The following is a 56,467-nucleotide window of genomic DNA, read 5'->3' on the forward strand; positions in this document are numbered from 1 at the left end:
ACCAGCGCCCCCACCCGCGCCAGGCTCTCGTCCGACGTGACGCCCGCCGGCTGCCCCTCCTCCCACGCCACGTGACCGTCCACGAAGCGGAGGATCTCGCGGTCCCGCTCGTCGAGGCCGAGGAAGCGCGGCGCGCCCGCCCAGCTGCGCCGCTCGAACAGGCGCAGCAACTCGTGGACGAACGCGGCCCGCGGGCCGGGGACGCGGCGGACGGTGTCGGCGACACGGACGACGGCGTTCACGAAACCGCCGGGGAGAGGGATCTCTGACATGTGATCCAGCTTGCCCGCCCCCTACGCGCTTTGAAGCTTTCCGCACCCCTCTCCCGTGCTTCGCCGTCGAAGTCTCACTGGGTGGTGCAGTGAGACGATTGAGGGGACTGAAAGGAGCCCTCGACATGACAGAGGACGACATCATCACGTTCGTGAGCGGTCTGCAGGGGACCGTCGTGTTCACCGCCGGGCCCGGCGACGGGGCGCCGGAAGTGGCGTGGGGCGACTCGTTCTGCTACTACGAGCCGGCCGGCCTGGACCGCGTGCCGGCCGACGGCCGCCTGCCGTACGCGACGATCGTCACCAAGGACTACCCGGGGTTCGACACCGCCTCCCGCCTCGACAGGCCCGGCGTCTTCCGGCTGAACGCGGCGGTCGGCCGCGTCGCGTTCGAGCGGCTCGTCGGCTACCCGCCGGCCGCGCACGCCGCGCACCACGCCGCCATCGACTACACGGTGCCCGACCAGGTCATCCCGCATCCGCTGTACGCCGCCCAGTCGTGGGTGTCCATCGTCAGCCCCGAGGACGCGGAGCGCGCGCGGGCGATCCTGGCCGAGGCGCACGCCCGCGCGGCCCAGCGGCACCGCCCCTCGTCCTGACCGACCAGTTTCCCTCACGGCCTTGCCACACTACGGCTCGCGATCGTACGGTCACCCTTAGCATTGGCCAGCCTAAGGAGGCGCTGTGAGCAGGCACGACGGCGGACCCCAGCGAGGCTCGACCATGCTGCCCCATCTGGCCTGGCGGGTGGAGGCGATGATCGCGAGCATCGCCGACCGGCGCCGGCCCGCTCCCGGCATGATCGCGCAGGCGATGCGCAAGGTGCCCCGCCACTGGTTCGTGCCCTCTCTCGGCCTGGTGCTCGGCGACGACGGCGTGGCCGCGCCGATCGACCGCGACATCGACCCGACCGCCTGGTGGGACGCCGTCTACTCCGACCGGCCGATCGCCACCCCGCTCGCCGGCGGCGGCGCCTCCTACACCTGTGTCAACCCCTCCCCCAGCTCCGTCGTCGATCTGCTGGAGCTGCTCGACCCGCGCCCGGGGCACCGGGTGCTGGAGATCGGGACGGGCAGCGGCTGGATCACGGCGCTGCTGTGCCGGCTGACGGGCGAGTCGGGGCGGGTGACGTCCGTGGAGGAGAGCGCGGCGGTGGCGGAGGAGGCCTACCGGAACCTGATCGCGGCCGGGGTGCGGCCACACCTCGTCAGCGGTGACAGTGCGCGTGGATGCCCGGAGCGGGGGCCGTTCGATCGGGTGCTCGCGCCGGCCACCGCGCCCGAGTCGTGGATCGCGCAGGCCGCGCCGGGGGCGGTCATCGTCGGGGGATGCGATGAGGGGGCACGGCTGGAAGTACATTACTGAGGACTCCCTGATTACTAGCGCTAGGCGGCCTGTTCTCCGGCCGCGATCAGCGGCACCTCTTGACTTAATTCGCATGGACTCCATGATTAGTCGCAAGTCCGACACTTGCCTAGGAGCCCCATGCGCAAGCTCGTACGCCTCCTCACCCTCCTGACCGCCCTCTGCGCGTCGATCCTCGTCGCCCCGTCCGCGGCCCAGGCCGCCATCACCGGCCAGTCGGCCACCAACACCACCACGACGGTGACGTACCAGTTCAGCTACACCGGCAGCCCCGCCTACGCCCGCGTCTACCTCGACACCGACCGCAGCACGGCCACCGGCTTCGCCCAGGCCGGCGCGGGCGCCGACTTCTTACTGGAGAACGCCTCCCTCTACCGCCACAACGGCGGCGGCTGGAGCTGGACGCTCGTGGGGCCGGTGACGTACTCGTCGTCGGGCGGCACGGCCAGGTGGACGGTCTCCCGCTCGGCCATCGGTGAGAGCGCCACGCCGAACGACGCCGACCTCGTCTTCCAGGTGGAGTCCCCGCTGGAGACCTCGGCCAAGTACACGCACGTCTACTCGGGCGGCGGCGGAGGGGGCGGCTCCGTCACCTACACCCCGACGACCGTCGACTTCGCCAACCCCGAGCGCGGCCTCTACCACCACACCGGCGACTGCGACAAGAACGACTTCTCCCTCGCCACCCTCCAGGGCTACCGCACCGGCCAGAACATCTCGCTGGTGATGTGCGTGTTCTACCTCGCCGAGTTCAGGACCACCGCGATCAGCCAGGCGGCGCTCGACCAGTTGCAGCAGCAGCTCGACACCGTGCGCGCGGCGGGGCTGAAGATGGTGCTGCGCTTCGCCTACACCACCTCCACCGACGGCGCCGACGCCGCCAAGGACCGGGTGCTGGCCCACCTCGACCAGCTCAGGCCCTACCTGAACGCCAACAAGGACGTCATCTACCTCATGCAGGCCGGGTTCATCGGGGCGTGGGGCGAGTGGTACTACACCCAGAACTTCGGCAACGCGGGCGTCGTCACGGCCGCCGACTGGGCCAACCGCAAGGCCGTGGTGGACAAGCTGCTCAGCGTCCTGCCCTCGACGCGGATGGTGCAGCTCCGTACGCCGAAGTTCAAGCGCACGCTGTACACCACCACCCCGGTCACCTCCGGCCAGGCGTACGGCGGCTCGGCCGTGGCGCGGCTCGGGCACCACAACGACTGCTTCCTGGCCAGCCCGGACGACTACGGCACCTACGAGAACGCGGCCGTGGAGTACCCGTACCTGGAGGCGGAGACGGCGTACGTGGCCATGGGCGGGGAGACCTGTAACCCCAACCCGCCGCGCTCGGACTGCCCGACCGCCGAGGACGAGTTGTCGCGCTTCCACTGGTCGTACCTGAACACCGACTACCACACCGGCGTGCTGGGAAGCTGGAGCACCGGCGGCTGCCTCGCGGAGATCACCCGCAGCCTCGGCTACCGCCTCGCCCTGCAGAGCGGCACGTACCCGAGCACGGCCACGCGCGGCGGCGGCCTGCCGGTCAGCATCACGCTCAGGAACGAGGGGTACGCCGCGCCGTTCAACCCGCGCGGCCTGGAACTGGTCCTGCGCAACACCTCGACAGGGGCGGTGCACCGCTTCCCGCTCAGCGCGGACCCGCGCCGGTGGGCGGCCGGGGCCACCAGCACGATCACCCAGACCGTCAGCCTGCCCGCCGCCCTCCCGGCAGGAAGTTACGCGCTCCTGCTGAACCTGCCGGACCCGCTGCTGCCGGCCCGGCCGGAGTACTCGATCAGGGTCGCCAACGAGGGCACCTGGGAGCCGTCCACCGGCCTCAACAACCTGCGGCACACCGTCACCGTCAACTGATCAGGCGATCGGCGATCCGGCCCCGGGCCGGATCGCCCTTTTTCGTGTGACGCACATCACGCTTTGTCGGCTTGAATCTCACACCGGTGTGACGTTCTACCTTCGGTGGCATGACGACAACGCAAGCGCCCATCGCCCTGTACGGTTTCCTCCGCCCCCGCCCCGAGCGCGCCGACGAAGTACGGGAAATCCTGTCCGCACTCGTCGAGCCGACCAGGGCCGAGGAAGGGAACCTGGAATATCACATCCACGAACAAGCGGACGGACGTTTCTTCCTTTACGAGGTCTGGCGTTCCAAGGAGGACCTCGACCTGCACAACGAGTATCCGCCGCTGCGCGACTTCCTGAACAATGCCGCCGACTATCTCGACGGGGCCCCCGAGGCCTATTTCGACACCATGACGAGCAGCTACCCCGCCCGGTGACCCACGGTTGTGACCCACGGCAGTGACGGAAAACCGTTTGACGCCTCGCCCGCGCCCCCGACACGATCTGCGACGTGCACATCGAATTCACGCGCTTCTCCCCTGACGACACCGAAGCCCTCGTCGGCTTCCTGACCGGCGAGGACTGGCCCTTCCACGCGGGCGTCCAGGAAGCGCCGGCGATCAGGAAGCGGGCCGCGGAGGGTCTCTACGACGACGAGGAGAGCCGCACGTTCTGGATCGTCGCGGACGGGGAGCGGGCGGGCCTGGTGCGACTGCAGGACCTCACCGACGGCACCCCCATGTTCGACCTGCGCGTACGCAAGGCGTGGCGCGGGCGCGGCCTGGGCACGGCGGCCGTCAAGTGGCTGACCTCCTATCTGTTCACCGAATTTCCCGGGATCAGGCGCATCGAGGGCAATACGCGGCAGGACAACCACACGATGCGCGCCGTCTTCCGCAAGTGCGGGTATGTCAAGGAGTCGCATTACCGGGAGGCCTGGCCTGCGCCAGACGGCACGGTGCACGACTCGACGGGTTACGCGATACTGCGGCGCGATTGGGAGTCGGGTACGGTGACGGTCCCCGACTGGAATGACGAGCCCGTTACGGGATCGCTCGGAAGATGAATGGCGCGACCAGGCCCAGCAGGGCCAGCGCCTCGGTGAGGACGAAGCCCAGCAGCATGTTCTGGCGGATCAGGCCGTAGGCTTCGGGCTGGCGGGCGATGGCCTGCACGCCGTTGCCGAAGATGATGCCGACGCCGACGCCGGGACCTATGGCGGCGAGGCCGTAACCGATGGCGGTGACATTGCCGGATACCGCAGCGAGAACGCTCACGAAGGTTTCCTTTCGAGTGTCAGGTGCAGTGGTTTGTCGCCGTCATCACCATTCCGCCACATGGGGTGTGAAGGGCAAAATGCCTGGTCGAACGAAAATGACCGTCCTTGCTTGTGGACAAAACGAATGGACAAAGCGCGGATTCTAGGGAAGAGAGCGGAACTCGGCCGTGCGGCTCTGTTCCCGCGGCCGCTCGGGGCCAATGCGGCGCTGTCCGCGCCGCACCGCCCGCTATTCGATGACCGGGCCTATGAAGCGCGCATCAACAAACGCCCATGGTGGAATCGCTCATTCTCCGCGGGCTCCCGCAACATCCGCGCCACCTCGTCGAATCCCTCCTTACGCAACAGGTCGGCCAGCTCGTCGATCGGCCACCGATAGGCGGGCGTGACCCTGTGGTCGAACTCCGCCAACGGATCCCCCTCGGATTCGAAGAACCCGAGCAGAAGAAGGCCACCAGGAGCCAGCACCCGGCGGAACTCGGCGAAGTACGGCGGCAGTTCCGGCGGCGGGATGTGAATGGTGGAGTACCAGGAGAGCAGCCCGCCCAGCTCACCGTCGGCCACACTGAGCTCGCCCATCGAGCCGAGCTCGAACCGCAGGCCGGGGTAGTCCCGGCGGGCGATGGCGAGCAGCGCGGGAGACAGGTCGACGCCGGAGGCGTCCAGCCCGAGGTCGCGCAGGTGCGCCGTCAGGTAGCCCGGACCGCAGCCGGCCTCGACGACGGGCCGGGGCCCGGCGGTCCGGACGAGTTCGGCGAAGGCGTCGATCAGCGCGCGGTCCAGCGGGAGGCCGTCGAGCGAGTCGCGGGCGAGGTCGGCGTAGAGGTCGGCGACGGCGTCGTAGGCGTCCGCGGTCGCGGTCAGGTAGGAGGAGGATTCGGCCACGGCGGACGACTGTAGACCATCTGGCGGCGAAAGTGGCGTTGGCCCGCTCGCCCGCTCCCGTCAGCCGGATGAGGGAGGAGCGAGCGCGGCCCATCTGGGGGACGGTCATGGGGCCGTGCTCGCGCAGCATGTTCAGCACCGCCCGCACGCCGACCGACAGCCCTTCGATGGGCGCGTCCTGCTCCACCTTCCAATCGCTGCGGGGCGCGCGAGCCCCGGGGGACACAGTCCTCAGCGCGTGTCGGAGTCGGACTGGGTGAGGGCCGCTCGCCCGGCCTCCAGCCGCGCCACCGGGATCCGGAACGGCGAGCAGGAGACGTAGTCGAGCCCCACCTCGTGGCAGAAGTGCACCGAGTCGGGATCGCCGCCGTGCTCGCCGCAGATGCCGAGGTGCAGGTCGGGCCGGGCGGCCCGGCCTTCGCGGACGGCGATCTCGATGAGGCGGCCGACGCCCTCCCTGTCGAGGGTCTCGAACGGGGAGACGCCGAAGATGCCGAGGTCGAGGTAGCGGGAGAAGAACGCGGCTTCGACGTCGTCGCGGGAGAAGCCCCAGGCCATCTGGGTGAGGTCGTTGGTGCCGAAGGAGAAGAACTCGGCGGCCTCGGCGATCTGGCCGGCGGTGAGGGCCGCGCGGGGGACTTCGATCATGGTGCCGACGAGGGCTTCGACGCCGGCCGAGGCGAGGATCTTGACGGCCTCCTCGCGTACGGACTCCAGCTCCTGTACGGCGGCCACCAGCGGGATCATGATCTCGGGACGAGCGCCGGGCACTTCGGCGGCGGCCTGGGCGATGGCGCGCACCTGCATGTCGAACAGGCCGGGGATGACCAGGCCGAGGCGGACGCCGCGCAGGCCGAGCATGGGGTTCTGCTCGTGCAGGCGCTTGACCGCCGACAGGAGCTTGCGGTCCTTGCCGGTGGCCTCGCCGGTGGCGACCTTGACCGACAGATCGACGATGTCGGGCAGGAACTCGTGCAGGGGCGGGTCGATGAGCCGGATGGTGACGGGGGCGCCGTCCATGGCCTGGAAGATGCCGATGAAATCGGACTTCTGGAGGGGCTCCAGGGCGTCCAGGGCCGTCTGACGTTCGTCGTCCGTCGAGGCGAGCACCAGGTCCTCCACGAGCTGGCGGCGCTCGCCCAGGAACATGTGCTCGGTGCGGCACAGCCCGATGCCCTGCGCGCCGAAGCGGCGGGCGCGGGCGGCGTCCTCGGGCGTGTCGGCGTTGGCGCGCACGCCGAGGCGGCGGGCGGCGTCCGCGTGGCTCATGATCCGGTCGACGGCCTTGACGAGGTCGTCCCGCGGCTCGGTGACGCCTTCGAAGTACTCGACGACGGCGGAGTCCACGACGGGCACCTCGCCGAGGAAGACCTCGCCGGTGGTGCCGTCGATGGAGATGACCTCTCCTTCGGGGACCGTCACGCCGCCGGGGGCGACGAAGCGCCGCTCGGCCGTGAGGACCTCCAGCTCCTCGGCGCCGCACACGCACGTCTTGCCCATGCCGCGGGCGACCACGGCGGCGTGCGAGGTCTTGCCGCCGCGGCTGGTCAGGATGCCCTTGGCGGCGATCATGCCGGCCAGGTCGTCGGGGTTGGTCTCGCGGCGGACGAGGATGACGTCCTCACCCTGCTCCGCCAGCTCCACGGCGCGCTCGGAGGAGAAGACGGCCTTGCCGACGGCGGCGCCCGGCGAGGCGTTCATGCCCTTGGCGATCTTCTTCTTCTCGGCGCCGCCGTCGAAGCGGGGGAACATGAGCTGCGCGAGCTGGTCGCCGGTGACGCGGGTGACGGCCTCGTCCATGGTGATGAGGCCCTGGTCGACGAGCTGGGTGGCGATGCAGAAGGCCGCCGCCGCGGTGCGCTTGCCGACGCGCGTCTGCAACATCCACAGCTTGCCGCGCTCGATCGTGAACTCGATGTCGCACAGGTCCCTGTAGTGGTTCTCCAGGGTCTCCATGATGCCGACGAGCTGGTCGTAGGACGGCTTGTCGAGATGTTCGAGGTCTTGCAGTGGGATGGTGTTGCGGATGCCCGCGACCACGTCCTCGCCCTGCGCGTTCTGCAGGTAGTCGCCGTAGATGCCCTGCTGGCCCGAGCCGGGGTCGCGGGTGAAGGCGACGCCGGTGCCGGAGTCGTTGCCGTAGTTGCCGAAGACCATGGCCATGATGTTCACGGCGGTGCCGAGGTCGGCGGGGATGCGCTCCTGGCGGCGGTAGAGGATGGCGCGCGGGGCGTTCCACGAGTCGAAGACGGCCATGACGGCCAGGCGCATCTGCTCGCGCGGGTCGGCGGGGAAGTCCTTGCCGGTCTGCTCGCGCACGATGCCCTTGTACGTCTCCACGAGCTGCTGCAGCTCGCCCGAGTCCAGGTCGGTGTCCTGGCGGCGGCCCTTGAGCTCGTCGAGCGCGCGCTCGAACAGGTCGCCGTCGATGTCGAGCACGGTCTTGCCGAACATCTGGATGAGCCTGCGGTAGGAGTCCCAGGCGAAGCGGTCGTTGCCGCCCGACTGCTTGGCCAGGCCGTGCACCGACTCGTCGTTGAGCCCGATGTTGAGGACCGTCTCCATCATGCCCGGCATGGAGAACTTCGCCCCCGAGCGCACGCTCACGAGCAGCGGGTCGTCGGCCTGCCCGAGCTTCCTGCCCATCCTGGCTTCCAGGGCGGCCAGCTTCTCGGCGACCTCACGGTCCAGCCCGCTCGGTACGGAGCCTTCCGCCAGGTAGTGGCGGCACGCCTCGGTGGTGATCGTGAATCCATGCGGAACAGGCAGCCCGAGATTGGTCATTTCGGCGAGGTTGGCACCCTTACCGCCAAGAAGATCCTTGAGATTCCTGTTGCCCTCGGTGAAGTCGTAAACGTACTTGGCCACCACAGCTCCTTCGAACGCCTCTGCCCCGGACTCTACCGGCGAAATTGATGATGAAACTGCACTCCTCGTATAAGTCAGTGTTTGTGCTGGTCAAAGCCTCATGAGAGGTCTAATCCAATTATACGACCCATGGGCCACAAATTGGATTAGACCAATTGGTTTACACCAATTCTTGAGAAAGGCGGGCGTTAGGTGCAGAATCGGATCACCCCCCTCCCAGGAGGCCCCATGGCCACTCCCACCAAGCCCAAGAGGCAGCCCAGAATCATCGTCGGCTCCGCCAAAGCCGCCGTAGGTTCGGCGACGTGGCTCGACGACCGGCTGCCGTTCGGGCGCTGGCTGCGGCCCCAGTTGCGCAAGCTGTTCCCCAGCCACTGGTCGTTCCTGCTGGGCGAGCTGGCGCTGTACTCGTTCGTGATGCTGGTGCTCACCGGGACCTTCCTGACGCTGTTCTACAAGCCGAACCCGGACGTGGCCTTCGAGTCGGTCGTCGAGCTCAGCCTGAACGTGCGCGGCGGGCTGCTGGTGCGGCAGTTGCACCACTGGTCGGCGATGGTGTTCGTGCTCTCGATCGTGGCCCACATGTGCCGGGTCTTCTTCACGGGCGCGTACCGGCGGCCCAGGGAGCTGACCTGGATGCTGGGTGTGCTGCTGTTCGCGCTGGCGCTGTTCGAGGCGTTCCTGGGCTTCACGCTGACCGCCGACCAGCTCGCGATGGCGGGGCTGCGGCAGGTGCAGGGGGTGCTGCTGTCGGTGCCGCTGATCGGCACGTACCTGTCGGCGTTCACGTTCGACGGCGAGTTCCCCGGCCAGGTGCTGCCGCGTCTGTTCGCCCTGCACGTGCTGCTGGTGCCCGGCATCCTGCTGGCCGTGGTGCCGCTGCACGGCCTCATCCTCACCTGGCGGCAGAAGCACACCGAGCGCCGCGCCACGGCCGTCAGTGAGCACCAGGTGTCCGGCGGGCCGTTCTTCCCGTACTTCGCGGTCAAGAACGGGGCCACGGCGCTGTTCACGATCGGCTTCATCGCGTTGCTGGCCACGTTCGTGCGGGTCAATCCGGTGTGGGAGCACGGGGCGTACCAGCCGGGCGGCCAGCCGCCGTCGGCGCAGCCGTTCTGGTACTTCGGGGTGCTCGACGGCGCGCAGCGGCTGGTGCCCGCGTGGGAGATCGCCGTCGGCGGGTACGTGCTGCAGCCCGGGCTGTGGATCCCGCCGCTGATCCTGCTGGCCTTCTTCGGCGCGCTGTTCCTGTGGCCGTTCATCGAGCGCCGCTACAGCGGGGACGGCGAGGTCCACCACCTGCTGGACCGGCCGTCGCAGGCGCCGGTGCGGACGGCGCTGGGGGTCGCGGTGATCACCTTCTTCGTGACGCTGTGGGCGGGCACGTGGGTGTCGGTGGCGCCGCCCGCCATGCACTCCGCGCCGGGGCTGCCGCCGCCCCCGGCCGCGCCGCCCGCGCTGCTCACCGTGCCGGCCGACGCTTACGGGGTGATCGTCGCCGTGCTGCGGGTGGCCGTCTTCGTGCTGCCCGTCGTGGCCTTCCTCGTCACGCGCGCCATCTGCCGGAGGCGCTCAGCGTAGGGGGTTGTCCTCGGGCGGGCTGCCGGCCGCGCCCTCCCGGGGCGGCAGCCACAGCACGAACGTGGCCCCCTCCCCGAGCCGCGAGAACACCGCCACGCGCCCCCCGTGCGACTCCACGATCTGCCGCACGATCGCCAGCCCCAGCCCGGTGTGCCGGTCCCTGCGGCTCGCCTCGCCGCGCCAGAACCGGTCGAACACCCGCGCCTGGTCCGACTCGCGCAGCCCGGGCCCGTCGTCGCGGACCGCCGCCCACAGCCAGCCGCCCGTCCGGCCCGCCCCGGCCCTGATCAGGCCGCCGGACGGCGACAGGCGCACGGCGTTGGACAGCAGGTTGGCCACGGCGCGGCGCAGCGCGTCGGCGTCGCCCGCCGCGTCCAGACCGGCGCCCAGCTCCCGGGTGATCACGATGTCCCGTTCGGCGGCCGGGGTGGCGTACTCCTCGCATGCCTCCCCCACCACCCTGGCCAGGTCGAGATCGGCGTCGGCGAACGCGGCGCCCTGCCGCCTGGCCGTGGCCAGCAGGTCCTCCACAAGCCTGGTCATCCGGGTCGTCGCCCGGTCCACGATGGCCACGGCCCTGGCCCGCTCCTCCTCGCTGGCGTCGGGGGCGGCCAGGACGGCGTCCACGTTGGCCCTGATGATGGTCAGCGGGCTGCGCAGCTCGTGCGAGGCGTCGTCGATGAGCTGCCGTTGCGCGCTGAACGCCTCCTCAAGCCGGGCGAGCATGGTGTCGATGGTGTCGGCCAGGTCCTTCAGCTCGTCGCGCGGGCCGTGCAGCTTGATGCGCCGCTTCAGGTCGGTGGCCTGGATCTCCTCCGTCGTACGGGTGATCGACCGGACGGGCCGCAGCACCCGGCCCGACAGCACCCAGCCGATGCCCAGGCTCGCCACGTACAGGCCGGCCAGCGTGAGCAGCGAGAAGTCGCGCAGCGTGCTCATCGTCCTGACGTTGACCGCGTTCTCGACCTCCTCCACGAACACCACCTCGCGCTTGCCGAGGTACTGGTCGCCGCTGTAGGTCTTGGCGTACTCGGTCGTGATCGGGCGCTGCTCGGTGGTCTTGGACACGGCGAAGTAGATGCCGCCCAGCACCAGCGTGGCCAGCACGAACAGCAGCCCCGAGTACAGGACGGTGATCCGGAAGCGGATGGTGTGGATCACGTCGGCTCCTTCAGCCGGTAGCCGCGGCTGATCACGGTCTCGATCAGGCCGTCCTCCTGCAGCTTGCGGCGCAGGTTGCCGACCGTGACGCGGACGGTGCTGGTGAACGGGTCCGCGTGCTCGTCCCAGACGTGTTCGAGCAGCTCCTCCGTGGACACGACGTGGCCCGGCCTGGTCATCAGGTAGTGCAGCACGCCGTACTCCTTGGGGGTGAGCGCCAGCGACCTGCCGTCCAGCGACACCTCCAGCCGCGCGGTGTCGATCCGCAGGCCGCCCACCTCCAGCACGGACGTGCCGCCGCCGGCGTCCCTGCGCAGCAGCGCCCGCACCCTGGCCAGCAGCTCGGGGAAGGCGAACGGCTTGACCAGGTAGTCGTCCGCGCCCTCGTCCAGGCCGCGGACGCGGTCGTCCAGCCGGTCGCGGGCGGTCACCATGATGATCCGCACCCCCTGGCCCGCCGCGCGCACGGTCCGGCAGAGCTGGAAGCCGTCGCCGCCCGGCAGGTTCAGGTCGAGCAGGACCAGGTCGTAGGTGTTGACCTGCAACTTCTCGTGCGCGGAGGGCGCGTCGTAGGAGACGTCCACCGCGTAACCCGCCCGGACCAGGCCGACGCGCAGCGCGTCGACCAGGTCCTCCTCGTCCTCAACCACAAGCAGCCGCATGCCCTGGACCCTAGTTTCGGATGATGCGTTCCGCGATGGGCGCGGCCCGGTCGATGGGGATGGCGAAACCGATGCCGATGTTCCCGCCTCCCCTGGACGCCGCGATCGCGGTGTTCACGCCGACGACCTCGCCCCTGGCGTTGACCAGCGGGCCGCCGGAGTTGCCCGGGTTGATGGAGGCGTCGGTCTGAACGGCCGTGCGCCGGGAGCCGCCCAGCCGCACCTCCCTGTCCAGGGCGCTGACGATGCCCGAGGTGACCGTTCCGGACAGGCCCAGCGGCGAGCCGATGGCCAGCACCTGGTCACCGACGGACAGGTCCGCTGAGCGGCCGAGCGTGGCGGGCGTCAGCTCGCGCGGGTAGTCCACCTCCAGCACGGCCAGGTCCTCGTCGTCGTCCGCGCCCGCGACGCGGGCGGTCAGCCTGCTGCCGTCGTGCAGCACCACGGTCACCGTGCTGCTGCCGCTGACGACGTGCGCGTTGGTGAGGATGTGGCCGCTGTCGTCGACGACGAAGCCGGAGCCGCCCGAGCTGCGCGTCTCCACGGAGACCACGCTGGGCAGCACACGGGCCGCCGTGGCGCTCAGACCGGCCAGGCTCGCCGACGGCGCGGGCGCCACCCTCGGCAGGGCGGCGGCGGGGGCCGGCTCGGACCCTTCGAAGAGCCGTGCCCCCGCCGCCCCCGCCACGCCCGCCGCCGCCCCGGTGAGCGCCGCGACGAGCGCGGCGGTCACCAGGACGCGACCGCCCCTGGGCGGCGGCGGCGTGACGGGAGTCCGCGGTACGGGGTGCTGCCGCGGCGGCCCGATCAGCGGTGGCGCGGCACCGTGAGGCGCCTCCCCGCGCCCGCCCACCGGCACCGTGCGGACTTCGGGCCCGCCCACCGGCACCGTGCGGAGCTCCGGCCCGCTTACCGGCACCGTGCGGAACTCGGGCCCGCGCGGGCTGCCCAGCCCCCTCATGGCAGCCTCGAGAACCACAACATCGACGTCGCCGCCGCGATCAGCGCGAAGATCAGCCCCGCCCCCACGAACCACTGCCAGACCTCCTGCCGCTCGGTGCGGTAGCCGACCGACGTGCCGATGTCCTCGTAGACCGCCTGCAGCTCGTCGCCGCTGGCCGCCTCGTAGAAGCCGCCGCCCGCCGACTCGGCCAGGCCGCGCAGCGCGGGCCCGTCCACCGGCACCTGCACCTCGCGGCCCGACAGGCTGATGGTGCCGTCCGGCGTGCCGTAGGCGATGGTGGTGACGGGGACGCCGCGCGCGGACGCCTCGGCCGCCGCGTCGGTCACCGTGCGGCCGGTCGTGTTGGAGCCGTCGGACAGCAGCACGATGTGCGCGGGCGGCGCCTCCTCCTCCGAGTCGAGCGCGGCGATCGCCTCCAGCGAGGAGAAGACGGCCTCGCCGATGGCGGTGCCCGAGTCCATGCCGAGCCGGTCGAGCGCGCTCATCACCGCCGGCCGGTCCGTGGTGGGCGGCACGGCCACGGACGCGGCCGACGAGAACGACACCAGGCCCAGGTTGAACCGCTCGGGCAGCCCCTGGACGAACTGCCTGGCCGCCTGCTTGGCCGCCTCGAACCGGTTCGGCGTCACGTCGGTGGCGCCCATGGACGCCGACACGTCGAACGCCACCATGATCGTCGCCCGTTCGCGCGGCACCTGAACCTCGGCCGTCGGGCGGGCGAACCCCACGACGAGCAGGGCGAACATGAGCAGCAGGGCCGCGGCGGGCACGTGCCTGCGCCAGCCCGGCCGCCTCGGCGCGACCTTGTCGAGCAGGTCGAGGTTGGTGAAGCGGACGGCGTAGGCGGTCCTGGAGCGCAACGCCATGATGACGTAGGTGAGCGCGAGCAGGGCCACCGGGATGAGCAGCAGCAGCCACACGGGCGCGATGAGGGTCACGCCACGTCACCTCCTCCCCTGGGTCCGGGCGGGCTCGCCGCCAGCGTGGCCAGGCGGCGCTGGCGCATGACGTGCTTGACCAGGTCGCGCACCCAGTCCCGGTCGGTACGCAGCCGCAGGTGGGTGGCTCCGGCCCGGCGCAGCGCCCGCCCTATGGCGTCACGCTGCTCCGACGCGGCCTCGGCGTACCGGCGGCGCAGCCGGGCGTTGCCGGTGGCGACCTCGCGCCGCCGCCCCGTCTCCGGATCGACCAGCGTCAGGATGCCCACGTCGGGCAGCGTCAGCTCGCGCGGGTCGAGCACCTCCACGGCCAGCACCTGGTGCCGGGCGGTGAGCCGGCGCAGCGGGGCCTCCCAGGTGCCGGGGTCGTCGAGGAAGTCCGACACGACCACGACCAGGCCGCGGCGCCGTACCACCCTGCCGAGCTGCTCGGCCGCCACGCCGAGCAGCGGCTCGGCCACCCCTGGCGGGGTGCGGGGCAGCGCGAACGCCGCCTGGAGCAGCGCCATCAGGTGCGGCCGGCCCGTCCTGGCGGGCAGCGTCCTGACGCCGCCGCCGTGCAGCAAGTGGGTGCCGATGCGGTTGCCCGTCCGCTGGGTGAGGAAGCCGACCGCGGCCAGGGCGGACAGGGCCAGCTCCCGCTTCTCCATCGCCGCCGTCCCGAAGTCCATGCTGGCGGTGGCGTCGAGCAGCGCCCAGATCTCCAGCTCCCGGTCGGCGACGAGGTCGCGGACGTGCGGCTCGTTCGTGCGGGCGGTGACGTTCCAGTCCATCCGCCGCACGTCGTCGCCCGGCTGGTACGCCCGCGACTCCGCCGGTTCGCTGCCCGGACCTGGCACCAGGCCGAGGTGTTCGCCCTGGAGCAGCCCATCCAGCCTCCTGGTGATGGTCAGTTCGAGCCTGCGCAGCGCGGGCTCGGCGATCAGATACGGCTTCATGCCACCGCGTCCTGCCGGGTGTCGTAGGGCTGGGTCTCCTGGCTGGGCGCGATGACCGGCAGCGGCACGGCCGCCAGCACCCGATCCACGATCTGGCGGGGCATCACCCCGTCGGCCAGCGCGTCGAAGGACAGCACCAGCCGGTGCGCCATGACGTCGTGCGCCAGGTCCCGTACGTCCTCGGGCAGCACGTAGTCGCGCCCCCGCAGCAGCGCCAGCGCCCGGCCGGCCGCCAGCAGGCCGAGCGTCGCCCTGGGGCTGGCGCCGAACGCCAGCAGCCGCCCGACGTCCCGCACCCCGTACCGGTCGGGGTCGCGGGTGGCGTAGACGAGGCGGACGGCGTACTCGGCGACCGCGTGGTGCACGAAGACCTCCTGGGCCCGGCGTTGCAGCGCGACCACCCGCGCCGGGTCGAGGACGCCCTGCGGCGACGGCGGGTCCACGCTCATCCGGTAGACGATCGCCAGCTCCTCCGACTCGCTGGGATAGTCGACGTCGATCTTCATGAGGAAGCGGTCGCGCTGCGCCTCGGGCAGGTGGTAGACGCCCTCCGACTCGATCGGGTTCTGGGTGGCCAGCACCAGGAACGGCCTGGGCACCTCGTAGGTGACGCCGCCGATGCTGACCTGGCGTTCGGCCATGATCTCCAGCAGCGCCGACTGCACCTTCGCGGGCGCCCTGTTGATCTCGTCGGCGAGCAGCAGGTTCACCATGACGGGCCCGAGCTCGACGTCGAACGACTCGGTGGAGGGCCGGTAGATCCTGGTGCCGACGATGTCGGACGGCACCAGGTCGGGCGTGAACTGGATCCGGGCGAACGTCCCCCCGACCACCTTGGCGGTGGTCTCGGCGGCCAGCGTCTTGGCGATGCCGGGGACGCCTTCGAGCAGGCAGTGCCCCTTGGCGAGCACCGCCACGAGCAGCCGCTCGACCATGTGGTCCTGTCCGACGATCACTCGTTTGACCTCGAACAGGGCCCGTTCGAGCAGTGCGGGGTCGGTCACGGCTGCACGCTCCCGTGGTGGCAGTCGTCCACGACCACGCGCAGCTCCAGAGCGGTCGGCTCCGGGTCGGCGAACGCGGCGCTCGCGGTCATGAGCAGCCCGCCGGCGGCGAGCAACACAAGAGCGAAACGTGATGTACGCATGAATTCCTCGTCCCTCGTATCGGCTTGCTACGCACTTCATCAAGTCACCGCGAAAACCCGCGTAACCGCCGCCTTTACACGGTCTTTCGGTGGATGGGGTTAGACCTCCGGCATGACGCCCATCCAGCGCTATCTCGCAGAAGAGGTGGCCCACGACCACGTGGACGGCCTGATCCCCCGCCGCGAAGCGCTGCGGCGGCTCGCGCTGCTCGGCCTGGGCCTGCCCGCCGCCACGGCCCTCCTCGCGGCCTGCGGCGCGCCACCCGGGCCGGCAGCTCCCACCACGTCGGCTCCGGCCGCCACGACCCCCGCCCCCTCGGTGAGCCCTGCCGGGCCGTCGCCGCTGCCGACGGAGCCGATCACGTTCGCCGGGCCCGAGGGCGCCACGCTGCAGGCCGCCTGGGCGCAGGCCGCGGACCCGAAGGGCGCGGTGCTGGTGATCCACGAGAACCGCGGCCTGACCGACCACATCCGCTCGGTCGCCGGCCGCCTGGCCGCCAGCGGCTACTCGGCCTTGGCGCTCGACCTGCTCTCCCGCGAGGGCGGCACCGCGACGTTCACCGACAGCGCGCAGGCCACGGCCAAGCTCGGCGAGATCGACGACGCCAGGTTCGTGGCCGACATGAAGGCGGCGTTGGGCGAGCTGGCCAGGCGGGCCGGGGAGGCGAAGCTCGCCATGATGGGCTTCTGCTTCGGCGGCGGCATGACCTGGCTGATGCTGTCGTCGGCGGAGCCGCGCCTGTCGGCCGCCGTGCCCTTCTACGGGCCGCTGCCGGACAACGCCGACATGGCCGGGACGAAGGCGGCCGTGCTCGGCATCTACGGCGAGCAGGACGCCCGGGTCAACGCCACCAGGGACGCCGCCGAGGCCGCCCTGACGAAGGCCGGGCTGACGCACGAGCTGGTGACGTTCCCCGGGGTGGGGCACGCCTTCTTCAACGACACCGGGCCGCGGTACGACGCGGAGGCGGCGGCGCAGGCGTACGAGCGGGTCCTGGACTGGTTCGAGCGGCACCTGGCATAGAGGACGGCCACCCCGCGCAGGGGGTGGCCGCCGTTCTCCAGTGCGGTGCTCAGCCGATCAGGTACCGCATCGCCTTGCGGATCGCCGCGCTCCGCTCAGCGGCGCTGCCGACCTGCTCCACCCCGAACCCCAGCAGCACCGTGTCCCTGGTGGTCACGGCCGCCGTGGTGTCGGCCTGGTCGCGGGCGAAGTCGCCGGCGCCGGTCGGGCTGCCCGCCGGCGGGCCGGGGATGGCCCACGCGCCGAGCCCGGCCTCGAAGCCCTCGGGCTCGGTGGCGGTTCCGCCCACGAGGATCCGGGTGTCGTCCACGAACGCGCCCACCCCGCCGGTGCCGGGGTCGGTCACGTAGCTGATCGACACCTCGACCTGCTGTCCCGCGTACGCGGACAGGTCGAAGGCCACCTGCTGCCAGCCGCCCGAGTCGCCGGTGAACCGGTTCCACGAGCCGGAGGTGCCGGTAGGCCCGCAGGGGTTGCCGGGCGTCAGGTAGTGCAGGAGCCACGGGTGCTCCTCCAGGTAGAACCCGGCCTCGCACTCCGTCGGGACACCGGTGTCGGTGCCGCCGTTGAGGTCCGGCAGCGTGGTCCAGTTGTCCTGGCCGACGGTGTGAGCCTCGACGATGACGTTGTCGTAGCCGGGCTCGGTGTCGAAGGAGAGCTGGAAGGCCAGCTGCGGCTGCTGCGCCGCCGTCACGGCGCCCAGGTTGATCGTCCTGGTCAGCCGCATGTACGAGTCGTCGGCGTGCGGCCCGGCGACGTACCACTGCCCTTCGATCGGGTCGAACGGCCCCGGCGTGCCGAGCTGGTAGTCGGCGGCCGGCGTGCCGGTGAAGCGCGGGAAGTCCGTGCCCATCGGGATCAGCACGCCTGCCTCGTTCAGCGGGTTGTCCGCCAGCGCGGGGCCGCCGAACGTGCCGCTGGTGCCGGCCAGCGGGCCGGTGCCGGTGAAGCCGCTGGGGTTGGCGCGCGGGATGCGCCCGCCGACGCCCATGTAGTACTGCGTGAAGTCGTCGGCCAGCAGCAGGCACTCGTCGAACAGGCCCGAGATGGTGGTGACCACGCAGTCGCCGTCCGGGTTGCCGTCGATGCCGTAGTAGATGCCGCCGACGATGGTGTCGAGAATGCCGTAGTACGCGGCCGTCTCGCCGGTGTAGAGGAGTTTGCCGCCCTCGTTGAGGTAGTCGCGCACGGCGATGGTCAGGTCCTGCTGCGACCGTTTGACGTCGGCGTCGGGCAGGTTGCCGAGCGGCGTCACGGTGACGACGTCCTGCTGGTCCATGGACAGCCGGTTGTCGCCCAGCTCCCACACCAGGCCCTTGAAGTGCGACAGCACGCCGAGGTGGTGCGGCACGCCCTGGGCGTCCACGTCCCACGTCTCGGAGGCGTAACCGGCCGACTGCAACGCCTGCTGGTACGTGGCGGTGTACTTGGGCGCGGTCACGGTGGGCGGGTAGTCCGGGTTGAAGCCCGTGTAGTCCTCGTTGGCCACCACCAGCACCTTGGCCCGCGAGTCCTTGGCCAGCGTGTAGGTGAAGCGGCTGCTGGAGACGATCCCGGTGCCCGCCTTGAAGCCGGTGAACCAGACCTCCACCTTGTCTCCGGGTCTGGCGCCGCTGACGGTGCCGCGGTACTCGGCGAAGTACAGGTCGTTCTCGTCGCCGTACCGCTCACCGCCCTGCCACTCGCTCAGCGACCTGGTCTGCGTCGGGCCGCCGTTGATGCGGTAACGCAGCGCCTTGGCGCCCAGCGAACGGCGGGCGATGACCGCCACCGGCTGCGGGTCGCCGTAGGAGACGGTGAAGGAGTCCGGCCTGAAGTCGGGCACGGTGCGCCCGATCACGGAGACCGGCCTGTCCGGCGAGTGCACGGACTTGGCGGTGGCGACGGCCAGGGGGACGTTCGCCAGGAACTCCTCCTGGATCAGCCGCTCGTCGTCGGGGAAGGTGAATCCGAGGCCGCCCGCGCAGGTCTCCTCGGTCCACTCGTCGTCCGGGTACTTGGCCGCCGCCGCCTCGCACGTGGACATCTCGGGCGTGATGGACAGGGCGCCACGCACGTTCGTCGTGTGCCCGTCGGTGTCGCCGTTCGTGGTGTAGAGCTCGGCGCCGATGTCCGGGTCGTACGTCGGCACAGCCGGGGTGGCGTCGTCACCGAGCAGGGCCTCGAAGATGAGGTCGTCGGGGGCCGGAGTGGCCTGCTGCCAGCTGATCCCGTACAGGAGCAGCATGGCGGCCGAGTGGTAGTTGATCAGGTAGGTGAACTTCACCCGCTTGGTCAGGTTGTCGTAGGCCACCGTCTCCGGCTCCGACTGCGCGGCCGCGCCGCGGTAGGTCTGGCTGGAGAACAGGCTGGAGGAGCCCTCGTCGTCGTAGCGCCACTTGTAGGCGAAGTTGCGGTTGGGGTCCACCCCGTCGTTGCCGGTGATCTGCCCGTCGCCGTCGTTGTCGCGCAGGTTCTTGCGCCACAGGCGGTTGCCGTCGGTGAAGGTGTAGTCGTAGCCGTCGGGGTTGGCGACCGGCAGGAACCACAGCTCGGTGGTGTTGACGAGCTGGGTCAGCTCCGCGTTGCTCCCGTAGCCGTTGAGGAAGTGGTGCAGCAGCCGCCGCACCATCTCGGGCGTGATCCACTCCCGGGCGTGCTGGGCGGCCGAGTAGAGGATGGCCTTGCGACTGCCGTCACGCACCTTGCGGGCGTCCTTGGTCACCTTGATCGCGGTGATCGGCGTGCCGTTGATGGAGTTGCCCAGATCGACGACCTTGGCGATGCCCGGCTTGGCGTTGGCCGCGGCGATGATCTCCTCACGGATGCCGCCCGCGCCGCCGTACGTCTTGAAGACCCCGTCACCCTGCTGGGCCAGCCTCGCGGCGGCCGTCTTGGCCTGGAGGGTGACGCCCTGCTTGGCGAGTGTGCCGGCCAGCGTCGAGGAGAGGATGACCTCGATGGTGATCTTCCCGTCCGCCCGCTTGACGACTCGCATCTCCTCGCGGTCCACGCCTGTGGCCATGAGCTTGGCGAGCTGGTCGGCGGTGAGCTCGCCGCTATAGACGAAGACCCCGTCCGGACCCGCCGCCGGCTTCGGTTTGGCCGAGGCGGGCGGGATCGCGAAGGAGCCGAGTAACAGGAGTGTGCTCGCGAACATGATCAACGTGCGCTTCATCGCGCCTCCGAGATTGAAGCCCCCGAGTGCCGCTATGGGTGTGCCCGCAATGTCCGCGTATGCGGGAAGCTTGTCAATCACGACGGCCACATCCGGACAATGTTCAACCAGATGGTGATCGTCATCGAATGACCACGCGAACGGCCAAGGTTGCGCGCGTCACGGCGAGGTGGCGGTGAGGCGGCGGAGCGTCCCCCTGGAGGGCCGTCAGCGCGGGACGGCGGGTGGGGTGGGGTGGCTTGCCGTAGAAGAGAAACGGGCTGCTCGTGAGCAGCCCGTTTCGCTCACGACTCAGTCATTCAGGTGCTGACGAAGGTACTGCTCCACGCCGTCGATCGAGATGCGCTCCTGCGCCATCGTGTCGCGCTCGCGGATCGTCACGGCCTGGTCTTCCAGCGTGTCGAAGTCGACCGTGATGCAGAACGGCGTGCCGATCTCGTCCTGACGGCGATAGCGGCGGCCGATCGCGCCCGCGTCGTCGAACTCGACGTTCCACCGGCGCCGGAGCTGCGCCGCCAGGTCGCGGGCCTTCGGCGACAGGTCGGCGTTGCGCGACAGCGGCAGCACCGCGGCCTTGACCGGCGCGAGCCGGTGGTCGAGCCGCATGACCGTGCGCTTCTCCATGACGCCCTTGGCGTTGGGCGCCTCGTCCTCGGTGTAGGCGTCGAGCAGGAACGTCAGAGTGGCCCGGTCGACACCGGCCGCCGGCTCGATGACGAAGGGGACGTAACGCTCCCCGCTCTCCTGCTCGAAGAAGCTGAGGTCGACGCCGGAGGCCTTGGAGTGGGAGCTCAGGTCGAAGTCGGTGCGGTTGGCGATGCCTTCGAGCTCACCCCACTCCGAGCCGGCGAAGTTGAAGCGGTACTCGATGTCGACGGTGCGCTTGGAGTAGTGGGACAGCTTGTCCTTGGGGTGCTCGTAGAGCCGCAGGTTGTCCTTGTTGATGCCCAGGTCGGAGTACCAGCGGAAGCGCTCGTCGATCCAGTACTGGTGCCACTCCTCGTCGGTGCCGGGCTTGACGAAGAACTCCATCTCCATCTGCTCGAACTCGCGCGTGCGGAAGATGAAGTTGCCCGGCGTGATCTCGTTGCGGAACGACTTGCCCTGCTGGCCGATGCCGAACGGGATCTTCTTGCGGGCCGACTGCTGCACGTTGAGGTAGTTGATGAAGATGCCCTGCGCGGTCTCGGGCCGCAGGTAGGCCAGGCCCGACTCGTCCTCGACCGGGCCGAGGAAGGTCTTGAGGAGGCCGCTGAACTGCCGGGGCTCGGTGAAGGTGCCCTTGTTGCCGCAGTTGGGGCAGGTGATGTCGGCCAGGCCCGCCTCGGGCGCCTTGCCGTTCTTCTCCTCGTACGCCTCGGTCAGGTGGTCGGCGCGGAAGCGCTTGTGGCAGGACAGGCATTCGGTCAGCGGGTCGGTGAAGGTCTCGACGTGGCCGCTGGCCCGCCACACCTCGGGCGCCAGGATGACACAGGAGTCGAGGCCCACCACGTCGTCGCGCGACTGGACCATCGACAGCCACCACTGCCGCTTGACGTTGTTCTTCAGCTCGACGCCCAGAGGACCGTAGTCCCACGACGCGCGCAGTCCGCCGTAGATCTCGCTCGACGGGTAGACGAGCCCGCGGCGCTTGGCGAGGCTGACGATGGTGTCCATGACGTCGGTGCGTCGTGCCATTTTGGTTGATTCTCTTTCCGGCTGGAGGTCGGCGAGGGAAATTGGTGAGATCCCAGCTTAGGGGACGGCACCCGCTCTCGCGCGCGAGTAATGCTACGCCCCGTCCCGGGTGTAGACGTCCTCGTACGCACTGGGCTCGTTGAGCATCAGAATCATCAGGGGATACATCACCATTCGGGCGGCCGACAGCGCCCTGCGGTAGAAGCCGGCGCCCTCCCACTCCGTGACGAGCGCCCACAGGTTCGGCTCGTCCACCGACCTGGCCAGCCGGCCCCGCTGGTAGCCCGGCTGGGTGGCGAACGTGTCGAGGATGGTGTGGCCCTGCTTGACGAAGTCTTGGGACTGGGACTCTGGAACGGTGTATCGGATCACGGCGAGCACCCGACCAGCCTAAAGGTGCGGGAGGGGCCGCCACAGGCGAGCAGCCGAGGTATCCCTTCGCCGGCGTACCTGGTGACCAGCTTCGGGACGCGGCTCGGGCTGCCCGGTGTCACGTCGCTCCCGTAGGCTCTGGGTCGTGGCCCCTGACAACAAGCAGCCCCAGGGCGAGCAGTTCTTCACGCCGGGCGCGACCGGTCTCCGCAAGGCGGTCGAGCGGCGCAGCGCGGTGCCGATGACGTTCCTGTTCACCCAGGTCCCCCGCTGGGTGGCGCCGGCCCTGCTGGTGATCCTGCTGCTGGCGGGGTTCGCCGTGACGAATCCGCTGGGCGGCGTGGCGGTGCTGCCGGTGCTCCTCTTCGTGGGGTGGCTGGCCTACCTGTCGTGGCCGTCCCTGAGCGTCGGCGGGAAGGTGTTGCGGGTCGCCATGCTGACCTTCCTGGTGTTGCTGATGGCGACCCGCTTCGGGGCGTTGTAGTTACGGCAGCAGCGTGTAGCTGGGGAAGTTGCCCGGCAGGCGTTCGCCGTCCTCGCCGGTGGTGGCGGCTCTGACGAGCAGGTCGCCGCCGACGAACGCGCCGCGCCACGACGCGCCGAGCCCGCCGAACAGCTCCTCGCGGTCCCCGCGCGAGCGCGGCCGGTTGTGGCCGACCTTGAAGGCGCGCACCTCGGGTGAGAGCCGGGCGAAGGTGTCCGCCGATTCACAGGACAGGGTGGCCACCAGGGCGCCGTTGCTGGCGTTCATGGCGGCCAGCAGCTCCGCCTCCGTGTCCACCAGCACGATCGTGTCGACGGGGCCGAAGGGCTCCGCGTGGTGGAGGGGGGAGGAGGGCGGCGGGTTGAGCAGCGCCGTCGGAGCGAAGTAGGCGGACGTATCTTGACCTGGGAGGAAGTGCCCGGAGTCGAGGGACGCGCGGTGGATCGGCACGCCGCCCCTCGTGATCGCCTCGTCCACCTGGTCGGCCAGTTCCTTGGCCTTCGAGGCGTTGATCAGCGGGCCGAAGTCGAGCGTCGGCAGCGGGTCGCCCGGGTCCTCGACGGCCAGCGGGTGCCCGAAGCGCAGCGACCCGACCGCCTCCAGGTAGGCCGCCAGGAACTCGTGGAACAGCGAGCGCTGAACGACGAAGCGCGGGTAGGCGGTGCAGCGCTGCTTGGCGTAGTCGAAGGAGCCGCGGATCTGCCGGGCGAGCAGGTCCCAGTCGCCGTACTCCCAGACGCCCCAGCAGTTCAGCCCCTCCTGCTCCAGCACGTGCCGCCGGCCGAGGTCGGCCAGCGAGGTGGAGACCTTCGCGCCGGCGTCCCTGCCGCCCACGAACGACACGCAGCCCAGCGAGCCCGAGCCGACGAGCACCGGCGACAGCTCCGCCCCTCCCCCGCTGACCAGCGTGAACGGCAGCCCTTCCCGTACGGCGAGCGCGCAGGCGAGCGTCAGGCAGCACAGGCCGCCGTCCGTCGGGGTCTTGGCGATCACCGCGTTGCCGGCCAGCGCCTGCACGAGCATGGCGTGCATGAGCACGCTCATCGGATAGTTCCAGCTCGCGATGTTGCTGACGGGGCCGGGCAGCGACGTGCGCCCGTCCACCATGTGGTCGATCTCCCCGAGGTACCAGCGCACGCCGTCCAGGCAGCGGTCCACGTCGGCGCAGGCCGTCTTCCACGGCTTGCCGATCTCCCAGACCAGCAGCAGGGCGAGCAGGTCGCGGTGGGCGGCCATGGACTCCACGGCCGCCGACACCATGACCTTGCGCTCGGCGAGCGGCAGGTGACGCCAGCGCTGGTGTTCCTCGACCGCGCCCGCGACCGCCCGGCCTGCGCCGGCCCGGTCGAGCCTGGGCAGGCCGGCGATGGCGGAGCCGTCGAGCGGCGAGAAGCCGGGTACCGGCCGCCCGTCGCGGTGCCAGATGCCGCCCCAGTGGTTCAGCACCCGGTCGTCGTGAAAGGCCTCGGGAGCCGCCGAACAGCAGCGTTCGTAGGCGTCCCGCCAGGACGTGCCCGGCTTGAGCCGCATGTCCATCCTCCTCGGTCGCAGCTAGGCAAGACTCGATCAGATCGCGGTCGCATCCCGGTCGAAGCTCAGTCGGACCAGTCGGCGGTGATGAGCTCGGGCAGCGGCTCGAACTCCTTGACGGCCTCCAGCGACGGGCCCATGGCGGCGTTCGCCTCGCGCTCCACCATCACCTCCACCAGCACGGGCAGTCTCTTGTCCGCCGCCTCCGCGCTGGCCCAGGCCAGCGCGTCGCGGATGTCGCCGGGCAGCTCCACCCGCCGCGCCGGGCAGCCGAACGCCTCCATGGCCTTGACGTGGTCGATGCCGCCCTCGCCGTAGTGCAGGTCCACGGCGTAGTTCATGCCGTACGGCAGCTCCGCCTGCCTGATCAGCCCCAGGTACTCGTTGTTGATCATGACGATGACGAACGGCACCCGGTACTGCGCCGCCACCGCCACCTCCTCCATCAGGAACTGGAAGGAGTAGTCGCCGACCACCGCCACGACCTGCCGCTCCGGATGGGCGAGCTTGACCCCCATGGCGGCGGGCACCTCCCAGCCCAGCGGCCCGGCCTGCCCGCAGACCAGGTAGCGGCGCGGCAGGTAGGTGGTCTGGAACTGGCCGGACCAGATCTGGTAGAGCCCGATGGCGGTGACGAACGTGGTGTCCCTCGGGAAGTACTCGTTGATCTCCTTGAACACCCTGGGGGGCTTGATCGGCACGTCCTCGAAGTCGTCCCTGCGGCCCATCGTGCCGCGCAGCTCGGCCACCCTGCGCGGCCACCTGCCCGGCTCCTGCGGCTTGCCGCGGCGGCGCGCCTCGTCGCGCAGGTCGGCCAGCACCGGCCTGGCGTGCCCGAGCACGCCCAGGTCGGGCTCGAAGACCCGCCCGATCTGCATGGGGTCGATGTCCACGTGCACGAACTTGCGGCCCCGCCGGTAGACGTCGAGGTCGCCGGTGTGCCGGTCGCCGAAGCGGGCGCCCACGGCCAGCACCAGGTCGCTCTCCAGGAACGCGGCGTTGCCCCACCGGGTCTGCGTCTGCGTGCCGGCCATGCCCGCGAACAGGGGGTGATCCTCGGGGAAGGCGCCCTTGCCCATGAGCGTCACCTGCACCGGCACCTGGAGGTGCTCGGCCAGCGCCCGCAGCTCCTCGGTCGCGTCACCGATGATCACGCCGCCGCCCGCCAGGATGATCGGCCGCCTGGCCTCCTCCAGCAGGTCCATGGCCGCCCGGACGACCTTGGGCAGAGGCTTGGGCACCTCGACGGGCAGCGGCGCGTCCAGCGCGCGGTCGTACCGGCAGGAACCGCGCTGGACGTCGAGCGGCAGGTCGATCAGCACGGGCCCGGGGCGCCCCGACCGCGCGACCCTGAACGCCTCCCTGAACAGCCACGGCGCCTGGGCGGGCTCCTTGAGCTGCACCGCCCACTTGGTCACCGGCTTGGCGATCTCCACGATGTCCACCGCCTGGAACGCCTCCTGGTGCAGCTTGGAGGTCACGGCCTGCCCGGTGACGCAGATCATCGGGATCGAGTCGGCCAGCGCGGTGTAGAGGCCGGTGATCATGTTCGTGCCCGCGGGGCCGCTGGTGCCGATGCAGACGCCGACGTTCCCGGTGACCCTGGCCCAGCCGTCGGCCGCGTGGGTGCCGCCCTCCTCGTGGCGCACGGTGATGTGCCGGATCGAGCTGTTCTGCAGCGCGGCGTAGAGGGGGAGGATGGCCGCGCCCGGAATGCCGAAGACGGTGTCCACGCCCTCCGACTCCAGCACCTCGACCACGGCCTCCATGCAAGGTCGCTTCTTCACGCGTTCAGCCTTTCGATCACCTTCAGCAGGGCGGAGTGGTCGAGCGAGCCGTGGCCCTGGGCCCTGGCGGCGGCCACGAGCTGGGCGACCTGCCCGGTGAGCGGCAGGCTGACGCCGGCCTCGCGGGCGGCGGCCAGGGCGATGCCCATGTCCTTGTGGTGCAGGTCGATGCGGAAGCCGGGGGCGAACTCGCGCTTGACCATGGTGTGCCGCTTGAGCTCCAGGATCCGGGAGCCGGCCAGGCCGCCCGCGAGCACGTCCAGGCCGGGGGCCGGGTCCACGCCTGACGCCTCCAGCAGCACGATGGCCTCCGACACGAGCCCGTAGATGCCGCCCACGACGAGCTGGTTGGCGGCCTTGACGGTCTGGCCCGCGCCCGCCGGGCCGACGTGCACGACGGTGACGCCGAGGCGCTCCAGGACGGGCCTGGCCGCCTCGAAGTCGCCGGGCGCGCCACCGGCCATGATCGACAGGGTGCCGTCGATCGCGCCGCGCTCGCCGCCGCTGACGGGCGCGTCCAGGGCCCGTACGCCGACCTTGGCGGCCTCCCTGGCCACCCAGCGGGAGGTCTCCGGCTTGATCGTGCTCATGTCGACGTAGAGCAGGTTCGGCCTGGCGTACTCGATGACGAGCGGCGCGACCGCTTCCACCTGCGGCGAGTCGGGCAGCATGGTGATCACGACGTCGGCGCCGGCGACCGCGTCCACCACGCCGGCGGCGCCCTTGCCGCCGAGGGCGACGAGTTGCTCGACGCGCTCGGCACTCACGTCATACCCGGTCACGACATATCCGGCTTTGAGGAGGTTGGCGGCCATCGGGCTGCCCATGATCCCCAGGCCGACGAACCCGATGTTCATCCCTGCCTCCAGTCGAACGCGCCCGGCCCCTCGTGCCGGTACTCCAGGCCGACGTGGCCGCGGTACCCCGCCGCCTCCAGATGCGCGAAGATCTCCTCGTACGGCATCCCGCCGCTCCCCGGCCGCCCCCTGCCTGGGTCGTCGGCGACCTGCACGTGCCCGAAGCGGCCCGCGTGCCGGTCGATCAGCGACAACACGTTCTCGCCCATCCTGTGCAGGTGGTAGAGGTCGGCCAGGAAGGCCACGTTCTCCCTGTCCACCTGGTCGATGAGCTCGAACGCCGACCCCGCCGAGGTGATCGGGTAGAGCGGGTTCTCATGGGAGTTGAGCGCCTCGACGACCACGGTCGCGCCGATGCTCCCGGCCGCGTCGGCCGCCCTGCGCAGGTTCGCCACGGCCAGGTCCCTGTCGGTGCCGGGGCCGTTGCCGTACAGGGCGTTCAGCACCGGGCAGCCCAGCTCGCCGGCGAGCCGCACGGCCACCTCGATGTTGGCCTGGAACCGGGCCGAGGCCTCCGGCCTGGCCAGCAGGCCGCGCTCGCCCGCCGCCATGTCGCCGGCGTCGAAGTTGAGCCCCACCAGGCGCACCCCGGCGTCCTCGATGGCCTGCCGCAGCTCCGCCAGGGCCGCGCCGCCGGGGTCGGGGCCGTCGAACGGCCACCACAGCTCGACCGCGTCGAACCCGCACTTGGCCGCCGCCGCCGGGCGTTCCAGCAGCGGCAGGTCCGTGAACAGGATCGACAGGTTGACGTCGAACCTCAGCGCGCCGGTCCTCATGTCGCCGCCCTGTCCAGCACCGCCCGCATGAGGCGGGCCGTCTCCGACGGGGTCCTGCCGACGCGCACGCCGACCGCCTCCAGGGCCTCCTTCTTGGCCTGGGCGGTGCCGGACGAGCCGGACACGATCGCGCCCGCGTGCCCCATCGTCTTGCCCTCGGGCGCGGTGAAGCCCGCCACGTAGGCCACGACCGGCTTGGTGACGTTCGCGGCGATGTAGGCGGCGGCCCGCTCCTCGGCGTCGCCGCCGATCTCGCCGATCATGACGATCGCGTCGGTGCCCGGGTCGTCCTGGAACGCCCGCAGGCAGTCGATGTGCGTGGTGCCGATGACCGGGTCGCCGCCGATGCCCACGGCCGTGGAGAAGCCTAGGTCGCGCAGCTCGTACATGAGCTGGTAGGTGAGCGTGCCCGACTTGGAGACCAGCCCGATGCGGCCCGCGGTGGTGATGTCGGCGGGGATGATCCCCGCCGACGACTGGCCGGGGCTGATCAGGCCGGGGCAGTTGGGGCCGATGATCCTGGTACGGCCGTTCGCCAGGGCGCGGAAGCGCACGGCGTCGTGCACCGGCACGCCCTCCGTGATCACCACGCAGAGCGGCACCTCCGCCGCCACGGCCTCCTCCACGGCCGAGGCGGTGAAGCGCGGCGGCACGAAGATCACCGACACGTCGGCGCCGGTCTCCGACACCGCCTCGGCGACCGAGCCGAGCACCGGCACCGTGCGCTCCCCGAAGTCCACCGACCGGCCGCCCTTGCCGGGCGTCACCCCGGCCACGATGTCAGTGCCGGCGGCGAGCATGCGGGCCGTGTGACGGGTGCCCTCCGCGCCCGTCATGCCCTGGACGAGTACCCGGCTGTCCTTGGTCAGAAAGATCGCCATCTACGCACCTGCCGCGAGTCTGGCCGCCGTCTCGGCGGCGCCGTCCATGGTGGCCACCTGGCGGACCGCCGGGTGGCGGGCGTCGCTCAGAATCCGCCGGCCCACCTCGGCGTTGTTGCCGTCCAGCCGTACGACGATGGGCCTGCTGTGGCCGCGCTCGCCGAGCAGCTCCAACGCGGTGACGATGCCGTTCGCCACCGCGTCACAGGCCGTGATGCCGCCGAAGACGTTCACCAGCACCGACCGCACGTCCGGGTCGGCCAGGATGATCTCCAGCCCGTCGGCCATCACCTGGGCGGACGCGCCGCCGCCGATGTCCAGGAAGTTCGCCGGATCCGCCCCCGCGCCCGCCACCACGTCCAGGGTGCTCATGACCAGGCCGGCGCCATTGCCGATCACGCCGACCGTGCCGTCGAGCTTGACGTAGTTGAGCCCCTTGGCCCTGGCGCGGTCCTCCAAGCTGTCCGTACGCTCGCCGTACCCCTCCCAGGAGTGCCGGAAGGCCGAGTTGTCGTCCAGGGTGACCTTGCCGTCGAGCGCCATGATCCGCTGGTCGGTGGTGCAGATCAGCGGGTTCACCTCGACGAGCAGGGCATCCTCCTCGACCAGCACCCGCCACAGCTTCTCCAGCACCGGCGCCGCCTGCTCGGGCAGGCCCGCCTTGGCCGCCAGCAGCCTGGCGGTGTCGGCGTCCACGCCCGTCGCGGGGTCGATCGGCAGCTTCACGAGGGCGTCGGGGTCGGTGGCCGCGAGTTCCTCGATCTCCATGCCGCCCTGCGCCGACACCATCGCCAGGAACCCGCCCTCGGCGCGGTCCACCAGGAAGGCCGCGTAGTACTCCTCGAACGCCACCGTCGCGGCCTCCACCAGCACGCGGCGCGCGATGTGCCCCTTGATGTCCATTCCGATGACGCGATCGGCCTCCGCCTCGGCCGCGACCGGCCCCGCCGCCGGTCTGATCCCGCCTGCCTTGCCCCGTCCGCCGGTCTTCACCTGGGCCTTGATGACAACGGGCGCGCCCAGCCCGGCCGCGATCTCGCGTGCCTCGGCCGGTGTGGCCGCGGTGCTGCCTGGGGGGACCGGGATCCCGTGCCGCCCGAAGAGCTCCTTCGCCTGGTATTCGTACAGGTCCATCCGAGCCTCCTTTGTAGACGGTATACCGTATGGAGTATCCTCCGTCTAGGGTCTCGACAGGGGTCTGTGTAGCGGGATATTCCATACAGTATGGAGAATGCAATCAGGGATTGGCGTGGTCGGTCGTACCGGCCCGGGCCCGTCCCCGCCGACCGCGTCCGCATGTTCCGGCTGGCACTCGCCGCCATGGCGGCGATCAGCCCGCTCCAGTACGGGTACGCCGCGCTGCACGCTCAGCAGGCGTCCGGGCTGACCCTGCTCGCCGTCTGGATCGCCTGCCAGGCCGCCGGCGCCCTGCCCGCGCTCCACCTCGTCAGGCGAGGGCGGCTCAGCGTGCGGGCCTGCCTGATCGCGGGGGCCGCCCTGAGCGGGCTCGGCCTGGTCACCGCCGCCCTGGTGCCGCCCGGCTCCCCGGCCCTCGGCGACCCGCTCGCGCTCGGCGGGCTGCTTTCGGGCGACGGGCTGCTCGCGCTCGCCGGTTACGCCGTGCTCGGTGGGCTCGGGGCGGGGCTGGTCTACGGGGTCTGCGGCGAGGTCGTCTCCTCCTGGTACCCGGAGCGCCCGGCCGCGCACGTCGGCCTCATCACCGGGGCCTTCGGGTACGGCGCCGTGCCCCTGCTGCTCTGGGCCGGGGTCGCCCCGGGCATGACCTCGGCCGCCTTCCTGGTCTGCGCCGTCCTGGCCACGGCCGTCATCGCCACCGCCGCCCGCCACCTGCGGCTCCCGCCCGCCCAGTGGTGGCCGGACGACGTGGACCCTCGCACGCACGCCCTGGACGCGGCCCGGCTGCGCACGTCACCGGAGGCGGTCAAGCAGTTCGGGCTCGCGCAGGCGCTGCGCACCCGCACGCTGCCCGCGCTCGCGCTGATGCTGGTGTGCGCTGGGGCGGTGTCCGTTTTCGACGTGATCGTGGTGGCGGGCACCGGCGCGTGGGGGGCGCTGGCGCTGCTGGTGGCGTTGAACGGGGCCGGCAGGTCGGCGGCCATGCGGGCGGCGGAGGTCTTCGGCCGCCGCCGCGTCCTCGCGGGCGTCTTCGGCGCGCTGGCGCTCGGCCAGGTCCTGCTGGCAGTGGCCGTCCAGAACGCGGCCACCGGCGCGATGCCGGGTACGGCGAGCGTGGGCAGTCCGCTGTTGTGGCTCGGGGCCGTGGCGGCCGGGCTGGGCGGCGGCGCGTTCTACCCCCTGCTGGCCAGCCTCGTACGCGAGCTGTTCGGCACCGAACGCGCCACCGAGATCCACGCGGTCGTCTACAGCGCCAAGGCCGTGGCGGGCGTGGTGGCGGTGACCCTGGCCCTGACCGCCCCCGGCGCGGCCCTGCTGGCCGCGGCGGCGCTGGCGGCCCTGCCTGCCCTGGCCACGCCGCGCCTGCGCATCCCGGGCCTGCCGGCCACCATCCCCCTGTGACAGCCCTGCTTCGTGTGACACGACGCCCTGTAACACAACGGGCTGTGACGCGACGCTCTGTGACGAGACTCACGGCCATACAGAACCCCCAGACGGTATGCTGTAGGCAGTCGACCAAAAACCGTAAAGCACCCGAACCTGGAGACGTCACCATGTTGCTGTCGGATCAGGCCGGTCAGACGGCGGCCCCCAAGATTCCCCGCCCCGCCACGCTCAGGGAGAGCGTGATCGAGGCTATCCAAGAGCTCATCGTCTCCGGCCAGCTCAAGCCCGGCCAGCACCTCGTCGAGAGCGAGCTGGCCGAGCTGCTCGGCGTCTCCAGGCAGCCCGTACGCGAGGCGCTCCAGCAGCTCAGCGGCGAGGGCTGGGTGGATCTGCACCCCGGCCAGGGCGCGTTCGTGCACGTCCCCACCCTGGAGGAAGCCGACCAGCTCCTCGCGGTCCGCGCGCTGCTGGAGACCGAGTCCGCCCGGCTCGCCGCGCTGCACGCCGGCGAGGACGGGGTGAAGCGGCTGCGCGCCCTGTGCGCCCGCGGCATCGCCTCCGTCCAGTCGGACGACGTCGACGGCGCCGTGGCGACGAACTCGGAGCTGCACGCCCTGGTGACGGCGCTGTCGGGCAACAGGGTGCTGGCCGAGCTGGCCGCCCAGGTCGCCAGGCGGGTGCGGTGGTACCACACGCCGGTGGCCCGCCAGCGCGGCATGGCGTCGTGGGACGAGCACCAGGCGCTGATCGACGCGATCGAGGCCGGCGACGAGGGCCGGGCGGCGCAGATCATGCGCGAGCACACCGAGCACACCCGCGCCTCTTACATGGAGCAGCGGGAGAGCGAGCCCGCAGAGCCCGCGCCCAAGCCGGTACGCCGGCGCAGGCCCCGTCAGATCGGTTGATCTGACGTTCACAGGAATTCACATGCTCCGAAACACCCCGGGTAGAGGGTGGGAGCCAGACCGACAGGAGGTGTATGACCGTGAAGGCGTTCTGGCGCTTTCTTCTTGGTGATCCTCTGGGCCAGCCCGCCGACGGCCGTGCCATCGGCATCGGCCTCAGCGCGGCGCTGAAGAAGCACTACTCGGCAGACGAAGCGGACCGCTACCTGCGCGAGTGGAGCACCCAGCAGACGCACGACGTACGCGAGCAACCGCGCCACTGAGCCGCGGCAGGGGGGCGGCCACCCGTAAGCAGCCACCGGCCCCCGCGCGCGGCCCGGATCAGTGATCTGCGGTCTCCACCACCTTCTTGGCATCGCGGGACGACTTCAGCAGGCTGAGCACCGTGGTGACGGCGAGAGTGCCGAGGATGACCCCGAGCGACACCATGATCGGGATTTCCGGCGCCCAGGACACCCCGTCGTGGTGCAGCGCCTCCAGGATCAGCTTCACGCCGATGAAGGCGAGCACCACCGACAGGCCCTTGCTCAGGTAGACCAGCCGGTCGAGCAGGCCGCCGATGAGGAAGAAGAGCTGCCGCAGCCCCATGAGGGCGAAGGCGTTGGCGGTGAACACCAGGTAGGGCTCCTTGGTGAGCCCGAAGATGGCCGGGATCGAGTCCAGCGCGAACAGCAGGTCGGTGGTCCCGATCGCGACCATCACGATCAGCATCGGGGTGACCATCCTGCGCCCGTGGTGCACCGTCAGCCGGGCGCCGTGGTAGGTGTCCGTCGTCGGCAGCACCCGGCGTACCGTGCGCAGGGCGATGTTCTCGGAGAACTCCGCCTCCTCTTCCTCGTGCCCGATGAGCTTCCACGCGGTGTAGACGAGGAAGGCGCCGAACACGTAGAAGAGCCAGTCGAACCTGGCGACGGCCTCGGCGCCGGCGGCGATGAAGCCGCCGCGCATGACGAGCGCCAGGATGATGCCGATGAGCAGCACCTTCTGGCGGTACTGCCGCGGCACCTGGAACCGGCTCATGATCAGCAGGAAGACGAAGAGGTTGTCCACGCTGAGGGAGTACTCGGTGATCCAGCCGGCGAAGAACTCGCCGCCGTGCGCCGGGCCGGACAGCAGGAGCAGGCCCACGCCGAACGCGACGGCCAGGCCCACGTAGAACGAGACCCAGCCCACGCACTCCTTGAAGCTGGGCTCGTGCGGGTTGCGGGCCACGAGCCAGAAGTCGAGCGCGAGGATCAGGCAGAAGCCGCCGATGGTCGCGGCCCAGATCCAGAACGGCAGTTCCATCGCCGGGACCATCTACTTGCCCCCCTTTCTGGCGCTCTTGCGCGCGCGGACGATGCGGGCGAAGCGCAGGTACTTGTCCAGCAGGTCCTGCGCGAGCGGGTTGTCGCCGGCCCTGCGCAGGAGCCAGTGCGGCATGAGCCGCTCGTGCAGCCAGAGGAAGCCGATCGCGAAGCCCAGGGCGATCATCGCCTGGTACGCCAGGAACGGCCCCACCCCTTCGAGCAGGCCACCCGTCGGGGACATGATCTCCTGTGCCAGCCGGGACACCGGGAAGGCGGCCATCCAGTACAGGCCGACGGGGCCGAAGGTGCCCGGGCGGAAGACGCCGTGGGCGAGCAGCATGCTGTAGAGGCCGCCGAAGAGGGCCAGCGGCGTGGCCAGGGCCAGCGCCGCCAGACCCGCCATCCCGGTGGACTGCCCCGCGAACAGGGTCAGTCCACCGGCGATGGCTCCGGCAACGGCTCCGACAGCCGCCCCTGGGAGGGCGAGTTCGAGGCTGTGCCGTCCGATCATCAGCCCACGACCACGCCGAAGGCGAACAGGCTGTAGAACAGCATCCCCAGGTAGAACACCGCGCCGAAGCCGATGATGACGTTGGTCCACCACTTCGGCCTGATCGGTTTGGGCAGCATGCGGTTGTTCACCAGGAGCAGGGTCACGCAGTACGCGCCCATCGCGAACGTCGACAGGAACGCCAGCGTGTCCAGGATCCCGCTGGGCCCGTCGGCGGGCCCGAACAGCAGGATCAGGATGCCGAAGAGGATGACGCCCCACAGGAAGATCCCGTACAGCCGCGACATGCCGAACTTCTTCGCCCCGGGGACGAAGTTGTAGGTCATGTCGGCCTGGCCGCGCGAGAACGAGTCGAACAGCCCCAGCGTGGCGTTCAGGCCGATCAGCGCGATGAACCCGAGGAAGACGGTCCCGAGCACGGTGCTGCCGGCCGAGGAGACGGCGTTGGACATCGCGCTCAGCGCGACCTCCCGGTCGTCGCCCTGGATGGCGGTCCGCACGCCCGGGTCGATCCGCACGGCCGCCTGTGCGATCACCGTGAAGGAGATCGTGACCAGCATCGTGATGCCCCAGAAGAGCAGGATCGCGTCGAAGGTGACCCAGCGCCGCCAGCCCTTCCACTTGGCCATCTCGTCCGCGTTCCCGGTGTCGAACATGAAGCCGCGGTTGGGCCGCTCCTCCTCCTCGCCCGCGTGGGCCAGCCCGCGCACCTTCGGCTGGTGCGCGCCCATGCCGGCGCCGGAGTCGCGCAGGTGCAGCGTGTACCACATCTGCTGCATGCCGGAGGGGCCGGCGAAGGCGCAGGCGCCGACGATGACCGGGAACCAGGTGGCCGTCATGGCCTCCGGCGGCAGGTAGCCGAAGGAGAACATGCCGGTGATGGTGGAGACGACGTCACTCCAGGTGCCGACCATGGCCGCCACCACCGCCGTGCTGATCACGAGCAGGCCGATGAGGATCGACAGCACGTTCTCCAGCAAGTTGTAGATCACCTTGGCGAGGGTGAAGACCACGCCGACGAGGATCAGCCCGACGATCGCGGTCACCATCCACGGTATGCCGGTTATCTCCTCGAACGCCGCCGCGCCGGCCGACAGGTGTCCCGGCCAGATGTAGACGGCGATCGCCACGACGAAGAAGAACCACATGAGCGGCTTGAACACCCTGGCGGCGCCGGAGAAGATGCTCTCCCCCGTCGCCATCGCGTAGCGGGCCATCTCCAGCATGACGAAGGCCTGCAAGGTGACGCCGATCAGGAACAGCCACCTGATCTCGGGCCCGAACAGCAGCACCAGGCGGGGCCACATGTACGACTCGCCCATGCCCACACCCAGCGCGACGAGGAACACCGTCGGCCCGATGATGTGCACCGAGGGAGGCGCGTCGGGGAGCTTCCTGAAGGGCATCGGCTCAAGCCGGCCCGCTTTCCATACTCGTTGATCCTCGACCGGCGGCGTGGCCGTCGCCGGTGGTGTGTTCGATGTGTCCACCTACGGACCTCCTGGGGGGTTTGTTACCTTCCTCTGCGCCCCGAATTGCCCCCTCGCCTGGCGCTGCTGTGCTCGGCTCTTAGCCCAGCAGCCCGGCCGCCCTGGCCCAGCGGTACTTCGCACCGAGGACCGCCACGGGCTTTTCCGTCGTGTACGGGTACGCGACCACGCCGTGCTCGAACAGGTACTCGCTGGCCTCCTCAACCTCGGTGTCGCCGGCCAGTGACGCCACGACCGGCTTGACGTTGCCCTTCGCCCGCTCCTCCGCGACGACGCGCGCGATCAGCTCGGCGAAGACCATCGGCGGCGTCACGATCGTGTGCCAGTAGCCGAGGACCAGCGCGTGGATGCGCTCGTCGCTCAGTCCCAGGCGGACCGTGTTCTCGTAGGTCGAGGGTGGCTCGCCGCCGGTGATGTCGATGGGATTGCCCGCCGCGCCGAACGGCGGGATGTAGGCGCGGAACGCCGTGTCCAGGTCGTCGGGGATGTCCATGAGGGTCAGCCCCGCGTCCACGATGGCGTCGGACAGCAGCACGCCCGAGCCGCCCGCGCCGGTGATGATGACGACGTTCTCGCCCTTGGGCGCCGGCAGGATCGGCAGCGCGCGGGCGTACTCCAGCATGTCGTTCAGGCCGGGGGCGCGCACCACGCCGGCCTGGCGCAGGATGTCGTCGTAGACCTTGTCGTCGCCGGCCAGCGCGCCGGTGTGCGAGCCCGCGGCCCGCGCGCCCATCGCGGTGCGCCCGGCCTTGAGCACGATGACCGGCTTCTCCTTGACCACGCGGCGGGCGGCCTCGACGAAGCCGCGCCCGTCCTTGAGGTCCTCCAGGTGCATGGCCACGGCCTTGGTGTTGTCGTCCTGCTCGAAGAAGGTCAGCAGGTCGTCCTCGTCCACGTCGGCCTTGTTGCCGACGCCGACGATGGCGGAGACGCCCATCTTGGTGGTGCGGCTGAAGCCCAGGATGGCCATCCCGATACCGCCGCTCTGGGAGGTCAGCGCCACGCTGCCGCGCACGTCGTACGGGGTGCAGAAGGTCGCGCAGAGGTTCTCGGGCGTGTAGTAGTAGCCGTAGATGTTGGGGCCGAGCATGCGCACGCCGTGCCTGCGGGCGATCTCGACGATCTCCTTCTGGCCCTCGACGTTGCCGGTCTCGGCGAACCCGGACGGGATCATCACCGCGCCCGCGACGCCCTTCTCGCCGACCTCCTCCAGCGAGGCCGCGACGAACTTGGCGGGGATCGCGAAGACGGCCACGTCCACGTCGCCCGGCACGTCCGCGACGCTCTTGTACGCCGTGAGCCCCATGATCTCGTCGGCCTTGGGGTTGATCGGGTAGATCTGCCCCTGGTAGCCGCCGTTGATGAGGTTCTTCATGACCGAGTTGCCGATCTTGCCGTTCTCGGCGGAGGCGCCGATCACGGCGACCGAGCGCGGCTTGAAGATGCGGTTCATCTGCCGCAGGATCTCCTCGCGCGGCAGCCGCTCGACCTCGGGCTGCGGCTCGCCGACGAGGATGCGCACGTCGGCGGCGACCGCGCCGTTCGCGTCGGCGAAGACGGGGTTGAGGTCGATCTCGACGATCTCGGGGATGTCCGTGACGAGCCTGCCGACGCGCTCGATCAGCGCCGCCAGCGCCTGCCGGTCGGCGGGCTGGGCCCCGCGGGCCCCACGGAGCACTTCGGCCGCCTTGATGTCGTCCAGCATCCCCAGCGCATCATCACCCGAAACCGGGGCAAGCCGGAAGGTCACGTCCTTCAAAACTTCGACCAGGACGCCGCCGAGGCCGAACGCGATGACCTTGCCGAAGGTCGGATCGGTGACCGCACCCACGATGACCTCGTGGCCGCCGCCGACGAGCTGCTGCACCTGGATGCCGTCGATCTTGGCGTCGGGGTCGTAGGCGCGGGCGTTGGCCAGGATCGTCTCGTAGCCCTGCCGCACCTCCTCCTCGCTCTTCAGGCCGACCAGCACGCCGCCGGCGTCGGTCTTGTGCAGGATGTCGGGCGAGACGATCTTCAGCACGACCGGCAGGCCGATCTCCCCGGCCAGCCGCGCCGCCTCGTCGGCCGAGCCCGCCAGGCCTTCGCCGGGGGTGGCGATGCCGTACTCCTGGCACAGCACGCGCCCCTCGGGAGCGGTCAGGGCGTTGCGCCCCTCGGCCAGCGCCTTCTCGATGACTTCCCTGGCGCCCACGTCAGATGACTCCGTTCGTCTTGAGTTCGGCCAGCTCGTCCGCGCTCACGCCGAGCTCGCCGTAGATCTCCTGGTTGTGCTCGCCCAGCAGGGGCGGGGTGCGGACGTCCACCGGCGAGTCCGACAGCTGCAGCGGGCTGCCCACGGTCACGAACTCGCCGCGCGTCGGGTGCTCGACCTTGACGACGATGCCCTCGTCCTGGAGGCTCTCGTCCTCCACCAGCTCCTTGGTGGACAGGATCGGCCCGCACGGGATGTTCTGGGCGTTGAGCGTGTCGAGCACCGTCCACTTGTCGTGGCGGATCGTCCACTCCTCGATGAGCTGGAACATCTTGTCCAGCTTCGACAGCCGCGCCTCCGGCGTCGCCCACTCCGGGTCCTCGGCCAGCTCGGGGCGGCCGATGATGCCCGAGATCGGCTTCCAGCCGACCGGCTGCACGATGACGTAGATGTAGTCGTTCGGGCCGCCGGGCGCGCAGCGCACCGCCCAGCCCGGCTGCCCGCCGCCGCTGGCGTTGCCCGAGCGCGGCACCTCGTCGCCGAACGTCTTGTTCGGGTACTCGCGCAGCGGCCCGTGCGCCAGGCGCTGCTGGTCGCGCAGCTTCACGCGGCACAGGTTCAGCACGGCGTGCTGCATGGCCACCTGTACGCGCTGCCCGCGACCCGACTGCTCGCGCTGGTAGAGGGCCGCCAGGATGCCGGCCACCGCGTGGATGCCGGTGCCCGAGTCGCCGATCTGCGCGCCCGTGGCCAGCGGCGGGCCCTCCTCGAAGCCCGTGGTGCTCATCGAGCCGCCCATCGCCTGGGCGATCACCTCGTACGCCTTGAACTTGGCGTACCTGCCCTGGCCGAAGCCCTTGATCGAGGCGTAGATGAGGCGGGGGTTGAGCTCCTGGAGCCGATCCCAGGAGAAGCCCATGCGGTCCACCGCGCCAGGGCCGAAGTTCTCCACCAGGATGTCGGCGCTCTTCACCAGCTCGGTGAAGATCTCCTTGCCGCGCTCGCTCTTCATGTTGAGGGTGATGCTGCGCTTGTTGCAGTTCAGCATCGTGAAGTAGAGGCTGTCCACATCGGGCAGGTCGCGCAGCTGCTGCCGGGTGATGTCGCCGGTGGGGGCCTCCAGCTTGACCACGTCGGCGCCCAGCCAGGCGAGCATCTGGGTGGCCGACGGGCCGGACTGGACGTGGGTCATGTCGAGGACGCGGACACCTTCGAGAGCCTTCATCAGCGATTCCCCTACTTGTACATGGTCTGGTTCATGGTTCCGGGGGCGTACACCTCTGGGTCGACCCAGACGTTGATCAGTGAGGGCTTGCCCGACTGGCGGGCCCGCTCCAGCGCGGGACGGATCTCGGCGGGGTCGCGGACCTCCTCGCCGTAGCCGCCCAGCAGCTTGGCGAAGTCGCCGTAACGGATGTCGCCGAGGGTGTTGCCGACGCGGGCGCGGTCCTCGCCGTACTTGGCGGCCTGGCCGTACCTGATCTGGTTCATCGAGGAGTTGTTGCCGATGACGCCGATGAACGGCAGGTCGAAGCGGACCATCGTCTCGAAGTCCCAGCCGGTGAGGCTGAAGGCGCCGTCGCCGAACAGGCAGAGCACCTCCTTGTCGCGCCGCGCCTGCTTGGCGGCCATCGCGAACGCCATGCCGACGCCGAGCGTGCCGAGCGGGCCCGGGTCCATCCAGTGGCCGGGCGACTTGGGCTGCACGACCTGGCCGGAGAAGGTGACGATGTCGCCGCCGTCGCCGATGTAGATCGTGTCCTCGGTGAGGAACTCGTTGATCTCGTGCACCAGCCGGTACGGGTCGATCGGCTGGGCGCCGGAGAGCTGGCGGGGCAGGCGCTTCTCGTACGACTGCGTCTCGACGTTGCGCAGCTCCTCCAGCCACTCCTTGCGGCGGGCCGCGCCGTTCTCGATGCGCCCGCTGGCCGCCTGCGCGGCGGCGGCGAGGATGAGGCCGGCGTCGCCCACGATGCCGAGGTCGATGTCGCGGTTCTTGCCGACGGTGCGGTAGTCGAGGTCGATCTGGACCACCTTCGCGGTCGGCGACAGGCGCTTGCCGTAGCCCATCCGGAAGTCGAACGGGGTGCCGACGATGATGATCAGGTCGGCCTCGGTGAAGGCGTACCTGCGGCTGAGCTGGAAGTGGTGCGGGTCGCCCGGCGGGAGCGTGCCGCGGCCTGAGCCGTTCATGTACGCGGGCACGTTCAGCGAGCGGACGAAGTCGATGGCCGCGTCGGTCGCCCGGCACGTCCAGACCTGGCTGCCGAGCAGGATGCACGGCTTCTCCGCGTGCGCCAGCATGTCGGCCAGCCGCTCGACGGCCTCGGGGTCGCCCGCCTGGCGGGTCGAGGCGCGGTACTGACCGGCCGTGGGGATGCGGGCCTTCTCGATCGGCACCTTCGCGTCCAGCACGTCACGCGGGATCTCCAGGAACGACGGCCCGGGAGCGCCGTGGTAGCACTCGCGGAAGGCCATCGACACGATGTCGGCCACCCGTTCCGTGCTGGGCACCGTGGCCGCGAACTTGGTGATCGGGGTCATCATGTCCACGTGGGGCAGGTCCTGCAGCGAGCCCATCTTGTGCTGGCTCAGCGCGCCCTGCCCGCCGATGAGCAACATCGGGCTCTCGGCGCGGAAGGCGTTGGCCACGCCCGTCACCGCGTCGGTCGTGCCAGGACCGGCGGTGACCACCGCGCAGCCGGGCTTGCCGGTGATGCGCGCGTATCCGTCCGCGGCGTGCGCGGCTACCTGCTCGTGGCGTACGTCGATGACCTCGATGCCCTCATCGACGCAGCCGTCGTAGATATCGATGATGTGGCCGCCGCAGAGCGTGTAGATCACATCCACGCCCTCGGCCTTGAGCGCCTTGGCTACGAGATGACCGCCAGAGATCGTTTCCGACATCATGCCACCCTTTCCCGGCGACGAAATGCTGTCTTCCGCATACTGCATACCGTATGAACGCAATGGTTACCCCCTTGCCAACCGTGTGTCTAGCCCCCAGGGGGCAACTCGATCAGTTCGATCTGTTCTCCGGCCCATCCGGAGGGGACCACCGCCAGCGCGTCCGCCAGCGCCGCGCCCCACAACGACCCGGGCCGGTCGTGCCCCATCGGCACCGCGCCCCTTCCCGACCTTCTGACCGGCACCAGGCGGGTGTCCGTGGGGTGCGTCCGCACGGGGCCGGCCAGGGCGCTGGTCTCCCTGGTGGCGGGGGTGCCGGCCAGCTCGCGCAGGATGGGGGCCAGCAGGGTGAGCGCCGCCGCCAGGGCCGCGAACGGGTTGCCCGGCAGGCCCACGACGAGCCTGCCGTCGGCCAGGCGGGCCAGGAGTTGCGGGTGCCCGGGGCGGACGGCGACGCCGTCCACGATCACCTCGGCGCCGAGCTCACCGAGCACCGCCCGGAGGTGGTCGGCGGGGCCGTGCGACGACGCCCCGCACACCACGACGACGTCCGGCACGCCGACCTCGGCACTGAGCGCCGCACGAAGCACGTCCGGCCCGTCCCGCAGCCGCTCCGTGCCCGCGACCCGCCCTCCGGCCCACTCCACCAGCCCCGGCAGGAACGGCCCGATCGCATCCCGCACCCGCCCAGGCCCCGGCAGCCCTTCGTGCACCACCTCATCCCCGGTGACCAGCACCAGAACCTGAGGACGCGGCCGTACCAGCAGCGTGTCGTGCCCGAGCGCGGCGGCCAGCCCGAGCGCGACCGGCGTCACCACCGCGCCCGCCCCGAGCACCACCGTCCCCTCGGGAACGTCCTCACCGCGCCGCCGCACATGCCGGCCCCGCTCGAAGCCGCCGCTCACCCACCCCTCGCCCGCCTCCGCCCGCTCGTACGGCAGCACCGCCTCGCACCCGCCGGGCACCGGAGCCCCGGTGGCGATCTCCACCGCCTCCCCCACGCCCAGCGCCCCGCCGTGCGCCGCTCCCCCGGCCAGCACCCGCCCCACCACGCGCCACGGCCCGGGACCCGCCACCGCGTACCCGTCCATCGCCGACACGTCCACGCCGGGCACCGGCACCAGCGCGCACACCGGCGCGGCCAGCCGGCACCCGAGCGCCTCCGCCAGGGGCGCGGATGAAGGCTTCAAAGGGCAGGCCGCCCCGGCCGCGAGGGTCCGCGCGGAGCCCCATGAGATCGCTTCCACCACTGGTCCATGCCTCAGAACGGCCACCGGCACACTCCTTGACCCGCGTTTTTCCATACTGTATACGGGATACACGATCCGACGCGAGAACGGAGCGCAGCATGAAGGTCGCTGTTCTTGGCGCCGGCGCCATCGGCGCATACGTGGGGGCCGCCCTCCACAGGGCGGGAGTCGAGGTGCACCTCGTTGCGAGAGGCGCGCACCTCGAGGCGATTCGCCGCGCCGGTGTGCGGGTGCTCACCCCCAGGGGCGACTTCGTCGCCCATCCCCATGCCACCGACGACCCCACCCAGGTCGGTCCGGTGGACCACATCTTCCTGGGCCTCAAGGCGAACAGCTACGCCTCGGCGGGCCCCATGATCCAGCCGCTTCTGCACGAGACCACGAGCATCATCGCCGCGCAGAACGGCATCCCGTGGTGGTACTTCCACGGGCTCAAGGGCCCCTACGAGGGCTACCGCATCGAGAGCGTCGATCCGGGCGGCGCGGTGACGACCGCGCTGCCCCTGCACCGTGCCATCGGCTGCGTCGTCTACGCCGCCACGGAGATCGAGGAGCCGGGCGTCATCCGCCACCTCGAAGGGACCCGCTTCTCCATCGGCGAGCCGGACGGCACGCTGACGGAGCGGTGCGCCGCCTTCAGCCAGGCCGCCGTGGAGGGCGGCCTGAAGTGCCCGGTGGAGCGCGACCTGCGCCGGGACGTCTGGATCAAACTCATGGGAAACATCGCCTTCAACCCGATCAGCGCGCTGGCCAGGGCCACGATGGCGGGCATCTGCCGCCACGACGGCGCAAGAGAGCTGGTCGTGGCCATGATGCGGGAGACGGTGGACGTGGCCAGGCGCGTGGGCTGCGATCCGGGGATCTCCATCGAGCGCCGCCTGCGCGGCGCGGAGAAGGCGGGCGAGCACAAGACGTCCACGCTCCAGGACCTGGAGAAGGGCAAGCCGCTGGAGCTCGACGTGCTGCTGGCCGCGGTGGTCGAGCTGGCCGATCTGACCGGTGCCGAGGTGCCGACACTGCGGGCGATCCACGCGGTGAGCGACCTGCTGAACGAGAATCTTGTTCGTGCGGTCTAGCTCGGAATACCGTAGATTGTATACTGAATGGAGGGATCATGAGCTATGACCGCCTGACCCATCCACTGGTGCGCGAGAACGGCGAGCTGCGCCAGGCGTCGTGGGACGAAGCGCTGGATGCGGCCGCGGCAGGCTTCCTGCGCAACATAGAACGGCACGGCCCCGACAGCTTCTCGATGTTGTCGTGCGCCCGATCCACCAACGAGATGAACTACGTCGGGCAGAAGTTCACCCGCGTGGTCGTCGGCACCAACAACGTGGACTCCTGCAACCGCACCTGCCACGCGCCCAGCGTGGCGGGCCTGTCGGCGGTGTTCGGCAGCGGTGGCGGCACCTCCTCCTACCAGGAGGTGGAGGAGACCGACGTGATCGTGATGTGGGGCTCGGCGGCCCGCAACGCCCACCCCATCTTCTTCCAGCACGTGCTCAAGGGCATCCACAACGGCGCCAGGATGTTCGCGGTGGACCCGCGCCGCACCGGCACCGCCCAGTGGGCCGACCTCTGGCTCGGGCTCAACGTGGGCACCGACATCCCGCTCGCGCACGCGGTGGCCCGCGAGATCATCCACGCGGGCCTGCACAACACGGCGTTCATCGAGCGCGCCACGGTCGGCTTCGAGGAGTTCAAGGAGTCGGTCGAGCCGTGGACGCTGTCCGTGGCCGAGCAGGTGACGGGGGTCCCGGCGGAGGCGATCCGCGAGCTGGCCCACGCCTACGCCCGCGCCGACCGCGCCCAGCTCTGCTGGACGCTGGGCATCACCGAGCACCACAACGCCACCGACAACGTCCGGGCGATGATCAACCTGGCCCTGCTGACCGGCCACGTCGGCCGCTACGGCTCGGGCCTGTCGCCGCTGCGCGGCCAGAACAACGTGCAGGGCGGCGGCGACATGGGCGCCATCCCCAACCGCCTGCCGGGCTTCCAGGACCTCCTCGACCCCGCGATCAGGCAGCGGTTCGAGGGCGTCTGGGGCCGCCCGATCCGGCCCCAGTACGGCCGTACCCTCACCCAGATGCTGGAGGGCATGGCCGAGGGCGAGGTGACCACCTGCTACATGATCGGCGAGAACCCGGTGCAGTCCGAGGCCGACTCGTTGTCCTGCATCAAGCGCCTGTCCATGCTCGATCACCTCGTCGTGCAGGACATCTTCCTCACCAAGACCGCGCAGATGGCCGACGTGGTGCTGCCGGCCAGCGCCGCCTGGTGCGAGGCGGACGGCACGTTCACCAACAGCGAGCGGCGGGTGCAGCGGGTACGCAAGGCCGTCGAGCCGCCGGGCGAGGCGCGCGACGACATCTGGATCATGTGCGAGATCGCCCGCCGGATGGGCCACGACTGGCACTACGACGGCGCGGAGGAGGTCTGGAACGAGCTGCGCTCCCTGTCGCCGCAGCACCACGGCATGACCTACCAGCGGCTGGCCGAGCTGCAGGGCATCCAGTGGCCGTGCCCGTCGGAGGACTCGCTGGAGCCGCCGTACCTGCACGGCAGGCTCTGGGAGAGCGACCCGGTCAAGCGCGGCACGCCGGCGCCGTTCGCGGTGCTGCGGCACTCGCCGCCGGTGGACCTGCTGGACGAGGAGTACCCGCTGCGGCTGACGACCGGGCGGCGGCTCGACTCCTACAACACGGGGGTGCAGTCGTCCGGGTTCGCCTCGCCGCTGCGGCGAGGCGAGACGATCGAGATGTGCCCCGAGGACGCCGACAAGTACGGCCTGGTGGCCGGCGAGGAGGTGCGGATCAGCTCGCGGCGCGGCTCGGTGGTGGCCCCGGTCCACATCGATCCCGGGCTGCGGCCCGGGCTGGTGTTCATGACCTTCCACTTTCCTGACGAGGTCGACACCAACGCGCTGACCATCGAGGCCACCTGTCCCATCGCGGGCACCGCCGAGTTCAAGGCGGCGGCCGTACGCGTCGAGAAGCTCGTGAAGGCCGGGTGAACAGGTGGATCTGAGATTCCGCGGCGCCGAACCGTCGCCGGAGGAACGCGCGGCGGTGGACGACCTGCTGGGGCCGCCTGCCACGGCCTGGGAGGGCGGCGTGCGCACCGACAGCGACCTGCGCGTCGCCGCCCGCGCCGAGGCCGCCCGCGACCTGCTGCTGCCCGCGCTGCACGCGGTCAACGACCGGGTGGGCTGGATCAGCGAGGGGGCGCTGGAGTACATCTGCCGCCGCCTGACCGTCCCGCCCGCCGAGGCGTACGGGGTGGCGACGTTCTACTCCCTGTTCTCCATGGAGCCCAGGCCCAAGCGGGTGCTGCACGTCTGCACGGACCTGGCCTGCCAGGCAAGGGGCGCCCAGGGCGTACGCGACCGCGTCGCCGAGCGCTTCGGCCCGCCGGGCGAGGACTGGCACGAGAGCCCGTGCCTGGGCCTGTGCGAGCGGGCCCCCGCCGCGCTCGCCCTGGAGGCGGGGCAGCCGCACCGGGCCGAGGTGTACGCCCCCGCCACCCCTGAGACGATCACCACGATCACGGGCGCGGCGCCCGCCACGAACGGGCACGCGCCGGGCGTCACCGTGGCCGGCGAGACACCCGTCAAGGACTCCGTGCCGCAGGCCGGTGACCCCGGCCTGGTGCTGCTGCGGCGGGTCGGCGTCGTGGACCCGGCCAGCCTGGACGACTACCGGGCGGCGGGCGGCTACACCGCGCTGCGCCGCGCGTTCGACCTCGGCCCCGCCGGGGTGATCCGCGAGGTGCTGGAGTCCGGCCTGGTCGGCAGGGGCGGCGCCGCCTTCCCCACCGGCCGCAAGTGGGACGCCGCCGCCCGCCAGCCCGACCACCCGCACTACCTGGTGTGCAACGCCGACGAGAGCGAGCCGGGCACGTTCAAGGACCGGGTGGTCATGGAGGGCGACCCGTACGCGCTGGTGGAGGCGATGACGATCGCCGCCTACGCCACCGGCTGCGCCAAGGGCTACCTCTACGTCAGGGGCGAGTACCCGCGGGCGGTCGCGCGGCTCCAGCACGCGATCGCCGCCGCCCGCTCGCGTGGCCTGCTCGGCGACGACATCCTCGGCAAGGGGCTGTCGTTCGACATCGAGCTGCGCAGGGGCGCGGGCGCGTACATCTGCGGCGAGGAGACCGCGATCTTCAACTCCATCGAGGGGCATCGCGGCGAGCCGCGCAGCAAGCCGCCGTTCCCGGTGGAGAAGGGGCTGTTCGGCAAGCCGACCGTGGTCAACAACGTCGAGACGCTGGTGAACGTGCTGCCGATCCTGGAGCGTGGCGCGCAGGCGTACGCGGCGGCGGAGCCCAAGCTGTTCTGCGTCTCGGGCGCGGTCGAGCGGCCCGGCGTGTACGAGCTGACGTTCGGCGCGACGCTGCGCGAGCTGCTCGACCTGAGCGGCACCACCGGCACGACCAGGGCGGTGCTGCTCGGCGGCGCAGCCGGCGCGTTTGTCACGGACCTGGACATCCCACTCACCTTCCAGGGCACCAGGGACGCGGGCGCGACGCTCGGCTCCGGCGTGGTGCTCGTCCTGGACGACACCGTGGACCTCAAGCGGCTGCTGCTGCGCATCGCGGAGTTCTTCCGCGACGAGTCGTGCGGCCAGTGCGTGCCCTGCCGGGTGGGCACCGTACGCCAGGAGGAGGCCCTGCACCGCCTCTCGCGCCGGGTCGACGACAGTGATCTCGTGCTGTTGCGCGAGGTCGGGCAGACCATGCGCGACGCCTCCATCTGCGGCCTCGGGCAGACCGCCTGGAACGCCGTCGAATCGGCCATCGACCGTCTGGGAGTGTTCAACAGATGATCCCGCTCCAGCCGCCCCGCCGGCTCATCGACGTCGAGATCGACGGCGAGACCGTGCGGGTCCCGGAGGGCTCGACGATCCTCGACGCCTGCCACGCGGCGGGCAAGGACGTGCCGACCCTCTGTTACGGCGACACGCTCACCCCGAAGAACGCCTGCCGGGTCTGCGTCGTGGAGGTGGAGGGCGCCAGGACGCTGGCGCCGTCCTGCTCCAGGAAGGCCGAGCAGGGCATGAAGGTCGGCACGGACACCGAGCGGGCCAGGCAGAGCCGCAAGGTGGTGCTGGAGCTGCTCGGCTCCTCGGTGGACCTTTCCACGACGCCGCGCGCGGCCGAGTGGACGCGGGAGTACGGCGCCGACCCGGCCAGGTTCGGCGACGAGGCGGCCACGGTCGAGCAGCCCGCCAAGGTGGACAACGACCTCTACGTCCGCGACTACGCCAAGTGCATCCTGTGCTACAAGTGCGTGGACGCGTGCGGCGACCAGTGGCAGAACTCCTTCGCCATCTCCGTCGCGGGCCGGGGCTTCGACTCGACGATCTCCACGGAGTTCGACGCCCCGCTCACCGACTCGGCCTGCGTCTACTGCGGCAACTGCGTGGAGGTGTGCCCGACGGGCGCGCTGTCGTTCAAGACCGAGTTCGACATGCGGGCCGAGGGCACCTGGGACGAGTCGAAGCAGACCGAGACCACGACGATCTGCAGTTACTGCGGGGTGGGCTGCAACCTGACCCTGCACGTGCAGGACAACAAGATCGTCAAGGTCTCCTCGCCGCACGACAACCCGGTCACGAAGGGCAACCTCTGCGTGAAGGGCCGCTTCGGGTACGGATATGTCTAGAGTGATCAAGAAGCGCATCCTGCGGGTGAAGGACGCCTCCAGGATGCGCAAGACCGACTCGCTGGCCGCCGAGGAGCCGCTGGAGATCCGGCTCGACGGCACCCCGCTGACCGTGACCATGCGCACGCCGGGCGACGACTTCGACCTGGCGGCCGGGTTCCTGGTCAGCGAGGGGGCCGTGGGCTCGGCCGGGGACATCTCCACGATCCGCTACTGCGCCGGCGCGACCGCGGAGGGCCAGAACACCTACAACGTCCTCGACGTGCGGCTCGCGCCAGGGGTGCCCGCCCCCGAGCCGCGCAACTTCTACACGACCTCCTCGTGCGGCGTCTGCGGCAAGGCGTCGCTCGAGGCGGTGCGCACGGTGGCTCGCTGGGACGCGGGAGACGACCCGGTCGAGCTGGCGCAGTCAACTGTCGCAGGCCTGCCGGACCGGCTGCGTGCGGCCCAGCGGATCTTCGACAGGACCGGGGGCCTGCACGCGGCCGGCCTGTTCACGGCCGACGGCGAGCCACTGTGCGTGCGCGAGGACGTCGGCCGCCACAACGCCGTGGACAAGCTGCTCGGCTGGGCGCTGCGCGAGGGACGGCTGCCGCTGCGCGGGACCGTGCTGATGGTGTCGGGCCGGGCCTCGTTCGAGCTGGTGCAGAAGGCGGTCATGGGCGGCGTGCCGGTGCTCGCCGCCGTCTCCGCGCCGTCCTCGCTCGCGGTCGAGCTGGCCGAGGAGCAGGGGCTGACGCTCATCGGGTTCCTGCGCGGGAGCTCGATGAACGTCTACACGGGGGAGCGGCGGCTGAGCCCCACAGGCGTCACCCTGGGCGCCGGCAACGGCTCTGCCGGCGTACCGACACCGGGGTGATGAGGGGATGCCGCACGGCGCGCCTGGCCCCCAGCCGCCGTCGGCATCCCACCCCCGCCATCAGGGCCCTCAGCGACGTCGGCAGCCCACCAGCATAGCCAGATTTTGACAACCGTTTTCATTTCGACGCATACTGACTCACATGATGTCAGGATTTTCCCGGTCGAGCGCTGTCGGTCTGCTGGCCGCAGCTTCCCTGCTCACCACCGCCGCCTGCGGCTCCGGCTCCGCTGAGACCTCCCCCTCCCCCTCCGCCTCTGGCGGCGGCAAGCCCGAGGTCGTGGCCGCGTTCTATCCGCTGCAGTGGCTGACCGAGCAGGTCGGGGGATCCGACGCGACCGTGACCGGCCTGACCGCCCCCGGCGTCGAGCCGCACGACCTGGAGCTGAGCATCCAGCAGGTCACCGAGCTCAAGAAGGCCGCGCTCACCGTCTACATCAAGGGCATCCAGCCGGCCGTGGACGACGCCGTGGACCCGGAGACCAGCTTCGACGCCGCCACCGCCGTCACCACCATCCCCGCGGGCGAGCACGCCGAGGAGGAGGGCGGCGAGGAGGAGCACGGGCACGAGGAGCTCTCCTACGACCCGCACCTGTGGCTCGACCCGTCGCGCCTGGCCACCGTCGCCACCAAGCTCGGCGAGCGCCTGGCCACGGCCGACCCCGCGCACGCCCAGGGCTTCAAGGACCGCGCCGCCAAGACGGCCGCCACGCTGGGCGCGCTCGACCAGGAGTTCACCCAGGGCCTGACCACCTGCAAGTCCAAGACGCTGGTCACCGCGCACGAGGCGTTCGGCTACCTGGCGGACCGGTACAAGCTCAAGCAGGTCGGCATCACGCTCGACCCCGAGACCGAGCCGTCGCCCACCCGCCTGTCGGAGGTGGCCAAGCTGGCCAAGGCCGAGGGCGTCACCACGATCTTCACCGAGTCCCTGGTCAGCCCGAAGGTGGCCGAGGTGCTCGCCGGCCAGGTCGGCGCCAAGACGGCGGTGCTCGACCCGCTGGAGAGCAAGCCCTCCGGGGATTACCTGTCCGCCATGCGCGATAACCTCAAAACACTACAAACAGCACTGGGGTGTACGGCATGAGCGAAACGGCCTTCGCGATGACCGACGGCCGGGTCTCCTTCGATGGCAAGCCCGTCCTTCGAGGGATCGACCTGACCGTCTGTCCCGGGGAGGTCGTCGCCCTCCTGGGCGCCAACGGCTCGGGCAAGTCGACGCTGGTCCGCGCGCTCCTCGGCCTCACGCCGCTGACCGGCGGCCGGACCTTGGTGTACGGCGCGCCGCCCGGCAGGTTCCGCGACTGGTGGCGCATCGGCTACGTGCCGCAGCGGCTCCAGGTCGGCGGCGGCGTGCCCGCCACCGTGCGCGAGGTCGTCGCCTCGGGCCGGATCGCCCGGCAGAGCAGGCTGCGCAGGACCAGCGCCGCCGACAAGGCCGCCGTCGCCGACGCCCTGGAGGCGGTCAGGCTCGCCGACCGGGCCGGTGACCCCGTGCAGTCGCTGTCAGGGGGGCAGCAGCAGCGGGTGCTCATCGCCAGGGCGCTGGCCGGGGAGCCCGACACGTACGTGATGGACGAGCCCACCGCGGGCGTGGACGCCGAGACCCAGCAGTTGCTCGCCGACACGCTGGCCGGGCTCGTCCGGGCCGGGAAGACCGTGGTGCTCGTGGCGCACGAGCTGGGCCCGCTGGAGCCCGTCATCACGCGCGGCGTGGTGATCCGCGAGGGCCGCGTCGCCCACGACGGCCGGCCGCCCCGCCCGGAGGGCGACTGCGCCAGGCCGGGCCACGAACACCAGCACCCGCACGCCGAGGAGCCCGTGGGGGGCCCGCTCACCGGGTGGCAGGGGGAACCAAGGTGATCTTCGAACTGCTCCAGGAGGAGCTCTTCCAGCTCGCGCTCATCGCGGCACTGCTGGTGGGGCTCTGCGCGCCCGCCGTCGGCACGTTCATCGTGCAGCGGCGGCTGTCGCTGCTGGGCGACGGCATCGGGCACGTGGCGCTGACCGGCGTCGCGCTCGGCTTTCTGACCGGCACCGCGCCCGTCCTCACCGCCGTGATCGTCTCCATCGCCGGCGCCGTCGCCATCGAGCTCGTCAGGGCGCGCGGGCGCACCAGCGGCGACGTGGCGCTGGCGCTGCTGTTCTACGGCGGCATCGCGGGCGGCGTCATGCTCATGGGCATCGCGCCCGGCGGCAGCAACGCCAAGCTGAACTCCTACCTGTTCGGCGCCATCGCCAGCGTCACCGTCGAGGACATCTGGGTCATCGCCGCCCTCGCCATCGCCGTCATCGCGGTGGTCCTGATCTTCGGCAGGGAGCTGTTCGTGCTCTGCCAGGACGAGGAGATGGCCAAGGCCAGCGGCCTGCCCGTCCGGTTCCTGAGCCTGCTCATCGCCGTCACCGCCGCCCTCACCGTCGTCATCGCCATGCGCGTCGTCGGCCTGCTGCTCGTCAGCGCCCTCATGGTCATCCCGGTGGCCACCAGCCAGCAGCTCACCCGCGGCTTCCGTACCACTATGGGGCTCGCCATGCTGTTCGGCGTGATCGCCTCCGTGGGCGGCCTGCTCGCCTCCACCTACTCCGCGAAGGTCCCGCCGGGCGCCGCGATCGTGCTTCTTGCGCTCGCCGGCTTCGTCCTGGCCCTCGGTGTCGGTAAATTCGTACGCCGAGGCCGTACCCAGGAGTCGACATTGAGCGAGCGACCAAAGCTGCGCGTCGAGGAGGTCGCATGACCACGAGGCGCGATGCAGTGCACGACACCCTCCGCCAGAGCGAGGGTTTCCGTAGCGCGCAGGACGTCTATGCCGAGATGCGCCTGCACGGGGCGAAGATCGGGCTGACGACCGTCTACCGGGCGTTGCAGGCACTGGCCGACAAGGGCCAGGTCGACGTGCTGCGCACCGACGACGGCGAGTCCGTCTACCGCGCGTGCGCGACCGACACCCACCATCACCATCTGGTGTGCCGCAAGTGCGGGCGCACCGTGGAGGTGGCGGGGCCGGCCGTGGAGCGGTGGGCCGAGGCGGTGGGCAGCGAGCACGGCTTCACCGAGATCACCCACACGGTCGAGGTCTTCGGCACCTGCTCGTCCTGCTCCACGGCTCCCGCCCGCACGGGCTGATCGCCTTCGTCAGCCATCCACCTGTACGGAGGCTCCCGCCCGCACGGGCTGACCGCCTTCGTCAGCCATCCACCTGTACGGGGACCTTGGCGGCAGCGGGCCGGCGGGAGCCGTACAGCACCCCCAGCACGACCACCACGCACCCGGCGAGCTGCAACACCGACGGCCGCTCGCCGAGCGCCACCGTGGAGATCGCCACGGTGGACATGGGCTGCACGAGCAGCAGCAGCGACGTGAGCGCGGCGGGCTGGCGCGGCAGCGTGTACGTGATCAGCGTCCACCCCAGCACCTGCGGCCCCAGCGCGAGCACCAGCAGCCACCCGTGCGCCGGCCAGCTCGGCACGAACTCCGCTCCCCCGAACAACGGGCTGAGCAGAGCGATCGCCACCGTCGCCACCACCGTCGCGTGCGCCAGCGGCCCGGCCGCCCTGTCGGACCCGCCCTTGAGCAGCAGCAGATAGGCCGCGTACGACAGCGAGGTCGCCACCCCGGCGGCCACCCCCAGCAACGGATCGCTGCCGTAGGCGGCGCTGTCGAAGACCCCGGAGATCAGCACGACCCCCGCGAACACCACCGGCGTCCCCGCCATCAACGGCGTGGACGGCCGCTCCCCGAACAACGCCCACGCGGCGAACGCCACGATGAACACCTGCAGATTCCCCAGCACCGTCGCCAGCCCGGCGCCCACGTAGTCGATCGCGTGATGCCAGAACAGCAGGTCGAGCGAGAACACCGCCCCGGCGCCCCACGACATCAGCACCGCCCTGCGCGGCAGCGGCCCGAGCCGCCGCCGCTCCAGCCAGGCCAGCAGCAGCATGGGCGGCACCGCGTACGCGCACCGGAACAACGCCGAGGTCGCGGGCGATACACCTGATAACCGAACGAGGGGAGCGGAGGTGGAGATGACGAGCGCACCGATGATCGCGATCAGCACGATACGGCGATGTGCACTCACGGAAACCCCCCGAACCCCGTACAGGAGATACGCTGCGACCACGCTAGAACCCGGCCCGGACAGGAGTCAACATGCCGTTTGGCCATGACATGGTGCATTCGCTGGCCACCGTTGTCGAACTGGTCAACACCTCGCCGTCCACCGGCGGCGACGAAGGCCTGTCCGGCCTGGCCGAGCTGCAAGCGTTCGTCGAGTCCCGCAAGGTCAGCGGCGTCGGCAAACTCACCGCCCGCGACCTGGGCCAGGTCCGCATGGTGCGCGAGGCCTTCCACCGCGTCTTCACCGCCCCCGACCAGCCCACAGCCGTCCGCACCCTCAACGCGCTCCTGTCCGAGACCCGCATCACCCCGCGCCTCACGGAGCACGACGGCCACCCGCTGCACGTCCACTACTTCGCCGCCGACGCCACCCTCGCCGAGCACGTCGCGGCCGACTGCGGCGTCGCCCTGGCCCACCTGCTCGTCGAAGGCGAGGTGGAACGCCTGCGCACCTGCTCGGCGCCCGACTGTGACCGGGTGTTCGTGGATGAGTCGCGTAATCGGTCGCGCGTGTATTGCGACAGCCGGACGTGCGGCAACCGCATGCACGTGGCCGCCTACCGCGCCCGGCGGCGAGCCTGACCCGGGGCTGAGTGCGATGAATCAGCGTGGGCCGGACCAGAACACCTTGCGAGCCGCCGCACAGGACGCCCGCAGAGCAGAAGTCGAGCTGGACAACGCACACGCCTGGCTGGAAACGGCGCTGCAGGGCCCGATGGACCCGCTCGGAGCCGAGGCATGGGTCTTCGACGAAACCTTCCAGCACGTGCTCCTGGTCAAGCACCGCCAGCGCGGCTGGGTGCCACCGGGCGGCCGGGTAGAGCCCGGCGAGAGCCCGCGAGAGGCCGCCCGCCGCGAACTACTCGAGGAGACGGGCATCTCCGTCGATCTGCTGGACGCTCCGGCGGCGGTCACGGTCCGCTCCTACCACCCCGATTTGAGCCTCACGCTCGGCTTGTCCTACGGGGCCGTCGTGCACCGGCCGGTGCGGCTCGTGGAGGAGAGCGGTCAGCCTGTGGCCTGGGTCCCTCTCACGGAGGACTGGGAGGGCGCCTTTCCCCAAGATCGGCCGCACATCCGCGCGTACGCGAGACGGCTGTCCCACCGGGCGGAGTAGCTCGCGGTGGAACCGCACGGTCATGAAGAGATCCCCGCACCCCTCCGGACGCGACCTCGGCGGTGCACGGCCCGTCAGAAGGCGAGCCGCTGCTTGACCATGGTGGGCAGACGCGAATGCCCCCTCATGGGGCTGGCCGCCCAGGACGCCGCCCCCAGGTCGACTTCGTAGTCAGCCTCGACCACCCGCACCAGCTCCCGCAGCACGGTCGTGGCCTCCAGCCGAGCCAGCGAAGCCCCCAAGCAGAAATGATGCCCCAGCCCGAAGGCCAGGGCACGGCCGGTGTCCCTGCTCAGGTCGTAACGGTCGGCGTCAGGGAAGACGCGCTCGTCGCGGTTGGCCGCGCCGACCAGCAGGAGGATGCGCGCGCCGGCGGGCACGACGACGCCGTGCAGGGTTGTGGGCCGGGTGACGCGCCGGGCGACGTACTGTGCCGGCCCTTCGTAGCGGAGGGTCTCCTCCACCCAGGCGCTGACGTCGGTTTCGCCGGCCCAGACGCGTCGGCGTTGCTCGGGGTGCTGCCAGGCGCATCGCCAGGCGGTGCTCAGCAGCTTGCTGGTGGTCTCGTTCCCGGCGATGCCGAGCAGGATGAGGGTGGCGACGATGTCCTGGTCCGCGAGTCGTTCGCCGTCGGCTTCCGCGTGCAGCAGCGCGGTGACCAGGTCGTCGCGGGGTCGCGCGCGGCGTTCGGCGATCAAGGCGGCGTAGTAGGCGGCCATGTCGGCGGTGGCCTGGCTCATGGCGGGGGTGGTGTGGCCGTCCGGGTCGTCGCGGGTCATGATCTGCCGGCTGAGCCGCTGCAGCAGGGGCCGGTCCGGTAAGGGGACTCCGATGAGTTCGGAGATGACGTCGACGGGGATGGCAGCGGCGAGGTCAGTGAAGTCGAACGGGCCGCCGTGGTCCAGCAGGGGGCGGAGGTGGGTGTGAGTGAGACGGCGGATGTCAGGTTCGAGGCGGCGGACGGCGGCGGGGGTGAACCCCTGGGAGATCAGCCGGCGCCGGTGCGTGTGCCGGGGAGGGTCCATGGCGACGAAACCCGCCGTCCGGGCGGCGTCGGGGGCCCATTCCTCCAGGGCGGGCCCGTGGTCGGAGGAGAAGCCCGCAGGGTCGCGCCAGGCGGCGGAGACGTCGGCGTGCCGGGAGACGGCCCAGAAGTCGAGCTCGTCGTTGCGGTAGACGGGTCGTTCGTCGCGCAGCCGCCGGTAGGCCGGGAACGGGTCGCGGTGCGAGGCGGGGTCGTTGGGGTTGTAGGTGATCATCGCGTCGTCGTCCTCTCCCATGCCGTCATCCCAGTCCTCCCAGGTCCACGACGAGCCGCGAGTCGACCCCCTTGCCATGGACCGGGTCACTCCCCCGGATGTGCACGGAATGCTCCGTGACCCGCGCCCGATACAGCCGCAGCTCCGCCGGCGGCCGCAACTCCTCGGCGGGGAACGGCTCCTGCTCGGGGAACCTGGCCCGGCAGGCCGTCTCCACGTGCCGGTCGAGCTCTTCGTCCGGAACCCGGGCAGCGGTGGCCAGCAGGTAGACGGCCTGAGCCCCGCCGCCCACCGGCACACCGGAGTCGAAGATCACGACGCTGATCTCGGGCCGTTCGGCGATGTTGCGCGAGTGGTGCGACGCCGGCGAGGAGATCCAGAACATGGTGTCGTAACCGTCGGGCGCGAAGTACACGGGCGACACGCGAGGCCGTCCGTCCGGGTCCACGGTGCCCAGGACCATGTACCGGTTGCTGTCGATGATGCTTCTGGCCATGTCGGCAAGCGTCACGAGGCCTCCCGGCCGGTGCGGGTCTCTTCCGAGCCCATCCTGTACGCAGCCTCGATCCCCCGCCAGCCCCTCTCAGACGCCGAAGTCCCGACGGCGCAGGGCGAGCAGCCCGCCGGCCGTGAGCAGGGCCGTGACGGCGAGCAGACCCACCGTAGGGACGAGCTGGAAGGCGGGCTCGATCATCGCATTCCCGACATAGTGGAACGGCTCCACCGGACTACCGCCCCACATCCCGTACAGCGGCCCGGCGACCTGCCCCAACCCGGTGGTGAGGATCCAGGCAAGCCACCCCACCACCACCGCAGCCCTCGGCGCCAGCCCATAAGCCAGCACGCACACACCCCCCACGCACCAGGCCGCGGGAACGGTGCTGAGCGCCCCGGCCACGAAGGCGGGCAGGTCGGTGACGAGGGAGCCGACGGTCAGGGAGTAGATCAGGCCGAAGACAGCGCCGGCCACGGCCATGAGCCCGGCCGTGCCGAGGGCGGTGACGAGGAGGTGCCCGGCGGCCCAGCGCAGGCGGGTCAGCGGGGTCGCCTGGAGGGGTTCGGCGCGGCCGGAGGTCTCCTCGGAGCGCAGCCGCAGCGTCATGAGCGCCGGGTAGAGGGCGACGGCGTAGGCGAGGATGAGGACGAGGTACCAGACGTAGCCGCTGAGCATCGACGCGCCCGCGGGAACGCCGAGGAACCGCGAGATGTTGCCGACGATGACGCTCGGCCGGGAGACCAGGTCCCGGGCCAGCGGGCTGAGGGCGCCCGCGAAGACGGAGAACACCGCGACGCCTGCCGCCCATCTGATCAGGAGCCCCCGGTGCAGCCGCCAGGCCAGGCTGACCGGGCCGCGCAGCGAGGGGGCCGAGTCGCGGCCGGCGCGTTCGGGGAGGAGGCCGGCGCCGAGGTCGCGGTGGGCGAGCAGCCGGTACGCGGCCACGTACAGGAGCGCCGCGACCAGAGCCAGGACGGCGGCCAGCCACCAGCGCTGGTCCTGGTACGGCGCCACCAGGTGACCCCAGCCCACCGGCGACAGGTACTTCAGCCACGGCAGCCCCGTCGCGTCGCCCGCGAAGCGCAGCACGTAGGCGGCGCCCAGGATGGTGAGGCTGATGGCGGTGGCGGTGTGGGCGTTGCGGGCGAGCTGGGCGGCGACGGCCGCGATGCCGCCGAACAGCCAGCCGACGACGGTGATGGCGGCGCCGTACGCGAGAGACCCGGCCGGTTCGAGGCCGACGGCGATGAGCGCGACGGCGGTGAGGAGGCCGGCGGCGAGGCTGATGCCGCCTGCGACGAGCGTGGCGGCGGTGAGCGGGGCGTGCCGGGCGACCGTCCCCGCCAGGACCAGCTCGCTGCGGCCCGCGTCCTCCTCGCGGCGGGTGTGGCGGATGACGGACATGACGGCGGCGAACGCGCCGGCCACG

53 protein-coding genes (2 of these 53 only partly in view) are annotated in these 56,467 nt (G+C 70.9%); 22 read left to right on the forward strand and 31 right to left on the reverse strand.

Features of this window, described 5'->3' with window-relative positions; genetic code table 11:
* Positions 1 to 272 carry the 5' end (the start) of a phosphotransferase gene (locus FXF51_RS18220; protein WP_148435673.1) on the reverse strand. It extends 460 nt beyond the left edge of the window, so 272 of the gene's 732 nt are visible here — the first part of the coding sequence; it begins with the start codon at positions 270 to 272; its stop codon lies beyond the left edge, outside the window.
* A 125-nt stretch (positions 273 to 397) separates the two neighbouring features.
* Here FXF51_RS18220 and FXF51_RS18225 point away from each other — a divergent pair, with 125 nt between their 5' ends.
* From FXF51_RS18225 to FXF51_RS18245, 5 genes are all read left to right on the forward strand, one after another.
* Positions 398 to 871, forward strand: coding sequence for a DUF6194 family protein (locus FXF51_RS18225; protein WP_148435674.1), 474 nt, complete (start codon positions 398 to 400; stop codon positions 869 to 871).
* Between the two features lie 85 nt (positions 872 to 956).
* Positions 957 to 1,637: a methyltransferase domain-containing protein gene (locus FXF51_RS18230; protein ID WP_148435675.1), complete on the forward strand. Its 681-nt coding sequence runs from the start codon at positions 957 to 959 to the stop codon at positions 1,635 to 1,637.
* Between the two features lie 120 nt (positions 1,638 to 1,757).
* A complete protein-coding gene (locus FXF51_RS18235; protein ID WP_148435676.1) occupies positions 1,758 to 3,497 on the forward strand; it encodes a DUF4832 domain-containing protein in 1,740 nt (579 codons plus the stop codon).
* 110 nt (positions 3,498 to 3,607) lie between these two features.
* Positions 3,608 to 3,922, forward strand: a complete 315-nt coding sequence (locus FXF51_RS18240) for a putative quinol monooxygenase (RefSeq protein WP_148435677.1) — start codon at positions 3,608 to 3,610, stop codon at positions 3,920 to 3,922.
* Positions 3,923 to 3,996: 74 nt separating this feature from the next.
* Positions 3,997 to 4,551, forward strand: a complete 555-nt coding sequence (locus FXF51_RS18245) for a GNAT family N-acetyltransferase (RefSeq protein WP_148435678.1) — start codon at positions 3,997 to 3,999, stop codon at positions 4,549 to 4,551.
* Here FXF51_RS18245 and atpE read toward each other — a convergent pair.
* The 3 genes from atpE to ppdK all read right to left on the reverse strand — a co-directional run bounded on the left by atpE (position 4,529) and on the right by ppdK (position 8,517).
* A complete protein-coding gene (atpE, locus tag FXF51_RS18250) occupies positions 4,529 to 4,762 on the reverse strand; it encodes an ATP synthase F0 subunit C (RefSeq protein WP_148435679.1) in 234 nt (77 codons plus the stop codon). The genes FXF51_RS18245 and atpE overlap by 23 nt on opposite strands.
* 248 nt (positions 4,763 to 5,010) lie before the next feature.
* Complete coding sequence (locus tag FXF51_RS18255) at positions 5,011 to 5,649, reverse strand: class I SAM-dependent methyltransferase (RefSeq protein WP_148435680.1); 639 nt, start codon at positions 5,647 to 5,649, stop codon at positions 5,011 to 5,013.
* A 231-nt stretch (positions 5,650 to 5,880) separates the two neighbouring features.
* Complete coding sequence (ppdK, locus tag FXF51_RS18260) at positions 5,881 to 8,517, reverse strand: pyruvate, phosphate dikinase (RefSeq protein WP_148435681.1); 2,637 nt, start codon at positions 8,515 to 8,517, stop codon at positions 5,881 to 5,883.
* 228 nt (positions 8,518 to 8,745) lie between these two features.
* Here ppdK and FXF51_RS18265 point away from each other — a divergent pair, with 228 nt between their 5' ends.
* Positions 8,746 to 10,098, forward strand: coding sequence for a cytochrome b (locus tag FXF51_RS18265; RefSeq protein ID WP_148435682.1), 1,353 nt, complete (start codon positions 8,746 to 8,748; stop codon positions 10,096 to 10,098).
* On the opposite strand, the gene FXF51_RS18270 is transcribed toward FXF51_RS18265, so the two are convergent.
* The 7 genes from FXF51_RS18270 to FXF51_RS62645 are packed head-to-tail and all read right to left on the reverse strand — an operon-like array spanning position 10,090 to position 15,908.
* Positions 10,090 to 11,259, reverse strand: a complete 1,170-nt coding sequence (locus tag FXF51_RS18270; protein ID WP_148435683.1) for a sensor histidine kinase — start codon at positions 11,257 to 11,259, stop codon at positions 10,090 to 10,092. The genes FXF51_RS18265 and FXF51_RS18270 overlap by 9 nt on opposite strands.
* Positions 11,256 to 11,921 carry a response regulator transcription factor gene (locus FXF51_RS18275; protein WP_187414431.1) on the reverse strand — a complete coding sequence of 222 codons (666 nt, stop codon included), beginning with the start codon at positions 11,919 to 11,921 and terminating at the stop codon, positions 11,256 to 11,258. The genes FXF51_RS18270 and FXF51_RS18275 overlap by 4 nt, the downstream gene beginning before the upstream one ends.
* A 10-nt stretch (positions 11,922 to 11,931) precedes the next feature.
* Entirely contained in the window at positions 11,932 to 12,882 is a 951-nt protein-coding gene (locus FXF51_RS18280; RefSeq protein WP_148435684.1) for a S1C family serine protease, read from the reverse strand.
* Positions 12,879 to 13,823: a VWA domain-containing protein gene (locus FXF51_RS18285; RefSeq protein ID WP_148435685.1), complete on the reverse strand. Its 945-nt coding sequence runs from the start codon at positions 13,821 to 13,823 to the stop codon at positions 12,879 to 12,881. Before FXF51_RS18285 ends, FXF51_RS18280 begins: the two co-directional genes overlap by 4 nt.
* Positions 13,820 to 14,761 carry a DUF58 domain-containing protein gene (locus FXF51_RS18290; protein ID WP_148435686.1) on the reverse strand — a complete coding sequence of 314 codons (942 nt, stop codon included), beginning with the start codon at positions 14,759 to 14,761 and terminating at the stop codon, positions 13,820 to 13,822. Before FXF51_RS18290 ends, FXF51_RS18285 begins: the two co-directional genes overlap by 4 nt.
* Positions 14,758 to 15,765 (reverse strand): AAA family ATPase, encoded by a 1,008-nt coding sequence (locus tag FXF51_RS18295; RefSeq protein ID WP_262379613.1) that lies wholly within the window; start codon positions 15,763 to 15,765, stop codon positions 14,758 to 14,760. The genes FXF51_RS18290 and FXF51_RS18295 overlap by 4 nt, the downstream gene beginning before the upstream one ends.
* Complete coding sequence (locus tag FXF51_RS62645) at positions 15,762 to 15,908, reverse strand: hypothetical protein (RefSeq protein WP_262379614.1); 147 nt, start codon at positions 15,906 to 15,908, stop codon at positions 15,762 to 15,764. The genes FXF51_RS18295 and FXF51_RS62645 overlap by 4 nt, the downstream gene beginning before the upstream one ends.
* Before the next feature lie 112 nt (positions 15,909 to 16,020).
* Here FXF51_RS62645 and FXF51_RS18300 point away from each other — a divergent pair, with 112 nt between their 5' ends.
* Positions 16,021 to 16,932 (forward strand): dienelactone hydrolase family protein, encoded by a 912-nt coding sequence (locus FXF51_RS18300; RefSeq protein ID WP_148435688.1) that lies wholly within the window; start codon positions 16,021 to 16,023, stop codon positions 16,930 to 16,932.
* Positions 16,933 to 16,981: 49 nt separating this feature from the next.
* Here FXF51_RS18300 and FXF51_RS18305 read toward each other — a convergent pair whose 3' ends face one another.
* The 3 genes from FXF51_RS18305 to FXF51_RS18315 all read right to left on the reverse strand — a co-directional run bounded on the left by FXF51_RS18305 (position 16,982) and on the right by FXF51_RS18315 (position 22,147).
* Positions 16,982 to 20,089 carry a M14 family metallopeptidase gene (locus FXF51_RS18305; RefSeq protein ID WP_148435689.1) on the reverse strand — a complete coding sequence of 1,036 codons (3,108 nt, stop codon included), beginning with the start codon at positions 20,087 to 20,089 and terminating at the stop codon, positions 16,982 to 16,984.
* Between the two features lie 291 nt (positions 20,090 to 20,380).
* A complete protein-coding gene (locus FXF51_RS18310; protein ID WP_187414432.1) occupies positions 20,381 to 21,766 on the reverse strand; it encodes a glycine--tRNA ligase in 1,386 nt (461 codons plus the stop codon).
* A 93-nt stretch (positions 21,767 to 21,859) separates the two neighbouring features.
* Entirely contained in the window at positions 21,860 to 22,147 is a 288-nt protein-coding gene (locus FXF51_RS18315; RefSeq protein ID WP_148435690.1) for an antibiotic biosynthesis monooxygenase family protein, read from the reverse strand.
* A gap of 136 nt (positions 22,148 to 22,283) precedes the next feature.
* Between FXF51_RS18315 and FXF51_RS18320 the strand changes: the two genes are divergently transcribed.
* Positions 22,284 to 22,622 (forward strand): DUF6703 family protein, encoded by a 339-nt coding sequence (locus FXF51_RS18320; protein WP_148435691.1) that lies wholly within the window; start codon positions 22,284 to 22,286, stop codon positions 22,620 to 22,622.
* Here the strand turns inward: FXF51_RS18320 and FXF51_RS18325 are convergent, their stop codons facing one another.
* The 6 genes from FXF51_RS18325 to sucC are packed head-to-tail and all read right to left on the reverse strand — an operon-like array spanning position 22,623 to position 29,587.
* Positions 22,623 to 24,158, reverse strand: a complete 1,536-nt coding sequence (locus tag FXF51_RS18325; protein WP_148435692.1) for an aldehyde dehydrogenase family protein — start codon at positions 24,156 to 24,158, stop codon at positions 22,623 to 22,625.
* A gap of 59 nt (positions 24,159 to 24,217) precedes the next feature.
* A complete protein-coding gene (gcl, locus tag FXF51_RS18330; protein WP_222871339.1) occupies positions 24,218 to 25,939 on the reverse strand; it encodes a glyoxylate carboligase in 1,722 nt (573 codons plus the stop codon).
* Positions 25,936 to 26,796 (reverse strand): 2-hydroxy-3-oxopropionate reductase, encoded by an 861-nt coding sequence (locus FXF51_RS18335; RefSeq protein ID WP_148435693.1) that lies wholly within the window; start codon positions 26,794 to 26,796, stop codon positions 25,936 to 25,938. The genes gcl and FXF51_RS18335 overlap by 4 nt, the downstream gene beginning before the upstream one ends.
* Positions 26,793 to 27,572, reverse strand: coding sequence for a hydroxypyruvate isomerase family protein (locus FXF51_RS18340; protein WP_148435694.1), 780 nt, complete (start codon positions 27,570 to 27,572; stop codon positions 26,793 to 26,795). The genes FXF51_RS18335 and FXF51_RS18340 overlap by 4 nt, the downstream gene beginning before the upstream one ends.
* Positions 27,569 to 28,453, reverse strand: a complete 885-nt coding sequence (gene sucD, locus FXF51_RS18345) for a succinate--CoA ligase subunit alpha (protein WP_148435695.1) — start codon at positions 28,451 to 28,453, stop codon at positions 27,569 to 27,571. Before sucD ends, FXF51_RS18340 begins: the two co-directional genes overlap by 4 nt.
* Complete coding sequence (gene sucC, locus FXF51_RS18350) at positions 28,454 to 29,587, reverse strand: ADP-forming succinate--CoA ligase subunit beta (RefSeq protein ID WP_148435696.1); 1,134 nt, start codon at positions 29,585 to 29,587, stop codon at positions 28,454 to 28,456.
* Positions 29,588 to 29,677: 90 nt separating this feature from the next.
* On the opposite strand from sucC, the gene FXF51_RS18355 reads away from it, so the two are divergent.
* The 3 genes from FXF51_RS18355 to FXF51_RS18365 all read left to right on the forward strand — a co-directional run bounded on the left by FXF51_RS18355 (position 29,678) and on the right by FXF51_RS18365 (position 32,144).
* Positions 29,678 to 30,991: an MFS transporter gene (locus tag FXF51_RS18355; RefSeq protein WP_148435697.1), complete on the forward strand. Its 1,314-nt coding sequence runs from the start codon at positions 29,678 to 29,680 to the stop codon at positions 30,989 to 30,991.
* A 152-nt stretch (positions 30,992 to 31,143) separates the two neighbouring features.
* Entirely contained in the window at positions 31,144 to 31,881 is a 738-nt protein-coding gene (locus tag FXF51_RS18360; protein WP_148435698.1) for a GntR family transcriptional regulator, read from the forward strand.
* A gap of 74 nt (positions 31,882 to 31,955) precedes the next feature.
* A complete protein-coding gene (locus FXF51_RS18365; RefSeq protein ID WP_148435699.1) occupies positions 31,956 to 32,144 on the forward strand; it encodes a hypothetical protein in 189 nt (62 codons plus the stop codon).
* Positions 32,145 to 32,202: 58 nt separating this feature from the next.
* Here the strand turns inward: FXF51_RS18365 and FXF51_RS18370 are convergent, their stop codons facing one another.
* The 7 genes from FXF51_RS18370 to FXF51_RS18400 all read right to left on the reverse strand — a co-directional run bounded on the left by FXF51_RS18370 (position 32,203) and on the right by FXF51_RS18400 (position 41,522).
* The gene (locus FXF51_RS18370) at positions 32,203 to 33,168 is read right to left on the reverse strand and encodes a TerC family protein (protein ID WP_148435700.1); all 966 of its coding nucleotides are present in this window, start codon (positions 33,166 to 33,168) and stop codon (positions 32,203 to 32,205) included.
* A gap of 12 nt (positions 33,169 to 33,180) precedes the next feature.
* Positions 33,181 to 33,681 carry a hypothetical protein gene (locus tag FXF51_RS18375; RefSeq protein WP_148435701.1) on the reverse strand — a complete coding sequence of 167 codons (501 nt, stop codon included), beginning with the start codon at positions 33,679 to 33,681 and terminating at the stop codon, positions 33,181 to 33,183.
* A complete protein-coding gene (locus tag FXF51_RS18380; RefSeq protein WP_148435702.1) occupies positions 33,681 to 35,087 on the reverse strand; it encodes an Nramp family divalent metal transporter in 1,407 nt (468 codons plus the stop codon). Before FXF51_RS18380 ends, FXF51_RS18375 begins: the two co-directional genes overlap by 1 nt.
* A 163-nt stretch (positions 35,088 to 35,250) precedes the next feature.
* A complete protein-coding gene (locus tag FXF51_RS18385) occupies positions 35,251 to 37,365 on the reverse strand; it encodes an acetate--CoA ligase family protein (protein ID WP_148435703.1) in 2,115 nt (704 codons plus the stop codon).
* A 1-nt stretch (position 37,366) separates the two neighbouring features.
* A complete protein-coding gene (frc, locus tag FXF51_RS18390; RefSeq protein WP_222871346.1) occupies positions 37,367 to 38,593 on the reverse strand; it encodes a formyl-CoA transferase in 1,227 nt (408 codons plus the stop codon).
* An 8-nt stretch (positions 38,594 to 38,601) separates the two neighbouring features.
* On the reverse strand, positions 38,602 to 40,275 hold the full coding sequence (locus FXF51_RS18395; protein ID WP_148435705.1) for a thiamine pyrophosphate-binding protein: 1,674 nt from the start codon (positions 40,273 to 40,275) through the stop codon (positions 38,602 to 38,604).
* Between the two features lie 86 nt (positions 40,276 to 40,361).
* A complete protein-coding gene (locus FXF51_RS18400; protein ID WP_262379625.1) occupies positions 40,362 to 41,522 on the reverse strand; it encodes a molybdopterin molybdotransferase MoeA in 1,161 nt (386 codons plus the stop codon).
* A 98-nt stretch (positions 41,523 to 41,620) separates the two neighbouring features.
* Between FXF51_RS18400 and FXF51_RS18405 the strand changes: the two genes are divergently transcribed.
* From FXF51_RS18405 to FXF51_RS18445, 9 genes are all read left to right on the forward strand, one after another.
* A complete protein-coding gene (locus tag FXF51_RS18405; protein ID WP_148435707.1) occupies positions 41,621 to 42,598 on the forward strand; it encodes a 2-dehydropantoate 2-reductase in 978 nt (325 codons plus the stop codon).
* Positions 42,599 to 42,636: 38 nt separating this feature from the next.
* Positions 42,637 to 44,538, forward strand: a complete 1,902-nt coding sequence (locus FXF51_RS18410) for a molybdopterin oxidoreductase family protein (RefSeq protein WP_148435708.1) — start codon at positions 42,637 to 42,639, stop codon at positions 44,536 to 44,538.
* A gap of 4 nt (positions 44,539 to 44,542) precedes the next feature.
* On the forward strand, positions 44,543 to 46,351 hold the full coding sequence (locus tag FXF51_RS18415; protein ID WP_148435709.1) for an NAD(P)H-dependent oxidoreductase subunit E: 1,809 nt from the start codon (positions 44,543 to 44,545) through the stop codon (positions 46,349 to 46,351).
* The gene (locus FXF51_RS18420; RefSeq protein WP_148435710.1) at positions 46,348 to 47,190 is read left to right on the forward strand and encodes a 2Fe-2S iron-sulfur cluster-binding protein; all 843 of its coding nucleotides are present in this window, start codon (positions 46,348 to 46,350) and stop codon (positions 47,188 to 47,190) included. The genes FXF51_RS18415 and FXF51_RS18420 overlap by 4 nt, the downstream gene beginning before the upstream one ends.
* Positions 47,183 to 48,049 carry a formate dehydrogenase accessory sulfurtransferase FdhD gene (fdhD, locus tag FXF51_RS18425; RefSeq protein ID WP_148435711.1) on the forward strand — a complete coding sequence of 289 codons (867 nt, stop codon included), beginning with the start codon at positions 47,183 to 47,185 and terminating at the stop codon, positions 48,047 to 48,049. Before FXF51_RS18420 ends, fdhD begins: the two co-directional genes overlap by 8 nt.
* 142 nt (positions 48,050 to 48,191) lie before the next feature.
* On the forward strand, positions 48,192 to 49,136 hold the full coding sequence (locus FXF51_RS18430; protein WP_262379615.1) for a metal ABC transporter substrate-binding protein: 945 nt from the start codon (positions 48,192 to 48,194) through the stop codon (positions 49,134 to 49,136).
* Positions 49,133 to 49,912, forward strand: a complete 780-nt coding sequence (locus FXF51_RS18435; RefSeq protein ID WP_187414433.1) for a metal ABC transporter ATP-binding protein — start codon at positions 49,133 to 49,135, stop codon at positions 49,910 to 49,912. The genes FXF51_RS18430 and FXF51_RS18435 overlap by 4 nt, the downstream gene beginning before the upstream one ends.
* Complete coding sequence (locus tag FXF51_RS18440) at positions 49,912 to 50,784, forward strand: metal ABC transporter permease (RefSeq protein ID WP_148435759.1); 873 nt, start codon at positions 49,912 to 49,914, stop codon at positions 50,782 to 50,784. Before FXF51_RS18435 ends, FXF51_RS18440 begins: the two co-directional genes overlap by 1 nt.
* Entirely contained in the window at positions 50,781 to 51,173 is a 393-nt protein-coding gene (locus FXF51_RS18445) for a Fur family transcriptional regulator (protein WP_148435713.1), read from the forward strand. The genes FXF51_RS18440 and FXF51_RS18445 overlap by 4 nt, the downstream gene beginning before the upstream one ends.
* A gap of 61 nt (positions 51,174 to 51,234) precedes the next feature.
* Here FXF51_RS18445 and FXF51_RS18450 read toward each other — a convergent pair whose 3' ends face one another.
* On the reverse strand, positions 51,235 to 52,128 hold the full coding sequence (locus FXF51_RS18450; RefSeq protein ID WP_262379616.1) for a DMT family transporter: 894 nt from the start codon (positions 52,126 to 52,128) through the stop codon (positions 51,235 to 51,237).
* Between the two features lie 71 nt (positions 52,129 to 52,199).
* Between FXF51_RS18450 and FXF51_RS18455 the strand changes: the two genes are divergently transcribed.
* Both FXF51_RS18455 and FXF51_RS63470 read left to right on the forward strand, forming a co-directional pair.
* On the forward strand, positions 52,200 to 52,748 hold the full coding sequence (locus tag FXF51_RS18455; RefSeq protein ID WP_187414434.1) for a CGNR zinc finger domain-containing protein: 549 nt from the start codon (positions 52,200 to 52,202) through the stop codon (positions 52,746 to 52,748).
* Positions 52,749 to 52,764: 16 nt separating this feature from the next.
* Positions 52,765 to 53,283 carry an NUDIX domain-containing protein gene (locus FXF51_RS63470; RefSeq protein WP_148435715.1) on the forward strand — a complete coding sequence of 173 codons (519 nt, stop codon included), beginning with the start codon at positions 52,765 to 52,767 and terminating at the stop codon, positions 53,281 to 53,283.
* 74 nt (positions 53,284 to 53,357) lie between these two features.
* Here FXF51_RS63470 and FXF51_RS18465 read toward each other — a convergent pair whose 3' ends face one another.
* The 3 genes from FXF51_RS18465 to FXF51_RS18475 all read right to left on the reverse strand — a co-directional run.
* On the reverse strand, positions 53,358 to 54,620 hold the full coding sequence (locus FXF51_RS18465; RefSeq protein ID WP_262379617.1) for a cytochrome P450: 1,263 nt from the start codon (positions 54,618 to 54,620) through the stop codon (positions 53,358 to 53,360).
* Positions 54,568 to 55,038, reverse strand: coding sequence for a pyridoxamine 5'-phosphate oxidase family protein (locus tag FXF51_RS18470; RefSeq protein ID WP_148435716.1), 471 nt, complete (start codon positions 55,036 to 55,038; stop codon positions 54,568 to 54,570). The genes FXF51_RS18465 and FXF51_RS18470 overlap by 53 nt, the downstream gene beginning before the upstream one ends.
* 87 nt (positions 55,039 to 55,125) lie before the next feature.
* Positions 55,126 to 56,467: the 3' portion of an ABC transporter permease gene (locus FXF51_RS18475; RefSeq protein WP_148435717.1), read on the reverse strand. It continues 254 nt past the right edge of the window; 1,342 of the gene's 1,596 nt are visible here — the last part of the coding sequence; the start codon falls outside the window, past its right edge — the gene reads right to left on this strand; the stop codon is at positions 55,126 to 55,128.

Source organism: Nonomuraea sp. PA05, from assembly GCF_008086045.1.
Classification (GTDB): Bacteria; Actinomycetota; Actinomycetes; order Streptosporangiales; family Streptosporangiaceae; genus Nonomuraea; species Nonomuraea monospora.

Coding starts and splice junctions, on each gene's coding strand:
- FXF51_RS18225 (WP_148435674.1), top strand. CDS start 398: ATGACAGAGGACGACATCATCACGTTCGTGAGCGGTCTGCAGGGGACC.
- FXF51_RS18235 (WP_148435676.1), top strand. CDS start 1,758: ATGCGCAAGCTCGTACGCCTCCTCACCCTCCTGACCGCCCTCTGCGCG.
- FXF51_RS18240 (WP_148435677.1), top strand. CDS start 3,608: ATGACGACAACGCAAGCGCCCATCGCCCTGTACGGTTTCCTCCGCCCC.
- FXF51_RS18265 (WP_148435682.1), top strand. CDS start 8,746: ATGGCCACTCCCACCAAGCCCAAGAGGCAGCCCAGAATCATCGTCGGC.
- FXF51_RS18275 (WP_187414431.1), bottom strand. CDS start 11,921: ATGCGGCTGCTTGTGGTTGAGGACGAGGAGGACCTGGTCGACGCGCTG.
- FXF51_RS18280 (WP_148435684.1), bottom strand. CDS start 12,882: ATGAGGGGGCTGGGCAGCCCGCGCGGGCCCGAGTTCCGCACGGTGCCG.
- FXF51_RS18290 (WP_148435686.1), bottom strand. CDS start 14,761: ATGAAGCCGTATCTGATCGCCGAGCCCGCGCTGCGCAGGCTCGAACTG.
- FXF51_RS62645 (WP_262379614.1), bottom strand. CDS start 15,908: ATGCGTACATCACGTTTCGCTCTTGTGTTGCTCGCCGCCGGCGGGCTG.
- FXF51_RS18300 (WP_148435688.1), top strand. CDS start 16,021: ATGACGCCCATCCAGCGCTATCTCGCAGAAGAGGTGGCCCACGACCAC.
- FXF51_RS18305 (WP_148435689.1), bottom strand. CDS start 20,089: ATGAAGCGCACGTTGATCATGTTCGCGAGCACACTCCTGTTACTCGGC.
- FXF51_RS18310 (WP_187414432.1), bottom strand. CDS start 21,766: ATGGCACGACGCACCGACGTCATGGACACCATCGTCAGCCTCGCCAAG.
- FXF51_RS18325 (WP_148435692.1), bottom strand. CDS start 24,158: ATGGACATGCGGCTCAAGCCGGGCACGTCCTGGCGGGACGCCTACGAA.
- FXF51_RS18335 (WP_148435693.1), bottom strand. CDS start 26,796: ATGAACATCGGGTTCGTCGGCCTGGGGATCATGGGCAGCCCGATGGCC.
- FXF51_RS18340 (WP_148435694.1), bottom strand. CDS start 27,572: ATGAGGACCGGCGCGCTGAGGTTCGACGTCAACCTGTCGATCCTGTTC.
- sucD (WP_148435695.1), bottom strand. CDS start 28,453: ATGGCGATCTTTCTGACCAAGGACAGCCGGGTACTCGTCCAGGGCATG.
- sucC (WP_148435696.1), bottom strand. CDS start 29,587: ATGGACCTGTACGAATACCAGGCGAAGGAGCTCTTCGGGCGGCACGGG.
- FXF51_RS18355 (WP_148435697.1), top strand. CDS start 29,678: ATGGAGAATGCAATCAGGGATTGGCGTGGTCGGTCGTACCGGCCCGGG.
- FXF51_RS18360 (WP_148435698.1), top strand. CDS start 31,144: ATGTTGCTGTCGGATCAGGCCGGTCAGACGGCGGCCCCCAAGATTCCC.
- FXF51_RS18365 (WP_148435699.1), top strand. CDS start 31,956: ATGACCGTGAAGGCGTTCTGGCGCTTTCTTCTTGGTGATCCTCTGGGC.
- FXF51_RS18370 (WP_148435700.1), bottom strand. CDS start 33,168: ATGGAACTGCCGTTCTGGATCTGGGCCGCGACCATCGGCGGCTTCTGC.
- FXF51_RS18375 (WP_148435701.1), bottom strand. CDS start 33,681: ATGATCGGACGGCACAGCCTCGAACTCGCCCTCCCAGGGGCGGCTGTC.
- FXF51_RS18380 (WP_148435702.1), bottom strand. CDS start 35,087: ATGCCCTTCAGGAAGCTCCCCGACGCGCCTCCCTCGGTGCACATCATC.
- FXF51_RS18395 (WP_148435705.1), bottom strand. CDS start 40,275: ATGATGTCGGAAACGATCTCTGGCGGTCATCTCGTAGCCAAGGCGCTC.
- FXF51_RS18405 (WP_148435707.1), top strand. CDS start 41,621: ATGAAGGTCGCTGTTCTTGGCGCCGGCGCCATCGGCGCATACGTGGGG.
- FXF51_RS18410 (WP_148435708.1), top strand. CDS start 42,637: ATGAGCTATGACCGCCTGACCCATCCACTGGTGCGCGAGAACGGCGAG.
- FXF51_RS18420 (WP_148435710.1), top strand. CDS start 46,348: ATGATCCCGCTCCAGCCGCCCCGCCGGCTCATCGACGTCGAGATCGAC.
- fdhD (WP_148435711.1), top strand. CDS start 47,183: ATGTCTAGAGTGATCAAGAAGCGCATCCTGCGGGTGAAGGACGCCTCC.
- FXF51_RS18430 (WP_262379615.1), top strand. CDS start 48,192: ATGATGTCAGGATTTTCCCGGTCGAGCGCTGTCGGTCTGCTGGCCGCA.
- FXF51_RS18435 (WP_187414433.1), top strand. CDS start 49,133: ATGAGCGAAACGGCCTTCGCGATGACCGACGGCCGGGTCTCCTTCGAT.
- FXF51_RS18445 (WP_148435713.1), top strand. CDS start 50,781: ATGACCACGAGGCGCGATGCAGTGCACGACACCCTCCGCCAGAGCGAG.
- FXF51_RS18455 (WP_187414434.1), top strand. CDS start 52,200: ATGCCGTTTGGCCATGACATGGTGCATTCGCTGGCCACCGTTGTCGAA.
- FXF51_RS63470 (WP_148435715.1), top strand. CDS start 52,765: ATGAATCAGCGTGGGCCGGACCAGAACACCTTGCGAGCCGCCGCACAG.
- FXF51_RS18465 (WP_262379617.1), bottom strand. CDS start 54,620: ATGGCAAGGGGGTCGACTCGCGGCTCGTCGTGGACCTGGGAGGACTGG.
- FXF51_RS18470 (WP_148435716.1), bottom strand. CDS start 55,038: ATGGCCAGAAGCATCATCGACAGCAACCGGTACATGGTCCTGGGCACC.